This is a genomic window from Pseudomonas sp. dw_612 (assembly GCF_018449725.1).
Taxonomy (GTDB): Bacteria; Pseudomonadota; Gammaproteobacteria; order Pseudomonadales; family Pseudomonadaceae; genus Aquipseudomonas.
Genome location: NZ_JAAVVC010000021.1, coordinates 1 through 57191, shown reverse-complemented (window position 1 = coordinate 57191; position 57191 = coordinate 1). Strand labels below are relative to the sequence as shown.

Genomic DNA, 57191 nt, shown 5'->3' with positions numbered 1-57191 from the left:
TCCTGTTCGAGCCGCACCGGTACAAGGTGGCATACGGCGGGCGGGGTAGCGGCAAGTCATGGAGCTTTGCCCGTGCGCTGCTGATCCAGGGCGCACAGAAGCCGATGCGCATCCTTTGCGCTCGCGAGATACAGAAGAGCATCGCTGATTCGGTGCACAAGCTGCTGTCTGACCAGATCGCGGCCTTGGGGTTGGGTTCGTTCTACGACGTCCAGCAGGCCTATATCAAGGGCAGGAACGGCACAGAGTTCAGCTTTGCCGGGATACAGCAGCACACGGTCGATTCGATCAAGTCCTACGAGGGCGTCGATGTCGTCTGGGTCGAAGAGGCCCACGTTGTGGTGAAGAAGAGCTGGCAGGTGTTAGGGCCAACCATTCGAAAGTCTGGCTCCGAGGTCTGGGTCACGTACAACCCACAGCTCGAATCAGACGAGACGCACAAGCGCTTTGTCATGACGCCACGTCCTGACTGCGTGGCGGTCCTGATGAACCACAGTGATAACCCGTGGTTCCCGGATGTGCTTGAGCAAGAACGCTTGCACGACTTGGCGACCATGAAGCCAGAACAATACGCCCACATCTGGGAAGGTAAGTGCATGCCGGCAGTTGAAGGCGCCATCTACTTCGAGCAGATGAGTCAGGCCGAGTCGCGCATTGCCAACGTGCCGCACGACGGGCTGCTGAAAACGCACGTCATCTTCGACCTGGGTTGGAATGACGCAATGACGATCATCCTGGCGCAGAAGGTGGCCGGCGAGATCCGCTTGATCCACTACATCGAAGGCCATCAGCGCACGCTGGCCGAGTACAGCGCTGAGCTCAAGGGCTTGATGCTGGATGGCCAGCCGATCAACTGGGGGCATGTCTACCTGCCCCACGACGGCTACGCCAAGCGCCACCAGAGTGGCAAGTCTGATGCCGAGGTGATGGGTCAGCTCGGGTGGTCGGTCCTCCCAGTGCCGAACATGCACGTCGAGACAGGTATCAATCGCGTCCGCGAAGTCTTCCCTCGGGTCTACTTCAACCGTGATCGCACGGCGCGGCTGGTGGAGTGCCTCAAGCGCTACCGCCGGCAGATCAATCAGCAGACCAACGAGCCAGGCGCACCACTGCATGACGAATACAGCCACGGCGCTGACGTGATGCGCTACCTGTCCATCGTCACCGACCAGCTCAGCAACAATGAGTGGGGTGGCAAGCTCAACTATCCGAAAACAAACAACGCATAAGGGCATGAAATGACTAAGGGTCTGACCGAGGACGAACTTAAGGCCTTGGTTGAGGCCGAGATGCGCCAGTCGCTTGGGTATTCGTCGTCCAAGCTGAGCCAGGCGCGCCAGAAGTCGATGTACTACTACCTTGGCCTGCCCGTGGGTGACTTGTCGCCGCCTGAGGTAGAGGGTCGGTCGTCTGTGGTCTCTACCGACGTGCGCGACACCATTGAATCCATGATGCCGCAGCTGATGGTCACGTTTATGGGCTCCGACACTGTGGCCGAAATGGAAGCCACCAAGCCCGGCGACGAGATGAAGGCTGAGCAGGCTACCGAATACTGCAACTACCTGTTCACCAAGAAGAACAACGGCCACCGCATCGCTTACACGTGGATGAAGGACGCGCTGCTCCAGAAGAACGGCATCATCAAAGTCTGGTGGGACAAGCGCAGCGAAGAAACCCGAGAGGAATACCGCGGCCTGTCTGAAGTCGAGCTTACCCAGCTTCTGGAAGACGATGAGGTTGAAGTAACAGAACAGTCCACGTCTGTAGACGAGGATGACCAGGAGCAGCGTCAGCAGGCGATAGCCCAACTGGCACAGCAAGCCCAGGCGCAACCGCAGTCCGCGCCTCAGGTCATGCAGCAGATTCAGATGATCCAGGCGCAGCCACCCAAGCTGGTTTACGACGTCGTCTGCAAGCGCACCAAGACCGAAGGTAAGGTGTGCATCGAGAACGTGCCGCCCGAAGAGTTCCTGATTGCGCGCAATGCCAAGGACATCGAATCGTCCAGCTTTGTTGGGCAGCGTGTGCAGTACTCGCGGTCTGAACTGAAGTCCATGGGCTACAAAAACGTGGATGACCTCACCTCGCAAGATGGCGATCAGGCTGTGAACTCCGAGCGCATCCAGCGCCTGAGCTACAACGACGAGAACGCCTACGCCGACGACAACGGTGATGGCGACAAGAGCCAGGACCTGATCTGGGTCGTTGAATCCTATGTGCGCTGTGATTATGACGGCGACGGCATTGCTGAGCGGCGCAAGGTCACGATGGCCGGCAATGTGCTTCTGGACAACGAGGAAGACGACGGCGTGGCGTTCATCTCGATCACGCCCGTTCCGCTGCCTCACCAGTTCTTCGGCCTCTCCATTGCTGATCTGGCCATGGAGAGCCAAAAGACCAAGACCAGCATCCTTCGCTCCCAGCTCGACAACATGTATCTGGCCGTCAATGGCCGCTATTTCGCCGTGGAAGGGCAGGTCAACCTTGATGACCTGCTGACCTCGCGCCCAGGTGGAGTTGTGAGGGTCAAGCAGATCGGCGCTGCCGGCCGTCTCGATCAGGGCGCACCAGACATTGGCAACTCCATGCAGATGATGGAGTACATGCAGCAGGACTTGGAGAACAAGACCGGCTGGACGCGCTACAGCCAAGGCAATGATAGGGCTGGCCTGACTGACACGTACGGCGGGATGAATATCCTGACCAATCGCGCCGACATGCGCCTCGACCTGATCGCCCGCAACTTTGCCGAGGGTTTCGCTGAGCTGTTCAAGAAGATCCTGAAGCTCGTCTGCCAGTACCAGCAGAAAGAACAGATCGTCAAGCTCACCGGTGGCTGGGTGCCAATCGACCCACGCGAGTGGAGCAACCAGTTCGATGTGTGCATCAACGTCGGCATTGGCATGGGCAACAAGGACCAGAAGATTCAGCACTTGACCATGCTGGGCCAAGTACAGGCGCAAGGCCTGGAGATTGGCATCGCAACCCCGGACAACATCTATCACGCGGCTACCGAGCTCTCCAAGCAGCTCGGGTTCAAGAACGCGGACAAGTTCTTCACCGATCCGTCGAAGCAGCCGCCGCAGGACAAGCCTGACCCTGAGCAGCAGAAGGCTCAGGCGCAGATGCAGGTCGAGCAAGCCAAGATCCAGTCATCCATGCAGATGAAGCAGATGGAGCTTCAGCACAGTGCCCAGCTTGATCAGGCCAAGCGCGACCATGAGCTTCAGATCGAGCAGGCGAAGATGAGCATGCAGGCTCAGGTCGATGCCAACCGCCAGCAGGTCGAGGCCGATCAGAAGACGCTCCAGAGCCAGCAACAGGCTCAGCTTGACGCGCTGAAGGACGAGCAGAAGACCCAGCAACTGGCCATGCAACTCGACTTCGATCGCTGGAAGGCTGAACTCGACGCCGAAACCAAGATCGCCGTGGCGCAGATTGCCCAGCAAACCACGCTGAACGCCGCGCAGATGAAGTCGGCACAGGAATTCGAACAGCCAGGGGCGACCGATGGCAACGCTTGAAGAGCGGATCTATGAAGGCAACAGAGCCCGCGAGTGCCTCGAAAACGAGGCGTTCATCTGGGCATTCGAAGGGTATGAGCAGGAGTTGACCGAAGCATGGCGAACCTCACCGGCAAGAGACGCGGAGGGTCGGGAGAAGATTTACCTGTCGCTCCAGCTGCTGAACAAGCTGAAAGCCAAGATCACGCAGAGCCTGGAGACGGGCCAGTTAGCGGATCTGGAGTTGCAGCACAGGAAAACACTCGCGGACCGCGCCAAAGAGATCTTGCGGTTCTGAGGGCCTACCTCACTGGCCAATCCGTAATCATTCGCAAATGAATCCCATAGGGGACAATCAATGAGCATGTTTATTCACCGCGCACTCGGCCATTTCCTCCTGAACGAAGCCGGCGGCGACAGTGGCGGCGGCGCGCTTGACGTCAATGGCGGCGCGATGGCGCTTGCTGCGTTGCTTGACCCGCCAGCCAATGCCGATGGTGATGCTGGCGCGAACGCCGACGCTAATGCCGACGCCGTTCAAGACCAGAACACTGACATCGATGTCGATGCTGACGTCGATGCGGATGTAGATGCAGACAGCGACACCGATGGCGAGCCGCAGACCTTCACCGTCAAGATCGACGGCAAGGAGGTCGAGGTATCACTCGACGAGCTGAAAAACGGCTACCAGCGTCAGTCGGATTACACCAAGAAGACGATGGAAGCCGCCGAGCAACGCAAGGCTGCCGATGCCGAAGTGCAGAAGGCCCAGCAGGAACGCCAGCAATATGCCGGCGAACTCCATCGCATGGCCGTTCAGCTCGAAGGCGTCCTGCAACAACAAGGTCAAATCGACTGGAACGCACTGATCGAGTCAGATCCGGTGGAGTACCTGAAACAGCAGCAACTCTATCAACAGAGACAAGCGCTGTATCAGCAAAACATGTCGGAGCAACAAAAGCTCGCTCAGCAGTTCCAGACCGAACAGGCACACGCCCACCAAAGTTACCTGGCCCAGCAGCAGGAAGACCTCCTCGCCAAGCTCCCGGACTGGAAAGACGATGCAAAGGCCGCAGCCGAGAAAGCTGCCATTTCGAAGTTCCTGCAAGACCAGGGCTTTGAAGCTGGCGATATTTCGACCATTGCCGACCACCGCCACGTGCTTGTAGCGCGCAAGGCGATGCTCTACGACCAACTGATGGCCAAAGCCAACGTGCAAGCCAGAAAGGTCCAGGAAGCGCCCCAACGGGTGGTCAAGCCAGGCGTAACAGTAAACGGTAACGCTGACGGTCGCACTGCTGCTGCAAAGCGGCACGCGAAGTCAGGGACCGTTGAATCTGGCGCCGAGGTCTTTCTCCAATTCATTGATTAATCCCGGAGCACCATCATGCCCGCACCCACCAATACCTTCCTCACGACTGCCGCAATCGGTAACCGTGAGGACCTGACCGACACCATCTATCGCATCTCCCCGACTGCCACGCCGTTCATCTCGCTGGCATCCAAGGGCACTGCGTCCAACACCCTGCACGAATGGCAGACCCAGGATCTGGCTGCCGCAGTGAGCAACAACGCCCAGGCAGAAGGTGATAACGCCTCCGCCAAGGTTGTTACGCCAAGCGTGCGCCTGAACAACCGCACCCAGATCTCGACCAAAACTGTGGTCGTGTCCGGTACCCAGCAAGCGATGAACCCGGCCGGCCGCAAGAATGAACTGGCTTACCAGCTCAGTCTGGCTGCGCTGGAACTGCGCCGCGACATGGAAAGCTCGGCTACTCAGCTGGACGTGACCGCTACCGCTCCGCGTCAATCTCGCGGCCTGGTCGGTTGGGTCGTGGACAACGTGAACCGCAACGGCGGCACCCTGGCGTCGTACACCGGCAACACCGGTCGCACCAAGGGCACCGCGATTGCATTCACCGAGGCGCGCCTGAAAGACGTGTTGCAGAAGTGCTTCACGGCTGGCGGTGATCCGGATTCGATCCTGCTGCCGCCTGGCGCCAAGCAAACCTTCTCCACCTTCACCGGCAACGCCACCCGCTTCGACAAGAGCGAAGATGCCAAGCTGTTCGCCTCGGTCGACGTGTATGTGTCGGACTTCGGCGAGTTGAAGGCGATCCCTTCGCGCTTCCAGGATGCGAACGATGTGTTCGTTCTCCAGGCAGACAAGTGGTCGATCAACTACCTGCGCCCATTCAGCACCATCGAGCTTGCCAAGACCGGTGACGCTGAGCAGCGCGAACTGGTGGTTGAGTGGACTGTTGAGGCTCGTGCTCCGAAAAGCTCCGGAGCTATCTACGACGTCCTCTGATCCTGAGGCATTGACCCAAGGGGAGCTTCGGCTCCCCTTTTCTTTGAGGAGAATTTGACATGCCCATGATCAAACAGAATGCCGACAGCTCGCTCGGCATCGAGGGCGCGGCGGGCGGCGACGGCGGGTTCCTGCCCGTCACGTTGCTCTACCTTGCCACGACTGTCGACTGCACGCTGTTCACCGCTGACCGCCCCTACGTCGTCAAGGCCATTCGTGGCCGCGTCGATGTGGCCGGCACAGGTGGTGCGTGCACCGCTGTCATCCGCAAGGTGCCCAGCGCTACCGCCATCACCTCGGGTACCGCACTGCACACCGGCAGCTTCAACCTCGTCGGCACCGCGAACGCCCAGCAAGCGCTGACCCTCTCGGCCACGGCCAGTGACCTCCTGTTGGCCGCTGGCGACTCGATCGCCTACGACCTGACTGGCACTGCCACTTCGGCTGTTGGTTCCATCAGCGTGACCCTCAACCCGGCCTGACCAAACGCCCTCCGGGGCGTTTTTCTTTGGAGCCTCGCCCATGAGCAATACCTTCGAGAATGCCATGACGGTGGTCGCGCCTGGCGTGGCTATCACTACGTCTGTCGCATCGGCCAGCGCCACTATCCCGCTGGATTCGAGCGGCAACGTGCCGAAATACATCCGCATCAGCGCCAGCGCCTCTTCCTATGTGCGCATCGGCACCGGTACGCCGGTTGCTGTGGCGGGCGATCTGATGGTGCAGCCGGGTGACGCCGTGATTCTGCCCACGTGCGGCTACACCAAAGTCGCGGCGATCTGGGTGTCGGCGTCAGGCGGCGCCGTGTTCTCTGGTGCCGGATCGGTGCAAATCTCTCCGTTGGAGAATGCGTGATGCGCGACCTCGACACGAAGTTCCATTTCCACGATGGGAGCATGACGGTCGAGCGCACGCAGGACTGCACGCCTATCGCCGAACACACCAAGGCCCTGCACAACGCCGGGATGCATGGCGGGTCGGAAATGAAGCACGCGGCCAAGATCCCGTTCGTGATCATCGAGGACTACTGCAACAAGCACGACATCACCTTTCACGAGTGCATGGCCAATAAAGAGCACATACGCCGGATGCTCAACGACCCTGACTTGTCCGTGTTCCGCATCTGGAAGGGCAAAGTATGAGCATCACCAACTACTCGGAATTGCAGGCGTCCGTGGCGTCCTGGCTCAATCGTGGTGATCTGACCGCCAATATCCCCGACTTCATCACCCTGGCCGAAGCGCAACTGTGCACTGACCTGAAGACCCGCGCCATGGAAGCCAAGACCACGCTTGTCACGGTCGCTGGCGTAAATTCCGTATCGCTGCCGACGGATATGCTCGAGATGCGCCGCCTGCAAGTGCTGGGCACCTACAATCAGCCGCTATCGTATCGCTCTCCCGACGAAATCAGCGTTGATTTTTCCTCGAATACCGCCGGCCAGCCTGTGGTTTTCACCGTGATCGGTGGAAATATAGAGCTCGCGCCAATCCCTGACGCGGTGTATTCGCTGGAGCTGACCTATCAGCAGCGTATCCCGGCGCTATCAGCTTCCAACATCACCAACTGGCTGCTGAGCGCCTGGCCGAACGCCTACCTGTATGCATCGCTGCTTGCCGCGACTCCATTCATCATGAACGATGCACGCATCGGTACCTGGGCCCAGCTTTATAGCCAGGCCGTCAACAGCATCAATGGGGTGGATTGGTACAGCGGTTCAACCATGACGGTTCGCGCCCGATGATTCCGCTGACTGGTTTTGCGCCGGATGCGGACGTGACGACCCCTGGGCTACTCACCGATTGCGTCAACCTGATTCCGTACCTGAATGGCATGGAAGGTGCGCCCGAGCCGGTCACCCCAGCATCAACGCCTGCCCTGGCGGCTGCATGCATCGGCGCCGCCGTAGTGTCCAAGCTGGATGACACCCGCAGGATCATCGCTGGCACCGCTACCAAGCTCTATGAATTGTCCGCTGGGGCCTGGGCCGACGTTTCCCGTGCCGCCGTGTACAACGGCGGGGTTGACACTCGTTGGTCAATTACACAGTTCGGCGACGCTACGTTGTGCGCGAACCGGGCTGACGTCATTCAACGCTCAACCGGTGCGGCCTTTGCTGACATTTCTACAGCGCCCAAGGCCGAGGTTTTATTTACCGTTGGCGCGTTTGTCATGGCGCTCAACACCAATGACGGCTCTGAAAAGCCAGACGGTTGGCATTGCTGCGCCGCTTTTGATGACACGTCCTGGACGCCCAGCCTGGCAACCCAAGCAACGTCTGGGCGTCTTGTGGCTACCTCTGGCCGGCTGACCGCCGGGATGCGACTCGGCGAGTACGCCATCGCTTACAAGCAGCGTTCAATCTATCTGGGTCAGTACGTCGGCGCTCCCACTGTCTGGAACTGGATACAGGTCCCGGGCGGGGATGCTGGCTGCATTGGCAAGGAAGCAATTTGCGATATCGGCGGCGCGCACTTCTTCGTCGGTGATGACAACATCTGGATTTTCGACGGCACTCGCCCTATTCCTGTAGCGGACGGGTATGTCCGGCAGTTCTTTTTCGACCATTCGAACCCCTCGTACCGTTACCGGACGATTTGCGTATTCGATCGCCAAAAAAACCTTGTGTGGGTGTTTTACCCATCGCTTGGCTCTATCACGCCTGACGCTGCGCTGGTGTATCACGTAGTGGCAAAGAAGTGGGGTGTCGCGAATCGGAGCATTGAGGCGGCGCTGAATTATGTGTCCGGCGGCATCACGATTGATGGGTTGTCGGCAATTTCGTCAACCATTGACGGTCTGTTCTCTTATTCATTCGATTCGCAGTTTTGGCTTGCTGGTGGCAAGTCGATGTCGATCTTCAGCACCTCGCACCAGCTTCAATCGATGACCGGAGTATCGACGTCCAGTTCGATGACGACCGGGGATGTTGGCGATGACGACGCGGTTTCGGCCCTGAATAAGATCCGATTGCGCTATGCGTTGGCACCGACCTCCGCCAACGTGCAGACCTTCATCCAACAGAACTCCGGCGTTGGCTTCATTGCCGCCGCCACGGGCTCTGTGTTGGACGGGAAGTTCGACATGCGCCAGTCGGCGCGCTGGCACAAGGCGACGTTCTCTTTCACAGGGGCTGTGAAGGTCACCCACATGGACGCAGAAATTACGCCTGCCGGGATGCGATGAATCATGAAAACCAATACGACGCCACGGACCGGAACCAACGACCCGGTGCTTCAGCGCGAGTTGCGCGAACACGCCACGCAGATCAACCAGATTTCCGAGGGGTATATCGCCGGCTTCTATACCGCCCGCACCACGGCGCCCACCAGCGGGACATGGTTGCAAGGCGACTCCATCAAGAATTCTGCACCTGCCGAGTTGGGCACTGCCGGTTCTAAATATTTCGTTGAAGGGTGGGTTTGCTCCGTGTCCGGAACGCCAGGGACATGGCTTCAAAAACGCTGCCTGACGGGTAACTGATGAACAAACTGATCGTGGTGCCAACGACGCATATCGACGTGGCCTGGAAGGAGGGTGCGCACAATCTCGCCCAAGCCTGCGCCACTTCGGGAGGCGAAATCACTGGCGACCAACTGAAGATGATGCTCAGCCGTGGCGAGCGGACGCTGGTGCGCCTGGATCGTGATGATTCGATCGCTGGCTGGGGCGTCGTCGGCGTGGAGCAGCTACCCAACTTTCGGGTGCTTTACACCTACGAGATGTACGCGCCGCACGGCCATTTCGAGGATTTTTTCGAAGAGCTTGGCCGGCTGGCGAAGTCTCTCGGCTGCTTGCGCCTACGATGCGCTGCCGCCCCTGCTCAAGCACGTCTCTACCGGCAGCGCTGTGGATTTGCCCCGGTCTATCAAGTCTTGGAGGTTGAACTGTGAACATCGAAACCCTGCACGAGCAGCTCAGCGCCGAGTTTGGCGGACCAGCCATTGGGGCGTTGCCAAGGTTTGTTGGTGACTCGATCCGCCCCCACAAAGGTGGTGGCTCGACCAGCTCAACTACACAATCGATCCCAACCGAACTCAAGCCGCTGGCATCTGCCTACAGCGATAAGGCCATGGACTTGGCCAGCAGCCCTTATCAGGGATATAGCGGCCAGCAGGTCGCCGACCTGAACTGGGTTCAGCAGGCCGGTGCAAGCGCTGCCTACAACCGGGCTATGGGTGGTAGCCCGCTGATGAATCAGGGCAGCGATACCATGAAAAATGGGCTGGCCTCCGGGAATGCCGCCACGTCGCTGGGCAACCTGGGCACCAACCAATATGCCGGCTCAAACCCCTACCTACAGAAAAACATCGATTCCGCCATGGGCGATATCACCCGGAACTATAACGACGCAGTAGCGCCCGGCCTTACTACGCAAATGGTTGGCTCTGGATCGTTTGGCAATACCGGTGCGCAGGCCGCAACACAGAATTCGCTAAACGACCTCACCAAAAACCTGAGCAATACCGCCTCCAGCATGCGAATGCAGGACTACACGGCGCAACAGGGACTGGCAGAAAACCAGTTGAACCGGAATCTGACAGCCGCCCAGGACTATGCCGGGCGCAATGATCAAATGAAGTCGCAATATCTCAACCTGGCACCCACTTACGCCAACCAGGCCTACACCGATGCTGATCAACTCAACAAGGTCGGTCAGCAAGCCCAAGACAACGTTCAGCAAAACCTTGATGCTCAGTATCAGAGCTGGTCTGACCAACAAAACGACCCCTATAAGAAGCTTGCCGCGATGTCTGGCGTGTTTGGGTCTGGCCTGGGCAACACTGCGACGACCAAACAATCAGGTGGGGGTGGCAAATGAGCTTTCTCGGCGATGTTGGCAGCTTTGAAATGTTCAACCTGGGCGCCATGGGCAATCAGGTGAAGGACAACCCCGCTCGGCTGTTCTATGGGTCGGCTGACCCGTTTTCGACCAGCATGTGGAACAAGGTGTTGGGGACCGACGATAAGCCGCTGGTGGACCAGTGGGGCGGCGCGGCACCGCAGCGTTACGAAGAAGCCCAGGACGCTGGTATCAATACAGGTCCGGGCAAGACCATGCACACGATCGCCAAAACCATCGCCTCGATTTACGCGGGCGGTGCTGGCGCGGGTGCGGCCGGCGGCTTGTTGGGCGGATCAGCAGGCGGTGCTGGTGCGGCAGGGGCTGGAACTGCTGGCGCTGGTGCATCCGCTGCGGGGGCCGGAGCCTCAACTGCAAGCGCCGGGTACGGCATGGGCCAACCATTGGTGTCTGGCGGCATGGGTAATGCGGCCTACGCAGGAGGCAGTTCATCCCCTGGCTTGCTCAGCTCCATGGGCAGCAGCCTCTCGAACTTCAATGCTCAGGCCAAACCCTATATGGATGCTGCCAGCTACGGGCAAAAGGCCTACGGCCTGCTCTCGCCCGGTGGGCAGCAGCCAATGGCGCATGGACCGGCTCAACAGCAACCCAATAACGGCCCGCAGACGCTCGCCCAAATCGCCCAGGGCCAGCCTAACCCGCTGATCGCCCAGCGTCAGCAACAAGCGCAGCAGCGCCGCGCACAAAGGGGGTATTGAAATGCCTGACATGAATGGGTTGCTTGATTTCGCGCAAACCCCGATGGGTATGGGGCTGCTCTCTGCTGCATTCGGCGGGTTGGCTGGCGCCCGTCAAGGCTCGGGCCCACTGAACACGATCGGCACCGCCGGCCTGTCCGGGATTGCGGGGTACTCGGCTGCCAGTTCGAATGCGCTAAAAACGCAGGCGATGAAACTGAAGCAAAACCAGATGGAGCAATTGCCAAGCCTGTACGCCACAGACCCCGGGGGCAACACGACGTTCGACTTCAAACGCGGCGCCGCGCTGGGCCTTCCAGCCAAGGACATGATGACATTGTCCCAGTTGCCAAACGCGTCCAGGGCAAAGGTGGCTCGCACACTCGATGTGCCAAGCGCCAACGGTGGCAAACAGACCATGCAGTACGATGAGTATGGCCAGCCAGTCGGTCAGGCGATCGACTCCTACGTCGCCCCGCAGCTGGTGGACCTTGGCGGCTCAAAACAGTTCGCCGTGCCGACAGCCGGGCAGACATTCGGCGTCAGTATGACCCCGGGCGAACGGGCGGCTGACGCACGCGGGTGGGCAAACGTCGGCGCCAAGCAGCAACAAAACAGTCTTATGAATGACGCCAACAACATCAATAAAGAGGGGCAGCGGACTCAGGTTGTCCAAGTTGGCGATGGCACCTTCATGCTGATCGACAAGGGTACTGGCGAGGTGAAGCCGGCAACCACGCAGGATGGTGGGCAAATTAAGGGCGGCCCTCTTGCCGAAGCGACAGTAAAAAATCAGCAAAACATGTCGAAACTCGGCGACCTGATCAAGCAGTCGCGTGAAATCTTGCCAAACGCGACGGCCAGTGGGTTTGGGGCTAAAGTCGATGACGCCAATCGATTCGTAGGCCGGTCCACGACTGGTTCCCAGAACGCTGCAAAACTTGCAGCTATTGGCGGCAACATGATGTTCATGATGCCGCGCATGGAAGGTCCGCAGTCAGACAAGGACGTGGAAAACTACAAAACTATGGCGGGTAGGGTTGGCGACGCAACACTGCCTGTCGCTGAGCGTATGGCCGCGCTAGATGCTATTGAGGAAATTGCCAACCGATACTCTGGTGCGAAACCGGCCCAGCAGCCAGCACCCGCCGCCAAGGCCAGCGTGGTGCGCACCGGCAAGGACGCGAGCGGTCGCCAAGTGATTCAGTATTCTGACGGGAGGATCGAATATGGCAATTGATCCAAGCACCATCGTCTGGGATGACGCGCCCCAGCAGCAAGCTGGCGTTTCCGCATCCGAGCCCGACAGCGTCCTGCAAAAGAACACGCCTTTCATTGGGAAGCAGCAGTCGTCGTATCTGACCCAGCTTCCTCCGGATCAAGAGGCAAAGTTTCAGGCATGGGTCAAACAGAACAACGTGCCGTTCGATCCTTCGCCAAAGGCTGATTACGACATGCGAGGCTTCTATGCCGGCTTGCAAAAAGGCGACCCAAACGCACGCACCGGCATGAACGCGAACGATGGCCAGATGCACTTTGGGGACTACTACAAGACCCCATACCACAAATCGTTTTCCAGCGAGTCGCAGTTTGCCAACAAGAACGCCCCGCGCTGGAATGACAAGGACCAGCTCGTCACGCCTGACGGTCGTGTTGTCTTTGATGAGCGCGCTGAGGCCTCTGCGCCACAGGCTGCCCAAGCGGCAGGCATTGACCCGGCTGGCGTAATCTGGGATGACGCGGCTCCAGTCGAAGCCACTCAATCGCCAGTGCAGGCGCCTTCCTCACAGCAGGCCGGCCCATCTCCGCAAGCCGGTCGCTTCGGGAATCTGCTGAATCGACTGCCGCCAAATGCCGGGAAAGAACTGATGGCTGACGCAGGCAACCTACTGGCTGGTGGCGTGCGCGGCGCTGGGTCAATTGGCGCAACGCTCGTGGCGCCTTATGACATCGTGCAGGATGCCATCGCAGGGAAAGGCCTGTCGCTCGAATCGAACCGTCAGCGCCGGGCCGACATGGACTGGGCGTTGCAAGACATGGGCGCAAACCCTGAGTCAATGGCGTACAAGGGCGGCAAGCTCGGCGCCGAAATCGCCGGCACGGCCGGCATGGGTGGCGCTCTAGCCAACACAGCGAGACTCATCCCCGGCGCCGCGTCAGCCGCCCCACTGATCGCTTCAATTGGCGCTGGCGGGTTCAAGGCTGGCGGCTTGACCGGGCTTCCGGCGCTGGGGACGCGCATGCTTGGTGGTGCAATCACTGGTGGCGCTTCTGCTGGCTTGGTCAATCCCGAGGATGCTGGCTTGGGGGCCATGATCGGCGGCGCCATTCCCGGCACGGCATCTCTTGTCGGCAATGCTGCGCGCGGCTTGGGTAGCGCCATGCGCGGCGGTGAGGTCCGCCCTGAAGTATCACTGCTGGCGCAAAAAGCCAAAGACCTCGGGATCAATGTGCCGGGCGACAGGCTCGTGAACAGCAAGCCGCTCAACGCATTGGCGGCATCTCTCGAATACATGCCGCTCAGTGGCCGCGCCGCCACCATGTCGAATATGCAGAGCCAGTTGAACCGCGCCGTGAGCAAGACCTTCGGGCAGGATTCCGACAACGTGACCATGGCGTTGCGCAAGGCTCAGGGTGATCTTGGCGCGAAGTTCGACACCGTGCTGCAGAGCAATAAAGTCAAGGTTGACCCGACGTTCACCCAGGAACTGGCAGATCACGCACAGCGCGCATCGAGCGAGCTGGAGTCAGGCCAAGCCAATATCATCCTCAAGCAAATTGATGAAATCAAGGCGAAGGCGCCAAACGGCCAAATCGACGGCCAGGCCGCCTACAACATCAAGAAAACCCTCGACCGTATCGGCCAGCGCAATAGCCCTGAAGCCTGGTACGCGGGTGATCTGAAAAAGTCGCTGATGGGAGCGCTCAACCGTTCTCTGGCGCCAGATGAGGCGGCAGCGTTCGCCAAGGTTCGCCAGCAGTACGGAACCATGTTGGACTTGAAGAAAATGGCGCAGAACGGCGCGGACGGGGATATCTCAATCGGTCGCTTGGCGAACATGAAAAACATCGGCAATCCTGAATTGCAGGACCTGGCCGATATCAGCGCTCAGTTCCTAAAGTCTCGCGAAAGCCCGCACGGCGCCATGCAGCGCCTGATGCTTGGCGGTCTTGGTGCTGGTGGTGTCGGATCCGGATTTGTATCGCCACTGCTGCTCGGCGGCGCGATGGCGGCTGGACGCGGGGCAAACTCGGCGCTCAACAGCAACGCGATGCGCAACATGTTGCTGCGACCGCCGAGCCCGGGCGGAGGCCTGCTATCGGTAGGCGCCGAAAAGGCGAATAAAATCCTGCCGCTGCTGGTGCCTCAGATGGTCAACGACCAGTGATGCCAAGCCAAAACCCGTAGATCGCAGCACCAATAACGATGGCCACGCCTTTCCATATCATGAAGTCGATCATCGTGAAGTTCGAAAAATCCACAAGTACTCCCGGGGCGTTATGCCCTCACTCAAATAACCCCGCACCAGCGGGGTTTTTATTGGGATGAACAAACATGCCGCTTCCTTCTTCGATCGCTGATCTTTCGACTACCGCAGGCAGTAACAGCCCGGCCGGGTCGGAATCACCGTCGCTCATAGATGACTATCTGCGCACCTATGCATCATACATCGCATTACTGCGAGATCAGACTGCATCTGCGCCGCAAACTATCGCTTCCGCCGCGACGACCGACATCGGGGCGGCGGTATCGAACGTCATTTTCGTCAGTGGCACGTCGACCATCACCGCGCTAGGGACGGCGGCGGCCGGTGTGACGCGCACTGTGAGGTTCCTGGGCATTCTCGTGCTGACCCACAACGCCACGTCCTTGATTTTGCCAACCAGCGCCAACATCACCACTGCGGCGAACGACACGGCTGAGTTTCTGAGCCTCGGCGGCGGGAACTGGCTGTGCCTGCGATACAACCCCCTCACAGGGAAAATGGTCGCCAACCCACTGGGCACGGTTTCTCAGGTTGCCGGCATCCCCACGGGCGCCCTTATTGAGCGCGGCACCAATGCCAATGGTGAGTATGTCCGGTTTGCTGATGGGACGTTGATCTGTACTTACATCGCTGGCGGTAGCGGTGCTACAGCCGCCGCCGGGAACGGCTGGAATGGGACGCCTGCCACATGGACATTCCCATCACCTTTTGTTGCGGCAGAAATCCCGACCGTGTTGGGGATGCCGCTGAATGGGGCCGGATTTATCGGGCTGTCGGGCACTCCGGGGAATACATCAGCCGCGTGGCAGCGCGTGGCGCTGTTCAGTGATCCGACATTACGATCCAGCAGGCTTTTTGCTATGGGGAGGTGGTTCCTGTGATGGATATTTTACTGAGTCCGTATCGCGGCGACGAATCGTTTGTCGTCGAAAAGCTCGGCAACACGCTGACCATCAATGGCGAGTTGTTCGACTTCAGCCGCATGGTGGAAGGCGACACGCTCCCGCAGCAGGCAATCACCTCGCAGTGGTTCGCCGAGCCGTTGAATTTCGTCGGCGGCAAATTGGTGGTCACGCTGCGTTTCCCCAACCCCGTCAATTTCAGCCAAGAGCAGGCTTTCCCGGTCCCGATGCTGGATGTGCCTGATGGGCCGGTGGTGTTCCCCGGCCCACGGCCAGAGGTATCGCTTCCAGACGTTCAGCCTGAAACCGTGGAGGATGAGTCATGAGCAATATCGACTGGAGCCAGCTCATCACCAAGGCAATGAAAGACGCGGTGCTGGCTGCCAATGTGCTCGCCGCCGCCAAGGCCGTTCTTGCCGGGCTCAATGCCAAGGCTGCTACGCAGATCGCCAGGATTCAGGACCGCATTGACACGCTGGGCTATGGCATCGATGCGGGTGAGGCGACCGAGGAAGATGAAGCCGAGCAGGCGGCGCTGATGATCAGCATCGCATCGTGGAAGGCATACAAGTTCGCGCTCGGCAAAGTCACCAAACAGCCGACGTGGCCTATTGCGCCAGTCTGGCCACCCGCACCAGCCATTCCAGACATCGCGGCCGACCCTCAAGGCCTAGTGCTTGCCACCACGTAGGAGAGTTCTATGCCAATCACTGCGCAGCAGTTGCTGCAAATCCTCCCGAACGCCCGCAGCCAAGCGGGCGTTTTTGTTTCTGGAGTTTGAGAAATGCGCACATCGCAAAACGGCATCGCCGTGCTGAAGTATTTCGAAAACTGTTCGTTGAGTGCTTATCCCGATCCAGCCACCGGTGGCGCGCCGTGGACGATCGGGTGGGGGCATACCGGTCCAGAGGTCGTGCGCGGGCTCGTATGGGAGCAGGCCAAGGCCGATTCCCAACTGCTGGCGGACCTTGCTGAGCGAGAGATTGCCGTGTCGTGCGCAGTCACCGTCAGTCTCAACCAGGGGCAGTTCGATGCGCTGGTGGACTTCGTGTACAACCTCGGCGCGCGCAACTTCGAAGGGTCTACACTGCTTCGGCTGATCAACGCTGGCGACATGGATAAAGCCATCGACCAGTTCCCTCGCTGGAACCGCGCCGCCGGCAAGCCTATGCGCGGCCTGACTCGGCGTCGTGCCGCTGAAGCTGCGTTGTTCGCCGGGAAGACAGGCGCCCAGGCCATCGCCATTGGAGTGGCTTCGGCATGAGCGCGATACTGATCCGTTTCCTTCCGTATATCGCGGCGCTGCTGATCGGCGCCGCCAGTGCCTGGATGTGGCAGGCCAACAGCTACGAGGCGATCATCGCCACCAACGAGGCGAGCCACCAAGCCGACCTCACGCGGATTGCCAATGCTGGCGCTGCGCAGGCCCGCCAAGCGCTCGAAAAGCAACAAGCAGCCGAGCAGGCGCTTGCAACCCTTGACCAGAAAGCCCAAAAGGAAAAGTCCGATGCTCTTGCTCAAAATGAAAAGCTGCGCTCTGATGTCGCTTCTGGTGCTCGCCGGCTGCGCATCGCGGGAAGTTGTCGTGCCAGTGGCGGGGATTTGCCCGGAACCGCCAGCACCACCAGCCTGGGCAATGCAGGCACCGTCGAACTCTCTCCAGCTGCTGGATCAACTGTTCTCGCTACCCGGGCAGGAATCATCGCCGACCAAGCAGCCTTGAAGGCGCTTCAGGCGTACGTCACGAATGTGTGTCTTTTGGGGAATGGTGTTAGGTAGGCAGAACGCCTGAGAGTGGCCGAAATGGTCATGTGACGAGAATGTGTCGCACGCGGCGTCACATTGTGACATGATGCGGTCCTTCTGAACGGTTGTGACGGTTGCGGGCGTCGTAACCTATTGATGTTGCAACGTTTTACATTGATGCGTATGATTTAGGTTCCAGCGCCGCAAGGTGTAAGAGTTCGAGTCTCTTCATCCGCACCAAATAAAGCTTCACTCAGGCCGGTTGGCCTGATTGGGGCGTAGCAAGGAAGTGGTTTGGTTTCTTTGCAAGGCAATATGGTGGGCGTAGCTCAGTTGGTAGAGCACGGGATTGTGACTCCCGTTGTCGAGGGTTCGATCCCCTTCGTCCACCCCATATTTCGAGAGGCGCCAGATTTTACAGTCTGGCGCCTTTTTTGTTTTAGCGGTTCGAGTGTTCAGCGGCTGCATGTCCTGGGCCGCAGGGGCGGGGTGTTTCGTCGTATTTTTGTTTCTCGATGATGCCGCGCCCTCCGCCGGTCTTGCTCGCAAGATCGGCCGTCAGGGAGATGATTGGCAGCTTCTTCTATATATAGAAGAGTTGGTGCAGAGCCCTGGCTTGATTGGCTGTATTTGCGAACAGGGCGAGGCACAACCGTTTGTCCCTCGCCTATAAATTGCCTGCTGCTTTTTTACCCGTTTTCAGTAGGGTGACTTCTTGAGTTTGACCCACTAGAATGCATGCCCTTGATTCTGGGGTCGGAAACGGCCGGCTAACGTCTGTGCAACGAGGAATATCCATGCAAGTTTCTGTTGAAAATACTTCTGCTCTTGAGCGCCGCATGAGCATCACCGTGCCGGCTGAGCGCATCGAGACTCAGGTCAACAAGCGTCTGCAGCAGACCGCCCAAAAGGCCAAGATTGCTGGCTTCCGTCCAGGCAAAGTGCCAATGAGTGAAATCAAGCGCCGTTTCGGTGCTGATGCACGTCAGGAAGCTGTTGGTGACGTGATCCAGTCCTCCTTCTACGAAGCAGTCGTTGAGCAGAAGCTGAACCCGGCTGGCGCTCCTTCGATCGAACCCAAGTCGATTGAAGCTGGCAAAGATCTGGAATTCGTCGCGATTTTCGAAGTGTTCCCGGAGTTCACTGTAGCCGGTTTCGAAGGTATCGCTGTCGAGCGCCTGAGCGCTGACGTGGCTGACGCTGACCTGGACAAAATGCTCGACATCCTGCGTAAGCAGAACACCCGTTTCGAAGTGGCCGATCGCGCTGCCCAGAACGAAGACCAGCTGAACATCGATTTCGTTGGCAAGGTTGACGGTGAAGTGTTCGCTGGCGGTTCCGCCAAAGGTACTCAGCTGGTTCTGGGTTCCGGCCGCATGATCCCTGGCTTCGAAGACGGTCTGGTTGGCGCTAAAGCCGGTGAAGAGCGTGTTCTGAACCTGACCTTCCCAGAGGACTACCAGAACCTCGACCTGGCGGGCAAAACCGCTGAGTTCACCGTGACCGTGAACACTGTTTCCGAGCCAAAACTGCCAGAACTGACCGAAGAATTCTTCGCTCAATTCGGCATCAAGGAAACCGGTCTGGAAGGCTTCCGCACCGAAGTTCGCAAGAACATGGAGCGCGAGCTGCGTCAGGCGATCAAATCCAAGGTCAAGAATCAGGTAATGGACGGTCTGCTGGCCACCAACCCGATCGAAGTGCCTAAGGCGCTGCTGTCCAACGAAGTTGACCGTCTGCGCGTGCAGGCTGTTCAGCAGTTCGGCGGCAACATCAAGCCTGACCAACTGCCGGCCGAGCTGTTCGAAGAGCAAGCCAAGCGCCGCGTTGTATTGGGTCTGATCGTGGCTGAAGTGGTCAAGCAATTCGACCTCAAGCCTGACGAAGCCCGCGTTCGCGAAATGATTCAGGAAATGGCTTCGGCCTACCAGGAGCCTGAGCAGGTTGTGTCCTGGTACTACAAGAACGACCAGCAACTGAACGAAGTTCGTTCGGTTGTGCTGGAAGAACAAGTTGTGGATACTGTTCTGCAGAAAGCTAGCGTGACCGACAAGTCGGTCTCTTACGAAGAAGCAGTCAAGCCGGTAGAAGCTCCACAAGCCGACTGATCGTTTCTTGCGGTAAGAAGTAATCACCATAAGCCAGCCTTCGTGCTGGCTTATGCGTATTCAAGACATAACTATTTGGGAGTGACTGCAGAGCATGTTCCGTAATTCGTATATTCAGCAGAACTCTGATATCCAGGCCGCAGGCGGCCTGGTCCCGATGGTTGTCGAGCAGTCCGCTCGTGGCGAGCGCGCCTACGACATCTATTCGCGCCTTCTCAAGGAGCGAGTGATCTTTCTGGTTGGCCCGGTAGAGGACTACATGGCTAACCTGATTTGTGCGCAACTGCTGTTCCTTGAAGCGGAAAACCCGGACAAGGACATCCATCTCTATATCAACTCCCCGGGCGGTTCGGTGACAGCGGGCATGTCGATCTACGACACCATGCAGTTCATCAAACCCAACGTATCGACCACCTGTATTGGACAGGCGTGCAGCATGGGCGCGTTCCTGCTGACGGCCGGTGCCGCCGGCAAGCGTTTCTGCCTGCCGAACTCGCGTGTGATGATTCACCAGCCATTGGGCGGTTTCCAGGGCCAGGCGTCGGATATCGAAATCCATGCCAAGGAAATCCTCTTCATTCGTGAGCGTCTCAACACGCTGATGGCCAAGCATAGCGGGCACACCCTTGAAGAAATCGAGCGCGATACCAACCGCGATAACTTCATGAGTGCAGAAGCCGCGCGTGAATACGGGCTGATCGATGAAGTGATCAGTCAGCGCCCCGCTTAAAATAAGCAGCTCAAAATAGGGGTGGTCGGCTGCTCCGATCACCAGCGGGCTTGAAAAAGCCCGCAATAGCCTTCATCTTGTGTTGCAAGCCTATCGGATTTGGATCGAACGAATGACTGACACCCGCAACGGCGAGGACAACGGCAAGCTGCTCTATTGCTCCTTCTGTGGCAAAAGCCAGCATGAAGTGCGCAAATTGATTGCCGGCCCCTCGGTCTTTATTTGCGACGAGTGCGTCGACCTGTGCAATGACATCATCCGTGAGGAGGTGCAGGAAGCCCAGGCCGAGAGCAGCGCGCATAAATTGCCATCGCCTAAAGAAATCAGCGGCATCCTTGATCAGTACGTGATTGGTCAGGAGCGTGCGAAAAAGGTTCTGGCCGTAGCGGTGTACAACCACTACAAGCGTCTGAACCAGCGCGACAAAAAGAATGACGACGTCGAACTCGGCAAAAGCAACATCTTGCTGATCGGCCCGACAGGCTCGGGTAAAACCCTGCTTGCCGAAACACTGGCCCGCTTGCTGAACGTTCCGTTCACCATCGCCGACGCAACCACCCTCACCGAGGCGGGTTACGTAGGTGAAGATGTCGAGAACATCATTCAGAAGCTGCTGCAGAAGTGCGATTACGACGTAGAAAAAGCCCAGATGGGCATTGTCTACATCGATGAGATCGACAAGATCTCGCGCAAGTCTGACAACCCGTCGATCACCCGGGACGTTTCCGGTGAAGGCGTGCAGCAGGCCCTGCTCAAGTTGATCGAAGGCACGGTCGCTTCCGTTCCGCCGCAAGGTGGCCGCAAGCATCCGCAGCAGGAATTCCTTCAGGTCGACACCCGTAACATCCTGTTCATCTGCGGTGGTGCGTTCTCCGGTCTGGAAAAGGTTATTCAAAACCGTTCCACCAAGGGCGGCATTGGTTTCAACGCAGAAGTGCGCAGCAAGGAAGAAGGCAAGAAAGTCGGTGAATCCCTGCGTGAAGTCGAGCCTGACGATCTGGTCAAGTTCGGTCTGATCCCGGAATTCGTCGGTCGTCTGCCGGTCCTCGCGACGCTGGACGAGCTTGATGAAGCTGCTTTGATGCAGATCCTCACCGAGCCGAAAAATGCTCTGACCAAGCAATACGCCAAGTTGTTCGAGATGGAAGGCGTGGACCTGGAATTCCGGGCCGACGCACTGAAATCGGTCGCCAAACGTGCCCTGGAACGCAAAACCGGTGCCCGTGGCCTGCGCTCGATTCTCGAAGGTGTATTGCTCGACACTATGTATGAAATCCCCTCGCAGTCTGAGGTGAGTAAAGTAGTGATCGACGAAAGTGTTATCGAAGGCAAGTCCAAGCCACTGTATATCTACGAAAACAGTGAGCCGACCGCCAAGGCCGCGCCAGACGCTTAAGCGTCACGCTGCTGGAACAAAGAAGGGGCCTTCGGGCCCCTTTTCTTTTAAAGCGTTTTTAACACCCTCTTTGCGCTTGTTTTTTTTGAAAGCAGCCCCCATCTTGGTTTCAAGCTTACTTCCATCTGTTTACGGCCTTATGGCCGCCGTAGAGGCGAAATCATGAAGACAACCATCGAATTGCCTCTCTTGCCATTGCGTGATGTCGTGGTTTATCCGCACATGGTTATCCCGCTGTTCGTGGGGCGCGAGAAATCCATCGAAGCCCTCGAGGCTGCGATGACGGGCGACAAGCAGATCCTTCTGCTGGCTCAGAGAAACCCTGCTGACGACGACCCCGGTGAAGAAGCACTTTATCGCGTAGGTACCATTGCTACCGTTCTGCAATTGCTCAAGCTGCCTGACGGCACCGTCAAGGTTCTGGTCGAAGGCGAGCAGCGGGGCGCCGTGGAGCGCTTCAGCGAAGTGGACGGCCACCTTCGTGCCGAAGTCTCGCTGATTGACGAAGTTGACGCGCCTGAACGCGAGTCGGAAGTGTTTGTGCGCAGCCTGTTGGCTCAGTTCGAACAATATGTGCAGCTGGGCAAGAAAGTCCCGGCTGAAGTCCTGTCGTCGCTCAACAGCATCGACGAGCCAGGCCGCCTGGTCGACACCATGGCCGCGCACATGGCCCTGAAGATCGAGCAGAAGCAGGAAATCCTCGAAATCATCGATTTGTCGGCCCGGGTCGAGCACGTCCTGGCGTTGCTGGATGCCGAGATCGACCTGCTGCAAGTCGAAAAACGTATTCGCGGTCGCGTCAAAAAACAAATGGAGCGCAGTCAGCGCGAGTACTACCTGAATGAGCAGATGAAGGCCATTCAGAAAGAACTCGGGGACAGCGAAGAGGGCCACAACGAAATCGAAGAGCTGAAAAAGCGCATCGATGCCGCTGGCCTGCCGAAAGACGCCTTGGCCAAGGCCCAGGGTGAACTGAACAAGCTGAAACAAATGTCGCCAATGTCCGCAGAAGCGACAGTGGTGCGTTCGTACATCGACTGGCTGGTTCAGGTGCCGTGGAAGGCTCAGAGCAAGGTGCGTCTGGACCTGGCCCGTGCAGAAGACATTCTCGACGCTGACCACTACGGTCTGGACGAAGTCAAAGAACGCATCCTCGAATACCTCGCCGTGCAAAAGCGCGTGAAGAAGATTCGTGGTCCGGTGTTGTGCCTGGTCGGTCCTCCTGGGGTGGGTAAAACTTCCCTGGCGGAGTCGATTGCTCACGCCACCAACCGCAAATTCGTCCGTATGGCACTCGGTGGCGTGCGTGATGAAGCGGAAATCCGTGGTCATCGCCGTACTTACATCGGTTCGATGCCAGGAAGATTGATTCAAAAGATGACAAAGGTGGGCGTGCGCAACCCGCTGTTCCTGCTCGATGAAATCGACAAAATGGGCAGCGACATGCGTGGTGACCCGGCGTCGGCGTTGCTGGAAGTGCTCGATCCAGAGCAGAACCACAATTTCAACGATCACTATCTGGAAGTCGACTACGACCTGTCCGATGTGATGTTCCTTTGCACCTCCAACTCCATGAACATCCCGCCGGCGCTACTGGACCGGATGGAAGTGATTCGTCTGCCGGGCTACACCGAAGACGAGAAGATCAACATTGCCGTCAAATACCTCTCGCCGAAGCAGATTGCTGCCAATGGCTTGAAGAAAGGCGAGCTGGAATTCGACGCCGAAGCGATCCGCGACATCATCCGCTACTACACCCGTGAAGCCGGTGTACGGGGGCTTGAGCGCCAGATTGCCAAGGTTTGCCGCAAGACGGTCAAAGAGCACGCACTGGAAAAACGCTTTTCGGTGAAGGTCACCGCAGACATGCTGGAACACTTCCTCGGTGTGCGTAAATTCCGCTACGGCCTGGCTGAATCCCAGGATCAGATCGGTCAGGTGACCGGCCTGGCGTGGACTCAGGTGGGCGGCGAACTGCTGACCATCGAAGCGGCTGTCGTGCCGGGCAAAGGTCAGTTGATCAAGACCGGTTCCCTGGGTGATGTGATGGTCGAATCGATCACCGCAGCCCTGACCGTGGTCCGCAGCCGTGCGAAGAGCCTGGGGATCCCCCTGGACTTCCACGAGAAGCGCGACACGCACATCCACATGCCGGAAGGGGCGACCCCGAAAGACGGCCCTAGCGCTGGTGTAGGCATGTGCACGGCCCTGGTGTCAGCATTGACCGGGATTCCTGTACGCGCAGACGTCGCCATGACCGGCGAAATTACCTTGCGTGGCCAGGTGCTGGCGATCGGTGGTTTGAAGGAAAAACTGTTGGCGGCTCACCGTGGCGGGATCAAGACGGTGATCATTCCTGAAGAGAACGTACGCGATCTGAAGGAAATTCCTGACAATATTAAGCAGGATCTTCAGATTAAACCGGTTAAATGGATTGACGAGGTCCTGCAAATTGCGCTGCAATACGCGCCGGAGCCCTTGCCGGATGTGGCTCCGGAGATAGTTGCAAAGGATGAAAAACGCGAGTCTGACTCTAAGGAAAGAATTAGCACGCATTAGTACGCATTTGCCTGGGGGGCTTCCTTGACAGCTTTTTAGAGCCCTTGTTATAAAGCGGCTCTTAAGTGTCTGTTGGCCATTCAGCACTCGTTTTTGCTTTCACCAAAAAACTTAGAATCATACTCAAATAGATATAAGGGGACTTAGAGTGAACAAGTCGGAACTGATTGATGCTATCGCTGCATCCGCTGATATCCCGAAAGCTGCTGCTGGCCGTGCGCTGGACGCTGTAATCGAATCCGTCACTGGCGCTCTCAAGGCTGGCGACTCCGTTGTTCTGGTTGGTTTCGGTACGTTCTCCGTGACTGATCGTCCAGCTCGCATCGGTCGTAACCCACAGACCGGTAAAACGCTGGAAATCGCTGCAGCCAAAAAACCAGGTTTCAAAGCCGGTAAAGCACTGAAAGAAGCTGTCAACTAAGTTCGATTCAGGTTTTTGCCTATCCGGGTCGGGGTCATGCCTGACCTGGCAGCGGAGCGGTAGTCCAGCCAACAAGTCGTTGATCTGAGACACCGAGGGTCGCAAGTTCGAACCCTCGGTCCGCTCCGCCAGTTACGAGAAGGCGCATCCCCGGATGCGCCTTTCTTCTATCCGGATTCTACCCACGCTCCACGGTTGCCTAATTTTGAAGTTCAACCGTTTCTGGGGGACGCATGCTGCAGAATATCAGGGACAATTCACAAGGCTGGATTGCCAAGACCATTATCGGAGTCATCGTTGCACTGATGGCTTTGACCGGTTTCGACGCCATTTTCAAGGCCACGACGCACAGCAATGATGCGGCCAAGGTCAACGGCGAAGAAATCAGCCAGAACGAGCTGAGCCAAGCCGTCGACATGCAACGCCGTCAGCTGATGCAACAGCTGGGCAAGGATTTCGACGCGTCCTTGCTTGACGAAAAAATGCTGCGCGAATCGGCCCTCAAAGGCCTGATCGATCGCAAGCTGCTGCTGCAAGGCGCTGAAAAATCGAAATTCGCTTTCTCCGAAGCCGCTTTGGACCAGGTGATCCTGCAGACGCCTGAATTCCAGGTCGACGGCAAGTTCAGCGCTGAGCGTTTCGACCAGGTGATCCGTCAACTGGGCTACAGCCGTATGCAATTCCGCCAGATGCTGGCTCAGGAAATGCTGATCGGTCAGCTGCGTGCTGGCCTGGCTGGCAGTGGTTTCGTCACGGATGCACAGGTTCTGGCCTTCGCCCGTCTGGAAAAACAGACCCGCGATTTCGCGACCCTGAACATCAATGCTGACCCTGCGGCGGTGAAACTGACCGACGATGAGGTCAAGGCTTACTACGACGAACACGCCAAGGAATTCATGACGCCGGATCAGGTGGTCATCGATTACCTGGAATTGAAGAAGTCTTCCTTCTTTGATCAGGTCGCCGTCAAGGACGAAGACCTGCAAGCGGCGTATCAGAAAGAAACTGCCAACCTGGCCGAACAACGCCGGGCTGCGCACATTCTGATCGAAGTGAACGACAAAGTGACCGAGGCGCAAGCCAAAGCCAAGATCGAAGAAGTGCAGGCGCGCCTGGCCAAAGGCGAGAAGTTCGAGGCGTTGGCCAAGGAATTCTCCCAGGATCCGGGTTCGGCGAACAACGGCGGTGACCTCGGTTACGCCGGTCCTGGCGTCTACGATCCAGCGTTTGAAAAAGCCCTGTATTCGTTGGCCAAAGATCAAGTGTCGGAGCCTATCCGCACTGATTTCGGTTTCCACCTGATCAAGCTGTTGGGTGTTGAAGCGCCTGAAGTTCCGACGTTTGCCAGCCTCAAAGGCAAGCTGACCCGTGAGCTGAAAACCCAGCAGGTCGAGCAGCGTTTCGTCGAGGCGACCAAGCAACTGGAAGACTCGTCGTTCGAAGCTTCCGATCTGGCCCAGCCAGCGCAAGACTTGAAGCTGACCGTCCATACTTCCGCGCCGTTCGGCCGTGAAGGTGGCGAAGGTGTTGCGGCCAACCGTGCCGTGGTCACTGCAGCGTTCAGTCCTGAAGTGCTGGATGAAGGTGCCAACAGCACCGCCATCGAGCTCGATCCGGAAACCGTGATTGTGTTGCGCGCCAAGGAGCACTTGAAGCCTTCGCAGTTGCCGCTCGAAAGCGTTGCCGCCAGCATCCGTACGCAATTGGCCAAGGAGCACGCCAGTGCTGCCGCCAAGACCAAGGCTGATCAGTTGATCGCCAGCCTGCGTGACGGCAAGACACCGCTGGACAAGGCGATTGACGGTCAGAACTGGAAAGTCACCGCGGCCGCCACTCGCGCACAGGAAGGGGTCGACCCAACCGTGCTGCAAGCGCTGTTCCGTATGCCCAAGCCTGCCGCCAAGGACAAGCCGACGTTCAGCAGCGTGACCCTGGCCGACGGTGGCCTGGTGATCGTGCGTCTGAACGGCGTGAACGAAGCCGCGGCGCCGACCGATGAAGAGAAGGCGCAATACCGTCGCTTCCTCGCGTCGCGCATCGGCCAGCAAGACTTTGCGGCCTACCGCAAGCAGCTGGAAGGCGAGGCTGACATCAAGCGTTATTGATGGCTGACTGAGTTTCGCGCTACACAAGAACCCCGGTCGAAAGGCCGGGGTTTTTTGTAGGCGATCAAAAATTCGGCCCTGCCCATCGGGAAGTCATGAATATGTGCGACTTTTCCCACATATAGCGGTCAACACACCTGTAACCGTTTTAAGACACTAATCGATGCGCACCTAAGCATCGTTCTGTTGCACAATACGCCCCGGACCGTTTTCTCTCAGGATGTTCAATGTTTAGATCAATTCCCATGCGTGTTGTAGGGCTGGCACTGGTGCTGGCCGTTGCTGCCGGTTGCTCGTCGAAAAAAGCCGCCATCTATGAGCATGAGAACTTCGACGATTCCGGGACGTTTTCGCGCAGCTACCCGGTGACTGATGCCCAGACCTGCGAAGCCGCGCGTCGTGCGTTGCTCAGCCAGGGTTACATCATCACCAGCAGCGATCCGAAACTGGTCAGCGGGCACAAGAGCTTCCAGCAGACCGGTGAGACCCACATGGAGATCAGCTTCAGTGTGGTGTGTGCCGATGATGGTTCCGAAGGCCACCACGCGACCATGTTTGCCAACGCCTTGCAGGACCGCTATGCGCTGAAGAAGACCAACAACTCCGCCAGCCTCGGTGTTGGCGTGTTGGGTTCGGTGTCGATGCCGATCGGCTCGTCCGATGATTCGATGGTCAAGGTCGCCAGCGAAACCGTGTCCTCGGCCAAGTTCTACGAGCGCTTCTTTACCCTGGTGGAATTGTTCCTGCCGCCGGAAGCGAAGAAAGCCGCGCATATCGTCGAGAAGCCGAAAACCGACCTCGGCGTGCCTGAAGCCAAGGCAGCCCCGGCGGCGCTGGCGCCAACCCCGGCACCTGCCGCAGAGCCCGTAGCGGCGCCGGCACCGGTTGAAGCGGCTCCCGTCAGCTCGGAGCCTGTTGCACCGCCTCCGGAAGCAGCACCGATTGCTCCTGCCGAAACGTCCGAACCGGCTCCAGCCGCCGAGACCATCACGCCACCGACACATCCGGATAACATGCCGCCCCCAAGCGAACCCATCCCGGCCCAGTAAGCGATCCAGGCGTTACGGGAGCGCGTCAGTCGACACACTCCCGTAGCCGCCATCAAGCTTGACCCACGTCAGACCAGGCCATTGTCCTACGGCCTGCATCGAAAAAATCCTGTGATAAATTCCTGACCACCTGCTACGTTTTATTCAGTAGCGGCAGAGTGTCGTGTGAACGTCATTTTTCTTTCACGCGGGCACTTTATGCTCAAGGCGCTGGTCATTTGATCAGGCCATTTTTAATGAGTGAAAGGGGGAACATCACAATGGACGATTATCAAGAAGAGTTGCTCGAGTATTCGGCGTTTGAACTGGATCCGCTGGAACCGGCCGAAGACGCTACTGAGCTTTAAGCCTTTACGCGGATTGGCGATGACTGCGGCGATACTCGCCGGGTGTCTGGCCGTTCCAGCGCTTGAAGGCCCGTTGAAAGGCTTCGGCTGAGGCAAAGCCCAGCAGATAGGCGATTTCCCCGAACACCAGTTCGGTATCGCGAATGTAGGTCATGGCCAGGTCGCGGCGAGTGTCGTTGAGAATTGCACGGAATTGCGTGCCTTCCTCGGCGAGTTTGCGACGCAAGGTCCAGGTTGGCAGCTTCAAGCGTGCCGCCACTTCTTCCAGGTCGGGTTCCCGGCCGCCATTGAGCAACGGCCCCAGCAACTGAGTGATGCGTTCACGCAGGCTGCGGGTGCGTGTCAGCTGTTCCAGTTCCCGTTCACACAATTGCAGCAGGTGCTTCCAGGTGCTCGGGCAGTGTTGCGGGTTGCGCTGGGCGAGGCTGGCCAGGCTCAGGCGCAGTTGATTGTGTTCAGCGCCGAACTGGATCGGGCAGTCGCCCAACACACTGTAGGCGTCACGATAATCCGGTTCGTCGAACTCGATCTCGATGCGTTCCGCGCGCAGCGGGGCAGGGCTCACGCTGGACAACTGCTGCAACCAGCCGGCGATGATCGAATCCACCACGAAGCGGTTGTAGGCGTTGTAGGGGCTGATGGAATAGAAACGCAGCCACGCCCCCTTGGCGTCTTCGTGAAAGCTCGATTGGCCGCGATAGTTGGAGCCGTACAAGGCTTCGAAGCGGATCAGGCAACGCGCGGCTTCCCGCACCGTCGGCGCCTGGGCGGCGGTGACGCCAGCCAGACCGGCCTGACTCAAGCGACTGAGCCGGCCCATGCGCAAGCCCAGCGCCGGGTCGCCGGTCAGCTGAATTGCCCCGTGGCCCAGGCGCATGTAGCGCGGGATTGACAGCCGCGCGCCGGCTTCACCGAGGCGGGCGGCATCGAGGCCGTACTGGTCGAGTAATGGCTGAGGATCGGCGCCATGGCTGCGCACGGCGTCGGCCAGGCTGTGAACAAAGCCCACCGACAAATCCCCGAGGCGCATCGGCTGCGGCTTCATGGTTTACAACCAGAGGTTCAGCAAGCGTGCGCCACGGGTATCGCTGTCGGCGGAGTGCTGGCCATTGCTGCTGAGAAAGCTCTGACCGGCGCTGCCCTTGTCCCAGAACTGCCCGCGCAGGAACACACTCATGCCGGCAATCGCCTGACTGCTGGGTGGCTGGGCGATCAGCGTCAGGCGATGCCAGGCCTGGCCTTCGCTGAGTTCGCCGGCCTTGAGGCTGACGGAACCCGGTGTCGACGCGCCCTTGTAGCCGCGCCACGGTTTGTCCCACGTTCCGTGCCCGACCACGAATGCCGGCACCGCCACCAGTTGCGCACCCTGCTCGTCGAGTTTGCGGTAATTGTCCGGGTACCAACTGTCGCTGCCGATCAGGATGCCCAGGCGTCCAGCCGGGGTGTCGATCACGTTGACCGTGTGCTCGGTGTTGGCGGCGAGGGTGTCCTGTTCATCAAAAACCGGATGCATCTGCCGCTGCGGCTGACCGATCGGCAAACCATCGCGACCAAACACCACGCTGCTATTGAACAACGCACCACGACCGATTTTCAGGATGCCGTCGCGAACACTCGGCTCGGGCAACACGATGGAGCCGGCCACCAGCGTCACGTGGAACTCTTTCGCGAGCCCGCCGAACAGCGCCTGGTAATCCTTGGCCATGCCTTTGGCTTTCATGCGCAGGTGAGCGTCATCGAGACGATTGGTGCCCGTGGCGCTGATCAGGGCGCGGACGAACTGCAACGGGTTACTCGCCGCCAGCCAGTTCATGGCTTCCTTGAGGGTGCTGGCCTGATACAGCTCATCTTTCTCGCCGCTGACCATCAGCCAGGTGCCGACATGCTCAGGCAGCACGACGATGGTTTTTTCGTTCAACAGACCCTGGTCCTGGGCCTTTTGCAGATAGGCCGCGAGCTTGCGATGCAGGCGCTCGGGGCTTTGGTAGTCGGTGGGGAACAGCTCGGGCTGGATGCCCAGCAGGTTGCCGCGATCGGCCGGGGTGCCTTGATCGACCGCCAGATTGATCCGCAGGTCCGACAGGTAATGACCCACCGGACGGTCCGCGGCCCACATGGCGTAGGTCGTAAGAGCGGCGACGAGCGCCATGGAAAAGGTCAGGTACAGAAGTTTACGCATGGGAAAGCAGTTTACAGCCTTGTGCAGGGTTCATGGTTTTGCATTCAAATTGGCGTCAAGCCTACGGCAAAACAACGGGTTGGCAAAAGGATCCGTCCTTATCCCCGGCGCTTTTTTCGTTTCAAACGGTCATGGGCGTGTCGTGACTGCCAAATAATTCCAGGACCTGCTTGCGCAGCCAAAGATGCCGCGGGTCTTTTTGGTAGCGCGCATGCCAGTGGTGCTTGAGGTTGTAGAGTGGAATCTCCACCGGCGGTTCGATCAATCTGACTGCGGAGTGTTGCGCATACAGATTGGCGACGGTGCGCGGTAATACCACCACCAGATCGGAGCGCTCGATGATCGCGGCCATGCTCATGTAGTGCGACATCTGCAGCACGATGTTGCGTTTGATCCCCAGGCTCGCGAGATGGCTTTCGTACATTTCCTGGCTACGACTGCCATCGCGCACTTGCAGGTGCTCCAGGCTGCAGAAGGCGTCGATTGAGAGTTTTGCATCGGTGATGTGATGGTCCTGGCGGATCAGGCACACCAGGTCATGGGAAAACAGACGCTGCTGATAAATGTTCGGCGCATCCAGATCGGGAAAATAACCCAGCACCGAGTCGACTTTTCCTTCGCGTAACGCTTCCAGCAAATCCTTGGGCGCCAGGCTCACACAGCGAATTTTCGCATTCGGGGCCTGGGTGCGCAGGCGGTCGAAGATCGCCGGCAAAAACACCACTTCCCCAATTTCACTGAGACAAAAAGTGAATTCCTCGGTGCTGAGCGCCGGGTCAAACGTCGGGCTCGGCAGGATCTCCTGATCGATGGTGGCGATGACTTCGCGAGTGCGCTCGACAATGCTGCGCGCTCGCGGTGTGGCTTCCATGGCGGTGCCGGAGCGTACGAACAACGGATCTGCCAGTGACTGGCGCAACCGCGACAACGCCGCGCTGGCGGCCGGCTGGCTCATGCCCAGGCGTTTGGCGGCGGCGGTGACGTTGCCGCAGTCGTGAATGGCCAGCAGGACTCGCAATAGATTCAGGTCTGTGCGCATGACTATAACCAGATCAAATAGATTGAATAACTAGAATTTGCTTCTGCTATTTGAGCCTGCGGGCGAGGATCGTGTCCAGACAAGAATAAATTCACGAGGCACCTTCATGATCAATCTGCATGACATCCGCTACGTGCGCCTGGGCACGGCGGATCTCGCTCAGGCTCGCTTGTACGCCACTCAGATGCTCGGCCTGCAAGTGGCCCGGGAAGCCAATGGCGCGATCTACTTTCGCTCCGACAGCCGCGATCACACGCTTTGCTATTACGAAGGCGATCCTCGGGAATCCACTACCGCCTTTGAGATCAGCACCTGGGACGAACTCGACCACGCCGCGCAGTTGCTTGAAGACAACGGGTTCGCCGTGCGGCATGGCAGCCGTGAAGAAGCCGAGCTGCGGGCGGTCAAGGAACTGATTCATTTTCGTGACCCCAGTGGCAACCAGATCGAGCTTGTGTTGCGCCCCGATGCCAGCGGCAGCCGCTATTTCCCGACCCGCGACGCCGGCATCACTGGCTTCAGCCATATCGGCCTGCGCACCACCGATGCCAAGCGCGATGAAGCCTTCTGGACGCGCCTGGCCAACGCCCGCGTCAGCGACTGGATCGGTGATGCACCGTTGCTGCGCATCGATGATGTGCATCACAAAATCGCCTTGTTTCCCTCGGCGCATGCCGGTGTGCAGCACATCAACCATCAGGTCGAGAGCATCGATGACGTGATGCGCGCCTGGTACTTCCTGCGCGAGCGGGGGATCAAGATTCTATTCGGCCCGGGCCGGCACCCGACCTCAGGCGCGATGTTCCTGTACTTCGAAGGCCCGGACGGAATGATCTACGAGTACTCCACCGGCGTCAGCCATATCTCCCCCGAGGACGAAGCCACTTATCAACCACGGCAGTTTCCTCTGGTCACGTCTTCGTTCTGTGCCTGGGGCTCGAAGCCGGACATTGCGGAGTTCAAGTCGTGAGTGGCGCAAGCCCGGTGCAGCAGGCCGAACTGCGGGTGACCGCCCGAGCGTTGGCCCGGGCCGGCCTGGTGCATGCCTACGGTCATTGCAGCCTGCGTCTGGACGCCGAGTCTTTTCTGGTGTGTGCCGCCAAACCCATGGGGCTGATCGAGCCGGGAGACGCCGGTGTGCGGGTGCCGATTGCAGGCGCCTTGCCGGACGGGGTGCTGGGGGAAGTGCGGATTCACCAGCAGATCTATCAGCGCCGGCCGCAGGTCAACGCGATCATCCGCAGCATGCCGATGCAGGTCATGACGCTTTCCTGCGCCGGCCTGACCCCCCAATTGCGCCATGGCATGGGCGCGTATTTCAAGGACGGCGTGCCGCTATGGGACGACCCGCAACTGCTGCGCGATGACCTGCAAGCCGCCGCCCTGGCCGATTTGCTGGGCATCTCCAGCGCCCTGGTGATGCGCGGCAACGGCGCCATCGTGGTCGGCGCCTCCCTGGTGGAAGCCCTGACGCTCAATTGGTACCTGGAAGACGCCGCCCGCATCGAACTGCAACTGCTGGCCGCCGGGGTTGCCGATCAGGCGCCGCAGCTCAGCGTCGCCGAAGCCAGCCTGCGCGCCACGACCAGCGGACGGATTTTCGAGCGCATGTGGGATTACCTGACCGCCGGCGACGCCGAGCGCAGCCTCATTACAAGAGAAGAGCACTAACCATGATCAGCCACTTCCGTAACTTCATCGACAATCAATGGGTTGAAGGTGTGCGCACTTTCGACAACCGCAACCCGGCGGACAACAGCGTGATCGGCCCGGTGCATGAGGCCGGTCGCGAGCAAGTGGACGCCGCCGTCAAAGCCGCCCGCGCGGCCCTGAATGGCCCATGGGGCAAAATGACCGTCGCCCAGCGCACCGCGTTGTTGCACAAGGTCGCCGAGGGCATCGAGCAGCGCGCCGAAGAGTTTGTGGCCGCCGAAGTGGCCGACACCGGCAAGCCGCACAGCCTGGCCAGTCATCTCGACATCCCGCGCGGCGCGGCCAATTTCAAGGTGTTCGCCGACCTGATCCGCAACGTGCCCACCGAAAGCTTCACCATGGACACCCCGGACGGCGGCAAGGCGATCAACTACGCGGTGCGCAACCCTCGCGGCGTGATCGGTGTGATCTGTCCCTGGAACCTGCCGCTGTTGCTGATGACCTGGAAAGTCGGCCCGGCCTTGGCCTGCGGCAACACCGTGGTGGTCAAGCCTTCCGAAGAAACCCCGGCCACCGCCACGTTGCTCGGCGAAGTGATGCTGGACGCCGGTGTTCCACCGGGGGTGTACAACGTGGTCCACGGCTTTGGCGAAAACTCGGCCGGGGCGTTTCTCACGGATCATCCGGATGTCGACGGCATCACCTTCACCGGCGAAACCGGCACCGGCGAAGCGATCATGAAAGCCGCCTCCAAAGGGGTGCGCCCGGTGTCGCTGGAATTGGGCGGCAAAAACGCCGGTGTGGTATTTGCCGACGCCGACCTGGACAAAGCCGTGGCCGGCATTGCCCGTGCCGTGTTCGAAAACAGCGGTCAGGTGTGCCTGGGCACCGAGCGCGTGTACGTGCAACGCCCGCTATTCGAACGCTTTGTCGACGCCCTGAAAGTTCGCGCAGAAGCCATCAAGATCGGCGCGCCGAACGCCCCCGGCGTGACCATGGGCCCACTGGTTTCCATCGGCCATCGGCAAAAGGTCTTGAGCTACTACCAGCAAGCCGCACGGGACGGCGCCACGGTGGTGACCGGCGGCGGGATTCCGGACATGCCGGCGGAACTGGCCGAAGGCGCCTGGGTACAACCGACGATCTGGATCGGGCTGCCGGAAACCTCGGCCGTGGTGCGCGAAGAAATCTTCGGCCCGTGCTGCCACATCGCACCCTTTGATGATGAAGACGAAGTCGTGCGCCTGGTCAACGACACCCCCTACGGCCTGGCCGCCAGTGTCTGGACCACCGATCTGCAAGTCGCCCATCGCCTGGGCGCCGCCCTGGATGTCGGCATTTGCTGGATCAACTCGTGGTTCCTGCGCGACCTGCGCACCGCGTTCGGCGGGTCGAAACAATCGGGCATCGGCCGCGAAGGCGGCGTGCATTCCCTGGAGTTCTACACCGAACTGCGCAACGTCTGCATCCGCTTGTGAGGACGACCATGACCGCTCAAAACCTGAACCTGCTCGGCGCGCGATTGCACGAAGCCCTGATCGAGCGGCGGCCGCTGGCACCGCTGACCGAGCAATACCCGCACCTCACCGTGGAGGACGCTTATCAGATCCAGTTGGCGATGATCCAGCCTCGGCTCGACGCCGGGCACCGGGTGATCGGCAAAAAGATCGGCGTCACCAGCCAAGTGGTGATGGACATGCTCGGCGTCGATCAGCCGGACTTCGGCCACCTGCTCAGCGACATGCTCTACAGCGACGGCGCGGCATTGTCCTGCGCCGACCTGATCGCGCCCAAGGCCGAGGGTGAAATCGCCTTTGTGCTGAAAGAAGACCTGACCGGGCCGGGCGTTACGGTGGCGGATGTGATTCGCGCCACCGCGTATGTGATGCCGTGCTTCGAGATCGTCGATTCGCGGATCAAGGACTGGAAGATCCGCATCCAGGACACCGTCGCCGACAACGCGTCGGCTGCCGCTTTCGTCCTCGGCGACAGCACCGCAGATCCTCGGGACATCGACTTGGCCTGCGTCGGCATGACCCTGGAGAAAAACGGCGAGATCGTCGCCACCGGCGCCGGTGCCGCCGCCCTTGGGCACCCGGCGAATGCGGTGGTGTGGCTGGCCAACACCCTCGGTCGCCTCGGCATCGGTTTGAAAAAGGGCGAGGTGATTTTGTCCGGCTCGCTGGCGGCCATGGTGCCCGTGCAGCCGGGCGATCAACTGCGCATCAGCCTGGGCGGTATCGGCTCGGCTTCCGTTCGATTTGTTTGAAGGACAACCCCATGAATCTGTCAGCAGCAACCATCGCCGAACTGGCGCAACACCTGGAAAACGCCGAGCTCAATCGCGAAGCCGTGGCCAAGATTACCGACGCCCATCCCGACATGGATTGGGAAGACGCTTACGCGATCCAGGATGCGATCCGCGCCAACAAACAAGCGCGTGGTGTGCGCATCGCCGGCTTGAAAATGGGCCTGACCTCCTTTGCGAAAATGAAGCAAATGGGCGTCACCGAGCCGATTCACGGCTTCCTCACCGATTATGGCTCGTGCCTGGATGGCTCGGTGATCGACATCAATTCGCTGATTCACCCCAAGGTCGAGGCGGAAATTGCGTTTGTCCTCAAGCACCCGTTGAAGGGGCCTGGCGTGCATATCGGTGACGTGTTGGCCGCCACCGATTTCATTTTGCCGGCGGTCGAGGTGATCGATTCGCGCTACGAAAACTTCCGTTTCGACCTCAAAAGCGTGATCGCCGACAACACCTCGTCCGCCCGTTTCGTTACCGGTGGCCAGGCGCGCAGTCCGTTGGGCATCGACCTGAAATGCCTCGGCGTGGTGCTGGAAAAGAACGGCGAAGTGGTCGCCACTGCCGCCGGTGCGGCCGTGCTCGGGCACCCGGCGCAAAGCGTGGCGATGCTCGCGAATATGCTCGGCGCCCAGGGGCGGGAACTGCCGGCCGGGTGTTTCATCATGACCGGCGGCATGACCGAGGCCATCGCGGTGCAGGCCGGCGATCAGATCACCGTGCGTTACCAGCACCTGGGCAGCGTCTCCATGCGCTTTGCCTCCAAACACTCCTGAGGAACACGACATGCCCATCATGCAGGTTTTTCTGATTGAAGGCCGCGACGAGGAACAGAAGGCGCGGTTGATCGCGGCACTGACCGACGCCGCCGTGGAGTCGATCCAGGCACCTCGGGAGTCGGTGCGGGTGATCATCACCGAGATGCCGAAAACCGATTTCGGGATCGCCGGTAAAACGGTCAAGGCCTTGGGTCGCTGAGATGAGAAACGAGATGAGTGAACACAAGAAAAAAGTCGCCATCATTGGTTCCGGCAATATCGGCACCGACCTGATGATCAAGATTTTGCGCAACGCCCGGCATTTGCAGATGGCGGTGATGGTCGGGATCGAGGCGAGCTCCGATGGCCTGGAGCGGGCCCGACGCCTGGGCGTTGCGACCACCCACGAGGGCGTTGAAGGCCTGGTGAACATGGCCGAATTCGCCGACATCGATTTCGTGTTTGATGCGACGTCGGCCACCGCCCATGTGCACAACGATGCGTTCCTGCGCCAGCACAAGGCCGACATTCGCCTGATCGACCTGACACCGGCGGCCATCGGCCCGTACTGCGTTCCGGTGGTGAACCTGGAAGCCAATCTGCGCGCGCTCAACGTCAACATGGTGACCTGCGGCGGTCAGGCCACGATTCCGATCGTGGCGGCAGTTTCCCGTGTCGCCAAGGTGCATTACGCGGAAATCATCGCGTCCATCAGCAGCAAGTCGGCAGGTCCCGGCACCCGCGCCAATATCGACGAGTTCACCGAAACCACGGCCCAGGCCATCGAAGCCGTGGGCGGCGCGGGGAAGGGCAAGGCAATCATTGTGCTCAACCCGGCCGAGCCGCCGTTGATGATGCGCGATACCGTGTACGTGCTGTCCGAAGCCGCTGACCAGGGACGGATCGAAGCCTCGATCGAGGAAATGGCCGCCGCGGTCAACGCTTACGTGCCGGGCTATCGCCTCAAGCAAAAGGTCCAGTTCGAAGTGATTGCCCCGGATGCGCCACTGAATATCCCCGGTCTCGGGCGCTTCAGCGGTTTGAAGACCACGGTGTTTCTCGAAGTCGAAGGCGCCGCTCATTACCTGCCAGCCTACGCCGGCAATCTCGACATCATGACGTCCGCTGCGCTGGCCACCGCCGAACGCATGGCGCAATCGATGACTCTGTGAGGCAGACCCCATGACCTTCAATCCCGGCAAAAAGCTCTATATCAGCGACGTCACCCTGCGTGACGGCAGTCATGCGGTGCGTCATCAGTACTCCATCGACAACGTGCAGACCATCGCCCGCGCCCTGGATCTGGCGCGTGTCGATTCCATCGAAGTGGCCCATGGCGATGGCTTGCAAGGCTCGAGTTTCAACTACGGGTTCGGCGCGCATACCGATCTGGAATGGATCGAGGCCGTCAGCGATGTGATCAGCCACGCCAAAGTCGCCACGCTGTTGTTACCCGGCATCGGCACCGTGCATGACCTCAAGGCAGCGTATAACGCCGGCGCGCGAGTGGTGCGCGTGGCGACCCATTGCACTGAAGCCGACTGCTCCCGCCAGCACATCGAATACGCCCGGACCCTGGGCATGGACACCGTCGGTTTCCTGATGATGAGCCACCTCACCAGCCCGGAGAACCTGGCCGTCGAAGCGAAGAAAATGGAGAGCTACGGCGCCACGTGTATCTACGTAGTGGATTCCGGTGGCGCCATGAGCATGCAGGACATTCGTGATCGGTTCCGCGCGGTCAAGGCCGTGCTCAAACCCGAGACCGAAACCGGCATGCACGCCCACCATAATCTGTCGCTGGGGGTGGCCAATTCCATTGTTGCGGTGGAGGAGGGCTGTGACCGGATCGACGCCAGCCTCGCCGGCATGGGCGCCGGTGCCGGTAACGCGCCGCTGGAAGTGTTTATCGCCGCCGCCGATCGCCTGGGCTGGAACCATGGCACCGATTTGTACGCGCTGATGGATGCGGCGGACGACATCGTTCGGCCGTTGCAGGATCGCCCCGTCCGGGTCGATCGCGAGACGTTGGCGCTGGGTTATGCCGGGGTCTATTCGAGCTTCCTGCGCCATGCCGAAGTCGCTGCGGCGCGTTATGGCCTTAAGGCTGTGGACATCCTGGTGGAACTGGGCAAACGCCGAATGATCGGTGGCCAGGAAGACATGATTGTTGATGTGGCGCTGGACCTGCTGGAGCGCTGACCCTCAAGCACACCCGCATCCAACTGTGGGAGCGAGCTTGCTCGCGATAGCCGACTCACATTCAACACAGAGGTCGACTGATCCACCGCTATCGCGAGCAAGCTCGCTCCCACAGGGATCTTCGTTATTCAAGGAGTCGTCGTTACACCTGCTGCTTTGCGTTGCAATCGCTTCACCCCAAGACAAATCCAATAAAAGGGGAACACCCATGAACCGCAACACCGCCAATATTGGCGAAATGATCGATAACAACAGGATTTCCGCCTACCAGATCATGGTGCTGGTCCTGTGCTTTCTGGTGGTGCTGGTGGACGGTTTCGACACCGCCGTGATTGGCTACATTGCCCCTGCGCTGCGCCAGGAATGGGGGCTGCAGCCGAGCCAGTTGTCCCCGGCCTTCGGTGCTGGCCTGATGGGCCTGATGGTCGGCGCGTTCGTGTTTGGTCCGGTGGCCGATGCCTATGGACGCAAGAAGGTCTTGCTGGTGTCGGTGTTGATTTTCAGCCTCGGCACGCTCGCTTCCGCCTATTCGACCTCCATCGACATGCTCACGGCCTTGCGCTTTCTGACCGGCATCGGTCTGGGCGGCGCGATGCCCACCTGCATTACCTTGAGCTCGGAATATTCACCGGCCCGGCGGCGGATGATCATGGTGACCTTGAGCTACAGCGGCTTTACCACCGGCCTGGCGCTGGGCGGTGCCGTGGCGAGCCAGATCATTCCGTTGTTCGGCTGGCGTGGGGTGCTGATGATTGGCGGGCTGGTGCCGTTGCTGTTGCTGCCGCTGCTGGTCTGGCTGTTACCCGAGTCGGTGCGTTTCATGGCGACCCATCCGCGCTACGCCGAAGCCTTGCGCAAAGTGATGAGCAGGATCACCGGCCGCACGGATCTGGCGGACATCACCTTCGTTGAACCGCAAAGTCCGGTCGCGGTGCGCTCGCCGATTTCGCAACTGTTTATCGAAGGCCGGGCGCTGCGCACGGTGTTGCTGTGGGGCACCTTCTTCTGCTCGCTGTTTGTGTTTTACCTGCTGACCAGTTGGTTGCCGAGCATCCTCAAGGACGCCGGTTACGACATCGCCAGCGCGGCGCGGATCGGCGCGATGGTGCCGCTGGGTGGCACGGTTGGCGCGATTCTGATGGCTTTGCTGATGGATCGGGTCAGTCCTTATCGCGTGCTGGGCCTGGCTTATCTGGGGGCCGCGCTGGTGATTGCCCTGGTCGGTTTTGCCTTGGCCGATGCCTTCTGGCTTGGGCTCACAGTGTTTATGGTCGGCTTCGGCATTGCCGGTGCGCAGAACGGCCTCAACCTGTTGTCGGCGAGCATCTACCCGACGGCGGCCCGGGCAACGGGGGTGAGTTGGGCCATGGCCAACGGCCGGGTCGGTTCGATCATCGGCTCGGTGCTTGGCGCCTGGTTGATTGCGCAACTGGGGCAGCCCTCGGTGTTCTTTATCGCCCTCGCCATTCCGGCGCTGTTCGGCTCGATCGCGATCTTTTCCCTGCAACGCCTGACCGAGCGCAACAAGGCGCGGGGCCCGGACGCGCCACCGTTACCCAACTGATTCACCCCGACCACTGACACAACCCCGAACCACTGCCGGCAACGGCAGCGCGGCCACGCTTTGCCCGCGATTGGCCGCGGCACTCTCATAACAATAAAAGACACGGGTACCACCATGAAAACCACCGTACTGAAAACGGCCTCCCTGCGTGCGCGTTTTGTTCCTCTGGCCTTGGCGATTGGCGCGGTTGCGCAGTGGCCACTGGATGTCCGGGCCGCAGGCTTTATCGACGACTCGAAAGCCAGCCTGGAACTGCGCAACGTTTACTTCAATCAGGACAACCGCAGCGGCCCGGCGAAACCGTCGAAGCTGGAGGAGTGGGGCCAGGGTTTCATCCTCAACTTCGCTTCCGGCTACACCCAGGGACCGGTGGGATTTGGCGTCGATGCGCTGGGCATGCTCGGCGTGCGCCTGGATTCCGGCAAGGGCCGGCACGGCAACCCCAACAGCGTCAACCAGGGTGGTTTTGTCTTCCCGACCGACAGCGACGGGCGTGCGGTCAATGACTTCAGCAGCCTGGGCCTGACCGGCAAGATGCGGATTGCCAAGACCGAACTGAAAGTCGGCACGCTCAAACCGAAGTTGCCGGTGGTGGTCTTTAACGACGGTCGCTTGCTGCCGGAAACCTTTGAAGGCTGGCAGGCCACCTCGATGGATTTTGAGAACTTCACCCTGATTGGCGGCCGGTTGAGCGGCGTGAAAAGCCGCAACTCATCGAACAACGAAGACTTGGCCATCAGCGGTGCCGGCGGCCCGGCCGGCCAGCGCAGCAATCAGTTCTACTACGCCGGGGTCGACTACACCCTGCGGCCCAATCTGCTGTTGCAGTACTACTACGGTGACCTGGAAAACTTCTACCAGCAGCACTTTGTCGGCCTGGTTCATACCCTCGCATTGCCCGTCGGCAGCTTGAAAAGCGACCTGCGATTTTTCGACAGCACCTCGGACGGACGCAACGGCAGCGCCGCCGGACGCGCCGAGGGTTATCGAAGCAGCGGGTATCACAACAACGGCGAAGTGGATAACCGCGTGTTGGCCGGGTTGTTCACCTACAACCTGGGCGGGCATGCGGTCAGCCTCGGCTATCAGCACCTCAATGGCTCCAGCGATTTTCCGTTCCTGAACCAGGGTGACGGTTCGGCCACGTACCTGATCACCGACCGCCAGACAGGCGCGCGTTTCCAGCGGGCCGGCGAGAACACCTGGGTCGCGCAATACGGCTACAACTTTGCCAGCGTCGGGGTGCCGGGCCTGACCAGTCAGGTCACCTATCAGCGCGGCGGCGACATCAAGTCCGATCAGGGCGACCAGCATGAATGGGAGCGTGATCTGGTGGTGTCCTATGCCTTCCAGAGTGGCCCGGTCAAAGGCTTTGCGGTGTCCTGGCGCAACGCGATGCTGCGCAGCAGCGTCGCCACGCAGCGGGACCTGGACGAAAACCGCCTGTACCTGACTTACACCCATGCGTTTTTCTGAGGACCTGCTGATGACCGACAGGCTGGAAGTACTGATCGTCCGGCGCCGGGAGGAAGCCGAGGGGGTCATCTCGCTGGAGCTGGTCGATCCGGCCGGCGCCTGGCTGCCGGCGTTTGAGGCCGGTGCGCATGTCGAGGTTCAGGTCGCGCCGGGGCTGGTGCGTCATTACTCCTTGTGCGGCGCCCCCGAGGATCGTCAACGCTACAGCCTGGGGATCCTGCGCGAGCCGGCTTCACGGGGCGGCTCTGCGCGAATTCACGAGCAGTTCCAGCAAGGCACGCTGATCAACATCAGCCGTCCACGCAATCAGTTTCCGTTGGAGGAGCGGGCGGAGCATTCGCTGTTGGTCGGCGCCGGCATCGGCATCACGCCGATCCTCGCCATGGCCTGGCGACTGCAGGCCTTGGGCGCGTCGTTCGAGTTGCACTACTGCGTGCGCAATCGTGCCCGCGCGGCGTTCCTTGAACGGCTGGCGCTGGCACCGTTCGCCGACAAGGTAACGTTGCATATCGATGACGAGGGACAACGACTGGCTATCCCGTCGTTACTCCACGGCCCGGAGGCGAACCGGCATGTCTACGTCTGTGGGCCGGCCGGTTTCATGGACGCGTTGATTGGCGCGGCGCGCCAGCAAGGGTGGCCGGCAGCGAACGTTCATCACGAGTATTTCGCCGCCGAGGTTGATGCGACGGGGGCCGGTTTCACCCTGCACGCCGCGCGTTCCGGACTGACCTTGCAGGTGCCGGAAAACCGCAGCATCGCCCAGGTGTTGCAGGACGCCGGAGTCGAGGTGCCGCTGTCCTGCGAACAGGGCGTCTGCGGCACCTGCCTGACCCCGGTGCTGGAAGGCATTCCCGACCACCGCGACCTGTTTCTGACCGAACAGGAAAAAGCCGCCAACGATCAAATGCTGCTGTGTTGCTCCCGGGCCCACGGTGGATTTTTACGGCTGGATATCTGAAGGAAACCGTCATGGCATTTTTGCGTAACTGTTGGTACATCGCCGGGTGGGCCGACGAGTTGATCGAAGGTCAGCTGCTGGCCCGCACCTTTCTCAATGAACAAGTCGTGCTGTTTCGCGACAGCAAAGGCGCGTTGCAAGCCTTGCAGGATCGCTGCCCCCATCGTTTCGTGCCGCTGCACCTGGGCCGTCTCGAGAATGATCGAATCCAGTGTGCCTACCACGGCCTGAGCTTCGATTGCAGCGGCGCCTGCGTGCACAATCCCCATGGCAACGGCGCGATTCCCAAGGCCGCGCGGGTGCGTGCCTATCCGATGCACGAGCGCCACGGCTTTGCGTGGATCTGGATGGGGCAACCGGAACAGGCCGACCCGGCGCTGATCAGCGACTTCAGCCCCATGGACCCGGAGATGGCGTACATCGGCAAGAGTTACCTGCTCGTCAACGCAAACTATGCGCTGGAGACCGACAATATTCTCGACCTGAGCCACATCGAATTCCTGCATGGCAACTCCCTGGGCAGCGCCGCTGTGGCGCAAGGCATTATCGAGGTGGCGCAGGACGGCGACACGGTGTATTCGAAACGCACCACCCATGACGAACAACTCACCGCTGACCTGGAACGCCTGCGCGGCATTCCCGCCGGGCAGCGCGTCGACCGTTGGCTGGATGTGCGCTGGAACGCGCCGGCCAATATGCTCTTGAACAGCGGCTACACCGCGAGCGGTCAACTGCGCTCGGAGGGACGTTCGGTGTACGTTGCCCACGTGTTCACCCCGCAAACCGAGGCGACGACCCACTATTGGTTCGGCATCGCCTTCCCCAAGGCTCTTGGCGAGGAGGGCGCACGCCTTGCGCAAGACAACATTGAATGGCTACGCCAGCCGTTCACTACCGAAGACCTGCCGATGCTCGAAGCCCAGCAAGCCGTCATTGGTTCGCAGAACTTCTGGGATCTGAAACCGGTATTGCTGGCCAGTGATGGCGGCGCCGTACGCGCCCGACGGCTGCTGGAAAAGATGATCAAGGCGGAACAGGAGGCGATGGGCGATCAACCGAAAATCGCTTGATGAGTGCGTTACTCCATCGGTCGCTGCGCATTTGGATCATTAAGTTGTCAGTTTGGGTCATTGAGCGCCGCTGCCGCGACTCTTAGTCTGTGGCACATGACTGACAGGGGCCGAAGAGCTCCTGCATTTTTTCCGTGATCGCTCGATGTGGAGTTACCGATGGCCGCCGCTCACTACCCGCACCTGTTGGCCCCGCTGGACCTGGGTTTTACCACATTGCGCAACCGCACCCTGATGGGCTCGATGCACACCGGCCTGGAAGAAAAGCCCGGCGGTTTCGAGCGCATGGCGGCGTACTTTGCCGAGCGTGCCCGGGGCGGCGTGGGCCTGATGGTCACCGGCGGTATCGGCCCGAACGATGAGGGCGGGGTGTATTCCGGCGCGGCCAAGCTGACCACCGAAGAAGAAGCGCTCAAGCACCAGATCGTCACCCGCGCGGTGCACGAGGCGGGCGGCAAGATCTGCATGCAGATTCTCCACGCCGGCCGCTATGCCTACAGCCCGAAACAGGTCGCACCGAGCGCGATCCAGGCGCCGATCAACCCGTTCAAGCCTAAAGAGCTGGACGAGGAAGGCATCGAGAAGCAGATCAGCGATTTCGTGACCTGTTCGGTTCTCGCGCAAACCGCCGAGTACGATGGCGTCGAGATCATGGGTTCCGAAGGTTATTTCATTAACCAGTTCCTCGCGGCCCACACCAATCACCGCACCGACCGTTGGGGCGGCAGCTACGAAAACCGCATGCGTTTGCCGGTGGAAATCGTGCGCCGGGTGCGCGAAGCGGTGGGTCCGAACTTCATCATTATTTTCCGACTGTCGATGCTCGACCTCGTTGAAGGCGGCAGCAGTTGGGAAGAAATCGTCACCCTGGCCAAAGCCATCGAGCAGGCTGGGGCCACGATCATCAACACCGGCATCGGCTGGCACGAAGCGCGGATTCCAACCATCGCCACCAAAGTGCCGCGCGCCGCATTCAGCAAGGTCACGGCCAAGCTGCGCGGTTCGGTGAGCATTCCGCTGATCACCACCAACCGCATCAATACCCCGGAAATCGCCGAGCAGATCCTCGCTGAAGGCGATGCCGACATGGTGTCCATGGCGCGGCCGTTCCTCGCCGACGCGGATTTCGTCAACAAGGCTGCCGCTGGCCGCGCCGATGAAATCAACACCTGCATCGGCTGCAACCAGGCCTGCCTCGACCACACGTTCGGCGGCAAGTTGACCAGTTGCCTGGTCAACCCACGGGCCTGCCACGAAACCGAGCTTAATTACCTGCCGGTGCAACAGATCAAGAAAATCGCTGTGGTCGGTGCCGGCCCTGCGGGCCTGTCCGCTGCCACCGTGGCCGCCGAGCGTGGGCATTCGGTGACGTTGTTCGATTCGGCCAGCGAAATTGGCGGCCAGTTCAACATCGCCAAACGCGTGCCGGGCAAGGAAGAATTCTTCGAAACCCTGCGTTACTTCAACCGCAAGTTGCAGACCACCAACGTCGAGGTGTGCCTGAACACCCGCGTCGATGTGGCGCAACTGGTGGCCGGCGGTTACGACGAAATCATCCTCGCCACCGGCATCGCGCCGCGTACCCCGGCGATTCCGGGTGTCGAGAACGCCAAGGTGTTGAGCTATCTGGACGTGATCCTCGAGCGCAAACCGGTGGGCAAGCGCGTGGCGGTGATCGGCGCTGGCGGTATCGGTTTCGACGTCTCGGAGTTCCTGGTTCACGAAGGCGTGGCCACCAGCCTCGACCGCGAAGCGTTCTGGAAAGAGTGGGGCATCGACACGCACCTTGAAGCGCGCGGCGGCGTGGCCGGGATCAAGGCCCAGCCCCATGCACCGGCCCGCGAAGTGTTCCTGCTGCAACGCAAGACCTCCAAGGTCGGCGATGGCCTGGGCAAAACCACCGGCTGGATTCACCGCACGGGCCTGAAGAACAAACAGGTGCAGATGCTCAACAGCGTCGAATACCTGAAGATCGACGACGAAGGCCTGCACATCCGCATCGGCGAAACCGGCGAGCCGCAAGTGCTGGCGGTGGACAACATCGTGATCTGCGCCGGCCAGGACCCGCTGCGCGAATTGCAGGACGGGTTGGTCGCAGCCGGGCAGAACGTGCATTTGATCGGCGGCGCGGACGTGGCGGCGGAGCTGGATGCGAAGCGGGCGATCAATCAAGGGTCGCGCCTCGCCGCCGAACTCTGAGACCGCGTCACTTGTAGCAGCTGTCGAGCCCCAGCGAGGCTGCGTTCGGCTGCGTAGCAGTCGTCAATCCATTCACCGCGATTTATCTGGAACATCGCGGTGGTTGGTTTTACGACTGCTTCGCAGCCAAACGCAGCCTCGCTGGGGCTCGACAGCTGCTACGCTGCTGCCTTTTGACAGAATGTGTACCGTCAATGCTCCTCCCTCCCAACGACTGGCTCCCCCAAGCCCCGCTCAATTCCCTTCAACTCGACTGGCTCGCCGCAGCCGGCATCGAAGTCGCCATCCTGCGCCTGGACCAAATCGACCCGCTGATCAGCGGCAACAAGTGGTTCAAACTCATCGAACACCTGAATGCCGCCAACCGGGCCGGTGCCGAGGGCATCATCAGCCTCGGGGGCGCACATTCCAATCATCTGCACGCATTGGCCGCCGCAGGCAAACGCCTGGGTTTCAACACCGTTGGCCTGCTGCGCGGTCACCCGCAAGACACCGCGACCGTAACGGATTTGCAGGACTTCGGCATGCAGCTGCACTGGTTGGGTTACGCCGGTTATCGCGCGCGGCATGAGCCGGATTTCTGGCGACCCTGGTTGGAGCAATACCCGACGCTGCATCCGGTGCCGGAAGGGGGCGGCGGTTTGCGTGGGGCGCAGGGCTGCATGCGGCTCAAGGATCAGGTCCGTGAGCAATTGGCAGGGTTGGGCTGGAATGACTACGACGGTTGGTGGCTGGCCTGCGGAACCGGCACCACACTGGCCGGACTGGTGCTGGCCGAGGCGGGTGAACATCGGGTTTATGGTGCGCTGGCAGTGCCCGACGATCATGGCGTGGCGCAGCAGGTTGAAGCGATTGTGGGAGTGTCGGAGCCGACTTATGAATTGTTCGACGCCAGTCGCGGCGGGTTTGCCAAGGTTGATCCGCTGTTGTTGGCGTTTATCGAGCAGACCGAACAGGCCTGCGGTATTCCTTTGGAACCGCTGTACACCGGCAAGGCGTTGTTGGCGTTGAAGCAGCAGGTTGAAGCAGGCAAATTCCCCCGGGGCACGCGATTGATCTTCATCCACACTGGCGGCTTGCAGGGCCGACGCGGTTTCGCGTGACACCCTGCATTCCCCTGTGGGAGCGGGCTTGCTCGCGAAGGCGGTGTGTCATTCAACACCTGTATCGACTGAAGCGACGCCTTCGCGAGCAAGCCCGCTCCCACAAAGGATTTTAAGTTGGCATCAGGTATTGCGACTGACCCGCTTCGGCATCATCCGCAACAACGTGTTATCCCCCACCACATAATGGTGATACAGCCCGGCCACGGCATGCAGGCCGATCAGCCAATAGCCGATGGTGCCGCCGAGTTCATGCCAGCCCTGGATGCGTTTGGCCAACACCTTGTCTTCAGACACCAGCAACGGCAGATCAAACCCGTAAAACATCACCTGGTGCCCCTTGGCGCTGGTCACCAGCCAACCCAGCAGCGGCATCGCGATCATGAACAGGTACAGCGCCCAGTGCATCAGCTTGGCCAACGTCGTCTGCCAATGCGGCGACGCCGGGAATATCTGCGGCGCCGGGCCCAGGCTGCGGGCGAACAGTCGCAGCCACACCAGCACAAACACCGTCAGGCCAAGCATGAAGTGCGATTCGGTGATCAGCGTGCGACCACCACTGCCTTTGGGGAAGATCCCGCGAAATTCGATGCAGGCGTAGACCAGGATCAGCAGCACCAGCATCAACCAATGCAACGCGATCGACACCGTGCTGTAACGTGAATCGGAGTTCTTCCAGGGCATACGGGGCTCTCCACAGGTCAATGCTCAAAGTGCCGTTCTTGTGCGGCACTGTGCTTTAACTGTAATCCTGTTTTGCGGATTTGCCTGAGGCGATTTGCCCGTTCAATGCTCTGGTTCAGCTAATTGACAATAAAAACCCTGTGGGAGCGTGGCTTGCCCGCGAAGGCGCCCGAACAGTCAACATGCATATCGACTGGAAGGACGCCTTCGCGGGCAAGCCTCGCTCCTACAAGGGAATGGAGTGAATCAATTGGTTTGTGGCATCTCGCCGTTGGCCAGGCGCTTGTTGATATCGGCGATCACCTGGGGCAAATCGGTGATGGTGTCGATCATGTAGTGCGGCCGCGAACCTTCGAACAGGGCGTGGATGCGCTTGCGCTCGCTGGCCAGTTCTTCGCTGCCGAGGGCCTGATAACCCGCGTAATCCAGGCCCAGCGCGTTGCCGGAACAGATCAGCGCCACGGTCCACATGCCGGCGCGGCGACCTTCGAGAATGCCCGGCACCGTGTCGTCGATCTTCACGCAGGCCGCGACATCGTCGATGCCCAGCGCTATCACGTTGGCCAGGGCCTGGGCCGGCCATGGACGACCGTTGGGCACTTCGTCGGTGGCGACCACGTGGTCGGCGACGTAGCCGTTGGTGGCGGCCAGTTCCACCACTTTATCCATCACTTGCTTGGGGTAGCCGGAGCAGGAACCGATCTTGATCCCTTGCTGGCGCAGATTGGCGATGGTCTCCAAAGCGCCGGGGATCAGCGCCGAGTGCTCGGCGATTTTCTCGATTTGCAGCGGCATGAAGCGTTTGTAGATCGCGGTCACGTCATCGTCGGTCGGCGTGCGGCCGAATGCCTTGCGATAACGTTCGGCGACTTGCGGCTGATCGCACAGGGTGCGGATGTGGTCCCACTTGCCCATGCCCATCGGTCCACGGGCTTCTTCGATGGAGACCTGCACGTCGAATTCGGCAAAGGCTTCGACAAAAATCTGCGTTGGGGCGAACGAACCGAAATCGACGACGGTGCCGGCCCAGTCGAGGATGGCGGCCTGGAGTTGGGTTGGGTTTGTATAGTTCATGTCTCAAATCCTGTCTGTTGGAATGATGAGCAAATCCGTGTAGCAGCTGCCGAGCCTGCGAGGCTGCGTTCGGCTGCGAAGCAGTCGTAAAACCATCCACCTCGGTGTTTCAGGTGGACCGCGTCACCAGCATTCACGACTGCTTCGCAGCCGAACGCAGCCTCGCAGGCTCGGCAGCTGCTACGGGGGGTGTGAGTCAGATTTCGAGCACTTCCATCTCGCGCAGCACCTCGGCAATCGCCGCCACCGCCGCGTGCATCTCGGCCTGGTTGACGTGGCCGATGCAGCCGACGCGGAAGGTCTCGACCTGGGTCAATTTGCCGGGGTAGAGAATAAAACCCTTGGCCTTGACCCGTTCGTAGAACTCCTTGAACTGGTAACGCGGGTCTGTCGGCGCGTGGAAGGTGACGATGATCGGCGCCTGGATCGCGGCGGGCAGGAAGCTGCGCAAGCCCAGTTGGGCCATGTCATCCAGCAGCACCCGACAGTTGTCGGCGTAGCGCTGATGCCGCGCGGGCAAACCGCCTTCTTCGTTGTATTGCAGCAGGGCTTCGTGCAGCGCGGCGACCACGTGGGTCGGCGGGGTGAAGCGCCATTGGCCGGTCTTGGCCATGTAGGTGTGCTGGTCGAACAAATCCATGGCCAGGGAATGCGAGTTTCCGGCGGCATTCGCCAGCGAGTCTTTGCGAGCGAAGACGAAACCCATCCCCGGCACACCTTCCAGGCACTTGCCTGAGGCGGCGATCAGCGCATCGAATGGCACCTGTTGCGCGTCGATGGGCAGGGCGCCGAAAGAGCTCATGGCGTCGATGATCAGGCGTTTGCCGTGTTGCGCGATGACCTGAGCGATCTCCGGCAGCGGGTTGAGGATGCCGGTACTGGTTTCGCAGTGAATCAGCGCGATGTGAGTAATGCTCGGGTCAGCCCGCAGCAGGCGATCCACATCGGCGGCGGTGGTCGGTTCGTCTTCGGCGGTTTCGAAGGTGCTGAACGGACGACCGAGTACTTCGCAAATTTTCGCCAGGCGTTTGCCGTAGGCGCCGTTGATCAGCACCAGGATTTTGCCGTCGCGTGGCACCAGGGTGCCAATCGCCGCTTCGACGGCAAACGTGCCGCTGCCCTGCAAAGGCACGCAGTGGTGGCTGTCGGCGCCGTTGATGATCGTCAGCAATTGCTCGCAGAGGCTGGCGGTCAGTTGGTTGAAGCGGTCATCCCATGAACCCCAGTCGACCATCATCGCCTGACGGGTGCGGGCCGACGTGGTCAATGGGCCGGGGGTGAGCAGGATGGGTTCGGCGGTACTCATTCTCATGTCCTCGCAATCGATGGGATGACGCTACGGGGCTTAAATTGCAATTTGCCGTCGCATCAATCAAATTGTTTGTTGTTATGCCAGCCATCAGTGAGGGTTATTCATGAATCTGTTCCAGCTCCGCGCATTCGATGCGGTGGCCCGGGAAGGCAGCTTTACCCGGGCCGCCGCGCGGTTGTTCATCAGCCAACCGGCGGTCACCGGGCACATCAAGGCGCTGGAAGAGCACTACCAAATCACCCTGTTGCGCCGTACCGCGCGACGGGTGGAGCTGACGGAGGAGGGCACCAAACTGGCGGCGATCACCCGGGCGATGTTCGGGCTGGCGGAAGAGGCGCAGGTGATGCTCGAAGCCAATCGGCAGTTGCTGACCGGGCGCCTGGAAGTGGCGGCGGACGGGCCGCACATGGTCATGCCAATGCTCGCCAGTCTGCGGGCGCGCTATCCGGGGATCACCGTCAACCTGCGCCTGGGCAATGCGCAGGAAACCCTGGCGGCGCTGTTGTCCGAACACGCCGACGTGGCGGTGTTGACCGAAGTGGAGCCGCGCAAGGGCCTGCATCTGCAAGCGTTGAACGAATCCCGGATCTGCGCGCTGGTGCCGGCCGGGCATCCTTGGGCACAACGCTCGAAGGACGTACAGCTCAAGGAACTCGATCAGGTGATCATGGTGTTGCGAGAACCGAGTTCGATTACCCGACGCACATTTGACGAGGCGTGCAGTCAGGCCAAGGTCAGTCCGCGAGTGTTGCTGGAGCTGGACAGTCGGGAGGCGGTGACTGAAGCCGTCGCGGCTGAATTGGGGGTTGGCGTGGTGTCGTCGGTGGAAGTCAGCCATGACCCGCGGGTGGTGGCGGTGCCGATTATTGGCGAGGGGTTGGTCAATCGGCACATGATCGGGTGCATGGAGCGGCGGCGGGATTTGCGGTTGATTCAGGCGTTTTTTGATTTGGCGCCAACTCTGAATTGACCGTGCAATCTCTGTAGGAGCTGTCGAGTGAAACGAGGCTGCGATCTTTCCCGGGTCACTTGAGTCTCAAGCGAAAGATCAAAAGATCGCAGCCTCGTTTCACTCGACAGCTCCTACAGGGCTGTGAGGCTCTCGCGCACCATCTCCAGAAACGTCGCCACCACCCGCCGCGAACTCTGCTCGCGCAGGCACACCAGCGTTTCGGTCAACCGCCGTTTGCAGTCAGTAATCGGCAACGCGCACACCCGCGAATCCGCGCCAAACTCGGCCGCTGAAACCACCCCGACGCCAATCCCCACCACCACCGCTTCGCGCGCCGCTTCCCTACCTTCGACCTCAATCGCCGGGCGAATCCGAAACCCGGCGCCGGCCATTTCCTCCTCCAGCGTCTGGCGCGTCACCGAGCCGATTTCCCGCAGCACCAACGGCGTGTCGTCCAGGTCCGCGAGGCAGATCGACTCGCGATTCGCCCACGGATGATTGCGCGAGACGAACGCCACCATCGGATCATTGCGCAGCGGCAACGAGATCAAACGCTCGTCGCTGACCTCGCGCCCGAGCAGCGCCAAATCCGCCTGATAGTTGAACAACCGGAATAGCGATTCATCAGTGTTACCGGTTTCGATTTTCACGCTGATGCCGGGGTAGCGCTCGCAGAACCGGGCGATCTGCGGCAGCACGTGCACTGGCGCGTCCACGGCGAGGATCAGGCTGCCGGTTTGCAGCGCCCGGGAGTCCTGCAACAACTCCTGGGCCTCGGCTTCGATGACGAACAAACGCTGGGTGATACTCAACAGGCGTTCGCCCAAATCCGTCAGGCGCACCGAACGTTTGTTGCGGTGAAACAACAACACGCCGAAGCGTTCTTCGAGTTTGCGCACTTGGTCGGAAATCGCCGGTTGCGTCAGGAATAGCCGCTCGGCGGCCTTGGTAAAGCTTCCGTGAACGGCCACGGCGTGGAAGGCTTTGAGCTGGGCGTGGGAGACCGACATCGAACCTCCAGTAACAAGCTGAACTTATATTGGAAATACGATAAATCGATTTCACTTATTAATCAGTAATTGTTTTTATCCGCCTCAGCCCCGGTGACTGGTCAGTCGAACAGCCTCGGGGCCATGAGTCTGCGGGTATGACAGCAGGCCTCATCTGACCGGTATCGCCTCAGGGAAGCAGCGGTATCGAAGTGCTCAACAATAAAAAAACAGGCGTTATTTCTCAATTTCTGCCGGCACACTCACACCCTGAGGTCAGAACCACCATGAACAAGCACATCGGCACCATCAAGCGTTGGCGCGTGCAGATCTTCGCCATTACCTGGCTCGCTTACGCCGCTTTCTATTTCACCCGCAAAGCATTTTCCGTGGCCAAACTGGGGATCGCTGAAGACCCCACTTTCATGCTCGACAAAATGGCCATGGCCAACCTCGACGCCATCTACCTGACGGCCTATGCCATCGGCCAATTTACCTGGGGCATCCTCGCCGACCGTTTTGGTCCACGGGTCGTGGTGCTCGGCGGCTTGCTGATTTCCGCCGCAGCAGCGCTGGTGATGGGCAGTTTCGCCACGTTGCCGATCTTCGCCACCTGCATGCTGATCCAGGGCCTGGCCCAGTCCACCGGATGGTCGGGCTTGTGCAAGAACATCGGCAGTTTCTTTCCCGCCGAACAACGCGGACGGGTGCTGGGTTTGTGGAGTTCCTGTTATGCCTTCGGCGGTCTGGTGGCATCACCGTTCGCCGGTTGGTGGGCTTATACGCTGGTGGGCACCTGGCACGCGGCGTTCATTTCCAGTGCGGCGGTGGTTGGGCTGGTCGCCGTGCTGTTTTTTATTTTCCAACGCAACAAACCGGAAGACGTCGGCTTGCCCGCCGTGGAGCCGGAACCCGAGTTAAGCGCCGAAGAGACTTACGCCCAAAGCAAGATCAGCGTGTGGGAGCCGTTGAGGGAAATTCTGCGCAACCGCACGGTGCTGATTCTCGGGCTCTCGTACTTCCTGTTGAAGCCGGCGCGTTACGCGATTCTGTTGTGGGGGCCGGTGATTGTCTTCGAGCAAATGCCCTCCGTGGGTAAGGTCGGCGCGGCGATTATTCCGACGTCGTTTGAACTGGCCGGGCTGCTCGGGCCGATCATGATTGGCCTGGCCTCGGACAAACTGTTCGGCGCCCGACGGATGCCGGCCTGTGTGATCAGCCTGTTGGCGCTGACGGTGTCCCTGGCGCTGTTCATGGGCGCCTTGCACACCGGCAGCGTGTTGTTGGTAGTGGCGTTGTTATTCGTGATGGGCCTGACGCTGTATGGCCCGGACTCGATGATCAGCGGCGCGGCGGCGATTGATTTCGGCACGGCCAAGGCCGGCGCCACGGCGGCGGGTTTTGTGAATGGCTGCGGTTCGGTCGGGGCAATTCTCGGTGGTTTGCTGCCGGGGTACTTCGACTCGGTCACCGTGTTCATCATCTTCGCCGGTTGCGCGATGTTCTCGGCCTTCGTGCTGATCCCGCACTGGAACAGCCGCCCGGCTGGCCTGAGTCTCGATTGCGCCTTCGTGCCCAACCAACCGATGACCATCAAACCCCTGCGTACCTGAGGAAACCCCCATGAGACCTTTCTGGCTGGACCAAGCGCTGGCGGCCGAGTCCTGCGCGCCGTGCGAGCCGTTGGCCGGCGACACCCGCGCCGACGTGTGCATCGTCGGTGGCGGCTACACCGGGCTGTGGACCGCAATCATGCTCAAGGAGCAAAACCCCGAACTCGATGTGCTGCTGATCGAAGCCGACATCTGCGGTGCCGGCGCCAGTGGCCGCAACGGTGGCTGCGCGTTGTCGTGGTCGGCCAAATACTTCACCCTCGAACGCTTGTTTGGCGTCGAAGAAGCGGTGCGGCTGGTCAAGGAATCGGAGCGCAGCATTTATGCGATCGGCACTTTCTGCGAACAGTACGGCGTGGAGGCGGATTACCGGCTCGACGGCACCCTTTACACCGCGACCAACCGCGCGCAATGCGGCTCGACCGACGCGGTGATCGCGGCACTGGAACGCAACGGCATCAACTCCTTCACCCAGCGGCCGGTGGCGGATGTGCAACGCATGGCCGGTTCCGCCAAACACCTGGAAGGCTGGTTTTCCCCGGCAGCGGCCAGTGTGCAACCGGGAAAATTGGTGCGGGGTTTGCGCCGGGTCGCCTTGCAACTGGGGGTGAGGATCCATGAGAACACCGCGATGATGGGGTTGGAGGAGGGCCGTCCTGCGGGGATTAAAACCCCCAACGGCACGGTTCGCGCCGATCGGGTGGTGCTGGCGATGAACGCGTGGATGGCCCGGGCGTTCCCGCAGTTCGAACGCAGCGTGGCGATTGTCTCCAGCGACATGCTGATCACCGAACCGCGCCCAGACTTGCTGAATGAAATCGGCTTGACCAGCGGCGTCACGGTGCTCGATTCGCGGATTTTCGTGCACTACTACCACAACACCCCGGACGGCCGGATCATGCTCGGCAAGGGCGGCAACACCTTCGCCTATGGCGGGCGGATGCTGCCGGTGTTCGATCAGCCATCGCCCTATGCCGGGTTGTTGCGCAGCAGTCTGGCGGACTTCTTTCCGGCGTTTGCCGAGGCCAGGGTCGAGGCCACGTGGAACGGTCCTTCGGATCGCTCGGTCACCGGGTTGCCGTTCTTCGGCCAGATGAGCAGCAGCGGCAACGTGTTCTACGGTTTCGGTTACTCCGGCAGCGGAGTCGGGCCGTGTCATATGGGCGGGCAGATTCTTGCCTCGATGGTGCAAGGCCTCGACAACCCCTGGACCCGTTCGCCGCTGGTCAACGGGCCGTTGGGTTACTTCCCGCCGGAACCGATTCGTTACCTCGGCTCGTTGATGGTGCGCAACGCCATCCGCCGCAAGGAACGCGCCGAGGATCACGGGCGCCGGCCACGGCATCTGGATGTGCGGCTGGCGAAATTCGCATCGGCGGCGGGGAAGGCTGATAAAGGCTGAGTGTCAGGGCATGTCCGGTCGATTGACCAGCCAATCAAACAACAGGCGCGTATCGCCGCGCGGTGTGGGTGTAAGTGCCGGTGATGCGTGTTGAACGTTTGCACTGGCGCAAATAACCGGACGATCCGGGTCACTGTCGAGAAAACCGACGAACACCTCACTGCCGGCATCGGGCAGCCCGGACGTGCCCATGGCCACCGGCAACCAAAGACCGTCGCATGCCTGTGCATCGGATGCTGGCCAGAGACTGACCTGAATCCGCCCCTGCTCATCCTGCATCGCCGGTTGCCCCGATTCGCCCGACACTCGCGCGGGTTGATAGCCGGGAATGTTCGGCCTGGGGTGTTTGAGCGCGGGACGGAACACGGTTGACCAAGGAATCGCAGTGAATCGGTTGCCATAGCCGGGCGCTTCAAGCGGCTCATCAGAAAGGATCGAGGGTTGCTGACCTTGATGCCGTATTTCGGTGAGCAACCATTGATCGTTGAAACTCGACACCGGGTGTTGCTCCACCTGCACGATCCGTCCGCTGAGCAAACCGGTCTGATCGCTTTGGCCGTGGATATAACGTTGCTGGCAACGCAACCGTTCCAACGTCCGGCGGCTGCGTTGATCGCCGTGCAATTGCCCGGCCGCGGGACGGCTGTTTATCGTCGGTTTGCCGCTCAGTGGATGGTTCGCCGCGCCATGACTGGCAACGCCGGCGCTTCTGTCCGGGGCCTGTGTTTGCGGGAGGATCAGCGGGGAATCGTGGCGCTGGAACAGTTCGCGAATCGCGGCAAAGGCTGGCTCGTCGAAGGGATTGTCATGAAAGGGTGTCGGCACCGGTTCCTGGGGGAAACTCATACTGTCATCGGCCAGCACCAGCACATGTCCGTCGTTGTGATGTTCGAAGTGATAGTGGATGCCTTCTTCTTCGCAGAGTCGGTGCAGCAGGGCCAGGTCGCTTTCTTCGTATTGAATGCAAAAGGGCCGGACCGGGTAATGCCCAGTGCTCAGCTCGAAGCGGTAGCTGTGCCGGGGCATTGCGTGCTCCTCCAATAATTGCCGCAGAATGGCCGGCGCGCTGAGGCGATGAAACACCCGCCGGGCGCGTTGTTGTTCGAGGTTTTGCAGATACGGCACCAGCACCAATCGGTAGCCGACCCTGTGCGGGCCGCGATGTTCGCGGCTGGCACTGTGGAGAATGCCGTGAAAGCCCTGGCCGTCGCCCAGGCTCAGGAATGCCGGTTGTTGCAGCAAATGCTCGAGGTTCATGGCCGGGGCCAGGCCGATCACTTCGATGTCGAATCGATAAGGCTGGTTGAGACCTTCACGGCCGCTGAACTGCAACACCTGCAAACTCAAATCAGCGTCGACCAGGGTCAGGGTAAAGGGACTTTCCTTGTCGTTGTGCATCGAGTGCGCTTCTGCCATGAAATACGGGGCGCAGAGGGTACGAAACCACGGCCCTGAATAGACATCGCAAATCGGCTTTTCAGAATCGCCCTACAAGCACTGTTGAAGATGTCGACACGGCGTGCCGTTCAACAGGATGGAATTTTTGGTCGATTGCCAACTTTAGGCCGTATAAACTTGGCGCCATGCGTCGGCCAATAGATGTCTCGGCGCCACAGATCAAGAGAGTGAGTAATGGGCGCACAGTGGAAGGTTAAACACAAAGAAGCGGCATCCAACGCCAAGGGCAAAATCTTCGGCAAACTGGTGAAAGAAATCACCATTGCTGCGCGTAACGGTGCCGATACTGCCACCAACGCACACCTGCGCCTGGTGGTGGAACAGGCCAAGAAAGCCTCGATGCCCAAGGAAACCCTGGATCGCGCGATCAAAAAAGGCGCGGGCCTGTTGGGCGAAACCGTGCAATACCATCGCGTGACCTACGAAGGCTTCGCTCCGCATCAGGTGCCGCTGATCGTTGAATGCGTCACCGACAACATCAACCGCACCGTCGCTGAAATCCGCGTGGCGTTCCGCAAGGGCCAGTTGGGCGCTTCCGGTTCGGTGGCCTGGGATTTCAACCACGTCGGCATGATCGAGGCGTCCCCGGACAGCCCTGACGCCGACCCGGAAATGGCCGCCATCGAAGCCGGCGCCCAGGATTTCGAGCCAGGGGAAGAAGAGGGCACGACCCTGTTTCTGACCGAACCTGCGGACCTCGACGCGGTGCAGAAAGCCCTGCCAGAGCAAGGTTTCACGGTGTTGTCGGCTAAATTGGGCTACCAGCCGAAGAACCCGGTCAGCGGTTTGAGCGATGAGCAAATGGCTGAAGTCGAAGCGTTCCTGGAAGGCCTCGATAACCATGATGATGTGCAGGATATGTTTGTTGGGTTGGCGGGTTAAGCAGTCCTGTCATTGACGGCTTTGTTGCCTGACAGGCCGTCTTCGCGAGCAAGCCCGCTCCCACAGGGGATTTGTGTCGTACACATACTGTGTGATCAACATAAATCCCC

Annotated in this window: 54 protein-coding genes, 1 tRNA gene and 1 pseudogene (1 of these 56 running past the window's edge); 48 read left to right on the top strand and 8 right to left on the bottom strand. The window is 60.0% G+C overall.

From position 1 onward, the window contains the following. The 30 genes and pseudogenes from HB680_RS25610 to HB680_RS25470 all read left to right on the top strand — a co-directional run. Positions 1-1229, top strand: the 3' portion of a protein-coding gene (locus tag HB680_RS25610) for a PBSX family phage terminase large subunit (RefSeq protein WP_213941197.1). 31 nt of this gene lie to the left of the window's left edge; only the last 1229 of its 1260 coding nucleotides appear in the window; the start codon falls outside the window, past its left edge; the stop codon is at positions 1227-1229. Between the two features lie 9 nt (positions 1230-1238). Next, positions 1239-3524, top strand: coding sequence for a hypothetical protein (locus HB680_RS25605; RefSeq protein ID WP_213941196.1), 2286 nt, complete (start codon positions 1239-1241; stop codon positions 3522-3524). Continuing rightward, positions 3511-3801, top strand: a complete 291-nt coding sequence (locus HB680_RS25600; RefSeq protein ID WP_213941195.1) for a hypothetical protein — start codon at positions 3511-3513, stop codon at positions 3799-3801. The genes HB680_RS25605 and HB680_RS25600 overlap by 14 nt, the downstream gene beginning before the upstream one ends. Positions 3802-3861: 60 nt before the next feature. Then, on the top strand, positions 3862-4875 hold the full coding sequence (locus tag HB680_RS25595) for a hypothetical protein (RefSeq protein WP_256735622.1): 1014 nt from the start codon (positions 3862-3864) through the stop codon (positions 4873-4875). A 15-nt stretch (positions 4876-4890) separates the two neighbouring features. Continuing rightward, positions 4891-5814 carry a DUF5309 domain-containing protein gene (locus HB680_RS25590; protein ID WP_213941194.1) on the top strand — a complete coding sequence of 308 codons (924 nt, stop codon included), beginning with the start codon at positions 4891-4893 and terminating at the stop codon, positions 5812-5814. 59 nt (positions 5815-5873) lie between these two features. Then, positions 5874-6296, top strand: coding sequence for a hypothetical protein (locus HB680_RS25585; RefSeq protein ID WP_213941193.1), 423 nt, complete (start codon positions 5874-5876; stop codon positions 6294-6296). Between the two features lie 40 nt (positions 6297-6336). Next, entirely contained in the window at positions 6337-6669 is a 333-nt protein-coding gene (locus HB680_RS25580; protein ID WP_213941192.1) for a hypothetical protein, read from the top strand. Beyond that, on the top strand, positions 6669-6956 hold the full coding sequence (locus HB680_RS25575) for a hypothetical protein (RefSeq protein ID WP_213941191.1): 288 nt from the start codon (positions 6669-6671) through the stop codon (positions 6954-6956). The genes HB680_RS25580 and HB680_RS25575 overlap by 1 nt, the downstream gene beginning before the upstream one ends. After that, complete coding sequence (locus tag HB680_RS25570) at positions 6953-7558, top strand: hypothetical protein (protein WP_213941190.1); 606 nt, start codon at positions 6953-6955, stop codon at positions 7556-7558. The genes HB680_RS25575 and HB680_RS25570 overlap by 4 nt, the downstream gene beginning before the upstream one ends. Then, a complete protein-coding gene (locus tag HB680_RS25565) occupies positions 7555-9000 on the top strand; it encodes a hypothetical protein (RefSeq protein WP_213941189.1) in 1446 nt (481 codons plus the stop codon). The genes HB680_RS25570 and HB680_RS25565 overlap by 4 nt, the downstream gene beginning before the upstream one ends. Positions 9001-9003: 3 nt before the next feature. Next, complete coding sequence (locus HB680_RS25560; protein ID WP_213941188.1) at positions 9004-9297, top strand: hypothetical protein; 294 nt, start codon at positions 9004-9006, stop codon at positions 9295-9297. Continuing rightward, positions 9297-9707, top strand: coding sequence for a hypothetical protein (locus HB680_RS25555; protein ID WP_213941187.1), 411 nt, complete (start codon positions 9297-9299; stop codon positions 9705-9707). Before HB680_RS25560 ends, HB680_RS25555 begins: the two co-directional genes overlap by 1 nt. Then, positions 9704-10636 (top strand): hypothetical protein, encoded by a 933-nt coding sequence (locus HB680_RS25550; protein ID WP_213941186.1) that lies wholly within the window; start codon positions 9704-9706, stop codon positions 10634-10636. Before HB680_RS25555 ends, HB680_RS25550 begins: the two co-directional genes overlap by 4 nt. Then, positions 10633-11376 (top strand): hypothetical protein, encoded by a 744-nt coding sequence (locus HB680_RS25545; RefSeq protein ID WP_213941185.1) that lies wholly within the window; start codon positions 10633-10635, stop codon positions 11374-11376. Before HB680_RS25550 ends, HB680_RS25545 begins: the two co-directional genes overlap by 4 nt. Position 11377: 1 nt before the next feature. Then, positions 11378-12595 (top strand): hypothetical protein, encoded by a 1218-nt coding sequence (locus HB680_RS25540; RefSeq protein WP_213941184.1) that lies wholly within the window; start codon positions 11378-11380, stop codon positions 12593-12595. Beyond that, positions 12585-14744 carry a hypothetical protein gene (locus HB680_RS25535; protein ID WP_213941183.1) on the top strand — a complete coding sequence of 720 codons (2160 nt, stop codon included), beginning with the start codon at positions 12585-12587 and terminating at the stop codon, positions 14742-14744. The genes HB680_RS25540 and HB680_RS25535 overlap by 11 nt, the downstream gene beginning before the upstream one ends. Positions 14745-14911: 167 nt before the next feature. Continuing rightward, positions 14912-15724, top strand: a complete 813-nt coding sequence (locus HB680_RS25530) for a hypothetical protein (RefSeq protein ID WP_213941182.1) — start codon at positions 14912-14914, stop codon at positions 15722-15724. Beyond that, complete coding sequence (locus HB680_RS25525; protein WP_213941181.1) at positions 15724-16071, top strand: hypothetical protein; 348 nt, start codon at positions 15724-15726, stop codon at positions 16069-16071. The genes HB680_RS25530 and HB680_RS25525 overlap by 1 nt, the downstream gene beginning before the upstream one ends. Further along, positions 16068-16436: a phage tail protein gene (locus HB680_RS25520; protein WP_213941180.1), complete on the top strand. Its 369-nt coding sequence runs from the start codon at positions 16068-16070 to the stop codon at positions 16434-16436. The genes HB680_RS25525 and HB680_RS25520 overlap by 4 nt, the downstream gene beginning before the upstream one ends. 9 nt (positions 16437-16445) lie before the next feature. Further along, positions 16446-16517 (top strand): annotated as a pseudogene (locus HB680_RS32925) (glycoside hydrolase family 19 protein); the annotation flags it as partial. Positions 16518-16529: 12 nt separating this feature from the next. Then, positions 16530-17009 carry a lysozyme gene (locus HB680_RS25515; RefSeq protein WP_213941179.1) on the top strand — a complete coding sequence of 160 codons (480 nt, stop codon included), beginning with the start codon at positions 16530-16532 and terminating at the stop codon, positions 17007-17009. Then, entirely contained in the window at positions 17006-17524 is a 519-nt protein-coding gene (locus HB680_RS32920; RefSeq protein ID WP_256735621.1) for a lysis protein, read from the top strand. Before HB680_RS25515 ends, HB680_RS32920 begins: the two co-directional genes overlap by 4 nt. A gap of 285 nt (positions 17525-17809) precedes the next feature. Then, positions 17810-17885, top strand: a tRNA-His gene (locus HB680_RS25505). Positions 17886-18288: 403 nt separating this feature from the next. Next, entirely contained in the window at positions 18289-19599 is a 1311-nt protein-coding gene (gene tig, locus HB680_RS25500) for a trigger factor (RefSeq protein WP_213941177.1), read from the top strand. 94 nt (positions 19600-19693) lie between these two features. Continuing rightward, on the top strand, positions 19694-20329 hold the full coding sequence (clpP, locus tag HB680_RS25495; protein ID WP_008148423.1) for an ATP-dependent Clp endopeptidase proteolytic subunit ClpP: 636 nt from the start codon (positions 19694-19696) through the stop codon (positions 20327-20329). 112 nt (positions 20330-20441) lie between these two features. Further along, a complete protein-coding gene (gene clpX / locus HB680_RS25490; protein WP_007901798.1) occupies positions 20442-21725 on the top strand; it encodes an ATP-dependent Clp protease ATP-binding subunit ClpX in 1284 nt (427 codons plus the stop codon). A gap of 162 nt (positions 21726-21887) precedes the next feature. Continuing rightward, positions 21888-24284 carry an endopeptidase La gene (gene lon, locus HB680_RS25485; RefSeq protein ID WP_054053842.1) on the top strand — a complete coding sequence of 799 codons (2397 nt, stop codon included), beginning with the start codon at positions 21888-21890 and terminating at the stop codon, positions 24282-24284. A gap of 148 nt (positions 24285-24432) precedes the next feature. Then, a complete protein-coding gene (locus HB680_RS25480) occupies positions 24433-24705 on the top strand; it encodes an HU family DNA-binding protein (protein ID WP_002552737.1) in 273 nt (90 codons plus the stop codon). Between the two features lie 233 nt (positions 24706-24938). Further along, positions 24939-26810 (top strand): SurA N-terminal domain-containing protein, encoded by a 1872-nt coding sequence (locus HB680_RS25475; protein WP_213941176.1) that lies wholly within the window; start codon positions 24939-24941, stop codon positions 26808-26810. A gap of 227 nt (positions 26811-27037) precedes the next feature. Next, the gene (locus HB680_RS25470; RefSeq protein WP_213941175.1) at positions 27038-27859 is read left to right on the top strand and encodes a DUF2242 domain-containing protein; all 822 of its coding nucleotides are present in this window, start codon (positions 27038-27040) and stop codon (positions 27857-27859) included. 351 nt (positions 27860-28210) lie between these two features. Here the strand turns inward: HB680_RS25470 and HB680_RS25465 are convergent, their stop codons facing one another. The 3 genes from HB680_RS25465 to HB680_RS25455 all read right to left on the bottom strand — a co-directional run bounded on the left by HB680_RS25465 (position 28211) and on the right by HB680_RS25455 (position 31424). After that, on the bottom strand, positions 28211-29251 hold the full coding sequence (locus HB680_RS25465; RefSeq protein ID WP_213941174.1) for an AraC family transcriptional regulator: 1041 nt from the start codon (positions 29249-29251) through the stop codon (positions 28211-28213). A gap of 3 nt (positions 29252-29254) precedes the next feature. Further along, the gene (locus tag HB680_RS25460; RefSeq protein WP_213941173.1) at positions 29255-30385 is read right to left on the bottom strand and encodes a carbon-nitrogen hydrolase family protein; all 1131 of its coding nucleotides are present in this window, start codon (positions 30383-30385) and stop codon (positions 29255-29257) included. A 121-nt stretch (positions 30386-30506) separates the two neighbouring features. Continuing rightward, positions 30507-31424 (bottom strand): LysR family transcriptional regulator, encoded by a 918-nt coding sequence (locus tag HB680_RS25455; protein ID WP_213941172.1) that lies wholly within the window; start codon positions 31422-31424, stop codon positions 30507-30509. A gap of 106 nt (positions 31425-31530) precedes the next feature. On the opposite strand from HB680_RS25455, the gene HB680_RS25450 reads away from it, so the two are divergent. The 14 genes from HB680_RS25450 to HB680_RS25385 all read left to right on the top strand — a co-directional run bounded on the left by HB680_RS25450 (position 31531) and on the right by HB680_RS25385 (position 46715). Continuing rightward, complete coding sequence (locus HB680_RS25450) at positions 31531-32394, top strand: VOC family protein (RefSeq protein ID WP_213941171.1); 864 nt, start codon at positions 31531-31533, stop codon at positions 32392-32394. A gap of 29 nt (positions 32395-32423) precedes the next feature. Continuing rightward, positions 32424-33095 (top strand): class II aldolase/adducin family protein, encoded by a 672-nt coding sequence (locus tag HB680_RS25445; protein ID WP_213941286.1) that lies wholly within the window; start codon positions 32424-32426, stop codon positions 33093-33095. Between the two features lie 5 nt (positions 33096-33100). Next, complete coding sequence (locus tag HB680_RS25440) at positions 33101-34555, top strand: 2-hydroxymuconic semialdehyde dehydrogenase (protein ID WP_346657418.1); 1455 nt, start codon at positions 33101-33103, stop codon at positions 34553-34555. Between the two features lie 8 nt (positions 34556-34563). Continuing rightward, complete coding sequence (gene dmpE / locus HB680_RS25435; protein ID WP_213941169.1) at positions 34564-35346, top strand: 2-oxopent-4-enoate hydratase; 783 nt, start codon at positions 34564-34566, stop codon at positions 35344-35346. A gap of 11 nt (positions 35347-35357) precedes the next feature. Next, on the top strand, positions 35358-36158 hold the full coding sequence (gene dmpH, locus HB680_RS25430) for a 2-oxo-3-hexenedioate decarboxylase (protein ID WP_213941168.1): 801 nt from the start codon (positions 35358-35360) through the stop codon (positions 36156-36158). Positions 36159-36168: 10 nt separating this feature from the next. Next, entirely contained in the window at positions 36169-36360 is a 192-nt protein-coding gene (locus HB680_RS25425) for a 2-hydroxymuconate tautomerase (protein WP_213941167.1), read from the top strand. A 13-nt stretch (positions 36361-36373) separates the two neighbouring features. Beyond that, a complete protein-coding gene (locus HB680_RS25420) occupies positions 36374-37312 on the top strand; it encodes an acetaldehyde dehydrogenase (acetylating) (RefSeq protein WP_213941166.1) in 939 nt (312 codons plus the stop codon). Between the two features lie 10 nt (positions 37313-37322). Continuing rightward, complete coding sequence (gene dmpG / locus HB680_RS25415; RefSeq protein WP_213941165.1) at positions 37323-38342, top strand: 4-hydroxy-2-oxovalerate aldolase; 1020 nt, start codon at positions 37323-37325, stop codon at positions 38340-38342. A gap of 208 nt (positions 38343-38550) precedes the next feature. Continuing rightward, entirely contained in the window at positions 38551-39906 is a 1356-nt protein-coding gene (locus HB680_RS25410) for an aromatic acid/H+ symport family MFS transporter (RefSeq protein WP_213941164.1), read from the top strand. A gap of 114 nt (positions 39907-40020) precedes the next feature. Continuing rightward, entirely contained in the window at positions 40021-41382 is a 1362-nt protein-coding gene (locus tag HB680_RS25405) for an OprD family porin (RefSeq protein ID WP_213941163.1), read from the top strand. A gap of 10 nt (positions 41383-41392) precedes the next feature. After that, on the top strand, positions 41393-42343 hold the full coding sequence (locus tag HB680_RS25400) for a PDR/VanB family oxidoreductase (RefSeq protein WP_213941162.1): 951 nt from the start codon (positions 41393-41395) through the stop codon (positions 42341-42343). Between the two features lie 11 nt (positions 42344-42354). Further along, on the top strand, positions 42355-43413 hold the full coding sequence (locus HB680_RS25395) for an aromatic ring-hydroxylating dioxygenase subunit alpha (RefSeq protein ID WP_213941161.1): 1059 nt from the start codon (positions 42355-42357) through the stop codon (positions 43411-43413). A gap of 159 nt (positions 43414-43572) precedes the next feature. Continuing rightward, positions 43573-45612 carry an NADPH-dependent 2,4-dienoyl-CoA reductase gene (locus HB680_RS25390; protein ID WP_213941160.1) on the top strand — a complete coding sequence of 680 codons (2040 nt, stop codon included), beginning with the start codon at positions 43573-43575 and terminating at the stop codon, positions 45610-45612. A gap of 194 nt (positions 45613-45806) precedes the next feature. Beyond that, positions 45807-46715, top strand: coding sequence for a pyridoxal-phosphate dependent enzyme (locus HB680_RS25385; RefSeq protein ID WP_213941159.1), 909 nt, complete (start codon positions 45807-45809; stop codon positions 46713-46715). A gap of 123 nt (positions 46716-46838) precedes the next feature. Here the strand turns inward: HB680_RS25385 and HB680_RS25380 are convergent, their stop codons facing one another. The 3 genes from HB680_RS25380 to HB680_RS25370 all read right to left on the bottom strand — a co-directional run bounded on the left by HB680_RS25380 (position 46839) and on the right by HB680_RS25370 (position 49779). Then, positions 46839-47399, bottom strand: coding sequence for a cytochrome b (locus HB680_RS25380; protein ID WP_213941158.1), 561 nt, complete (start codon positions 47397-47399; stop codon positions 46839-46841). Positions 47400-47645: 246 nt separating this feature from the next. Next, positions 47646-48473, bottom strand: a complete 828-nt coding sequence (gene phnX, locus HB680_RS25375; RefSeq protein ID WP_213941157.1) for a phosphonoacetaldehyde hydrolase — start codon at positions 48471-48473, stop codon at positions 47646-47648. Positions 48474-48669: 196 nt separating this feature from the next. Continuing rightward, positions 48670-49779, bottom strand: a complete 1110-nt coding sequence (locus HB680_RS25370; RefSeq protein WP_213941156.1) for a 2-aminoethylphosphonate--pyruvate transaminase — start codon at positions 49777-49779, stop codon at positions 48670-48672. Between the two features lie 109 nt (positions 49780-49888). Here HB680_RS25370 and HB680_RS25365 point away from each other — a divergent pair, with 109 nt between their 5' ends. After that, positions 49889-50755: a LysR substrate-binding domain-containing protein gene (locus HB680_RS25365; protein ID WP_213941155.1), complete on the top strand. Its 867-nt coding sequence runs from the start codon at positions 49889-49891 to the stop codon at positions 50753-50755. Between the two features lie 113 nt (positions 50756-50868). On the opposite strand, the gene HB680_RS25360 is transcribed toward HB680_RS25365, so the two are convergent. After that, entirely contained in the window at positions 50869-51747 is an 879-nt protein-coding gene (locus HB680_RS25360) for a LysR family transcriptional regulator (protein WP_213941154.1), read from the bottom strand. 266 nt (positions 51748-52013) lie between these two features. Between HB680_RS25360 and HB680_RS25355 the strand changes: the two genes are divergently transcribed. Together HB680_RS25355 and HB680_RS25350 are read left to right on the top strand one after the other, a co-directional pair. Then, the gene (locus HB680_RS25355) at positions 52014-53339 is read left to right on the top strand and encodes an MFS transporter (protein WP_213941153.1); all 1326 of its coding nucleotides are present in this window, start codon (positions 52014-52016) and stop codon (positions 53337-53339) included. A gap of 10 nt (positions 53340-53349) precedes the next feature. Beyond that, positions 53350-54741: an FAD-dependent oxidoreductase gene (locus HB680_RS25350; RefSeq protein ID WP_213941152.1), complete on the top strand. Its 1392-nt coding sequence runs from the start codon at positions 53350-53352 to the stop codon at positions 54739-54741. A 3-nt stretch (positions 54742-54744) separates the two neighbouring features. On the opposite strand, the gene tssI is transcribed toward HB680_RS25350, so the two are convergent. Continuing rightward, a complete protein-coding gene (tssI, locus tag HB680_RS25345) occupies positions 54745-56139 on the bottom strand; it encodes a type VI secretion system tip protein TssI/VgrG (protein WP_213941151.1) in 1395 nt (464 codons plus the stop codon). Between the two features lie 234 nt (positions 56140-56373). Between tssI and HB680_RS25340 the strand changes: the two genes are divergently transcribed. Beyond that, positions 56374-57081: a YebC/PmpR family DNA-binding transcriptional regulator gene (locus tag HB680_RS25340; protein WP_046032546.1), complete on the top strand. Its 708-nt coding sequence runs from the start codon at positions 56374-56376 to the stop codon at positions 57079-57081. Positions 57082-57191 lie beyond the last annotated feature (110 nt).

Excerpts from the sequence above, each read along its gene's own strand:
- HB680_RS25475 (WP_213941176.1), top strand. The coding sequence starts at position 24,939 with ATGCTGCAGAATATCAGGGACAATTCACAAGGCTGGATTGCCAAGACC.
- HB680_RS25350 (WP_213941152.1), top strand. The coding sequence starts at position 53,350 with ATGAGACCTTTCTGGCTGGACCAAGCGCTGGCGGCCGAGTCCTGCGCG.
- tssI (WP_213941151.1), bottom strand. The coding sequence starts at position 56,139 with ATGCACAACGACAAGGAAAGTCCCTTTACCCTGACCCTGGTCGACGCT.
- HB680_RS25470 (WP_213941175.1), top strand. The coding sequence starts at position 27,038 with ATGTTTAGATCAATTCCCATGCGTGTTGTAGGGCTGGCACTGGTGCTG.
- HB680_RS25520 (WP_213941180.1), top strand. The coding sequence starts at position 16,068 with ATGAGCAATATCGACTGGAGCCAGCTCATCACCAAGGCAATGAAAGAC.
- HB680_RS25410 (WP_213941164.1), top strand. The coding sequence starts at position 38,551 with ATGAACCGCAACACCGCCAATATTGGCGAAATGATCGATAACAACAGG.
- HB680_RS25340 (WP_046032546.1), top strand. The coding sequence starts at position 56,374 with ATGGGCGCACAGTGGAAGGTTAAACACAAAGAAGCGGCATCCAACGCC.
- clpP (WP_008148423.1), top strand. The coding sequence starts at position 19,694 with ATGTTCCGTAATTCGTATATTCAGCAGAACTCTGATATCCAGGCCGCA.
- HB680_RS25605 (WP_213941196.1), top strand. The coding sequence starts at position 1,239 with ATGACTAAGGGTCTGACCGAGGACGAACTTAAGGCCTTGGTTGAGGCC.
- dmpH (WP_213941168.1), top strand. The coding sequence starts at position 35,358 with ATGAATCTGTCAGCAGCAACCATCGCCGAACTGGCGCAACACCTGGAA.
- HB680_RS25545 (WP_213941185.1), top strand. The coding sequence starts at position 10,633 with ATGAGCTTTCTCGGCGATGTTGGCAGCTTTGAAATGTTCAACCTGGGC.
- HB680_RS25595 (WP_256735622.1), top strand. The coding sequence starts at position 3,862 with ATGAGCATGTTTATTCACCGCGCACTCGGCCATTTCCTCCTGAACGAA.
- HB680_RS25515 (WP_213941179.1), top strand. The coding sequence starts at position 16,530 with ATGCGCACATCGCAAAACGGCATCGCCGTGCTGAAGTATTTCGAAAAC.
- HB680_RS25575 (WP_213941191.1), top strand. The coding sequence starts at position 6,669 with ATGCGCGACCTCGACACGAAGTTCCATTTCCACGATGGGAGCATGACG.
- HB680_RS25355 (WP_213941153.1), top strand. The coding sequence starts at position 52,014 with ATGAACAAGCACATCGGCACCATCAAGCGTTGGCGCGTGCAGATCTTC.
- phnX (WP_213941157.1), bottom strand. The coding sequence starts at position 48,473 with ATGAACTATACAAACCCAACCCAACTCCAGGCCGCCATCCTCGACTGG.
- HB680_RS25570 (WP_213941190.1), top strand. The coding sequence starts at position 6,953 with ATGAGCATCACCAACTACTCGGAATTGCAGGCGTCCGTGGCGTCCTGG.
- HB680_RS25450 (WP_213941171.1), top strand. The coding sequence starts at position 31,531 with ATGATCAATCTGCATGACATCCGCTACGTGCGCCTGGGCACGGCGGAT.
- HB680_RS25425 (WP_213941167.1), top strand. The coding sequence starts at position 36,169 with ATGCCCATCATGCAGGTTTTTCTGATTGAAGGCCGCGACGAGGAACAG.
- HB680_RS25360 (WP_213941154.1), bottom strand. The coding sequence starts at position 51,747 with ATGTCGGTCTCCCACGCCCAGCTCAAAGCCTTCCACGCCGTGGCCGTT.
- HB680_RS25365 (WP_213941155.1), top strand. The coding sequence starts at position 49,889 with ATGAATCTGTTCCAGCTCCGCGCATTCGATGCGGTGGCCCGGGAAGGC.
- HB680_RS25565 (WP_213941189.1), top strand. The coding sequence starts at position 7,555 with ATGATTCCGCTGACTGGTTTTGCGCCGGATGCGGACGTGACGACCCCT.
- HB680_RS25525 (WP_213941181.1), top strand. The coding sequence starts at position 15,724 with ATGGATATTTTACTGAGTCCGTATCGCGGCGACGAATCGTTTGTCGTC.
- HB680_RS25405 (WP_213941163.1), top strand. The coding sequence starts at position 40,021 with ATGAAAACCACCGTACTGAAAACGGCCTCCCTGCGTGCGCGTTTTGTT.
- HB680_RS25535 (WP_213941183.1), top strand. The coding sequence starts at position 12,585 with ATGGCAATTGATCCAAGCACCATCGTCTGGGATGACGCGCCCCAGCAG.
- HB680_RS25540 (WP_213941184.1), top strand. The coding sequence starts at position 11,378 with ATGCCTGACATGAATGGGTTGCTTGATTTCGCGCAAACCCCGATGGGT.
- HB680_RS25385 (WP_213941159.1), top strand. The coding sequence starts at position 45,807 with ATGCTCCTCCCTCCCAACGACTGGCTCCCCCAAGCCCCGCTCAATTCC.
- HB680_RS25455 (WP_213941172.1), bottom strand. The coding sequence starts at position 31,424 with ATGCGCACAGACCTGAATCTATTGCGAGTCCTGCTGGCCATTCACGAC.
- HB680_RS25585 (WP_213941193.1), top strand. The coding sequence starts at position 5,874 with ATGCCCATGATCAAACAGAATGCCGACAGCTCGCTCGGCATCGAGGGC.
- clpX (WP_007901798.1), top strand. The coding sequence starts at position 20,442 with ATGACTGACACCCGCAACGGCGAGGACAACGGCAAGCTGCTCTATTGC.
- dmpG (WP_213941165.1), top strand. The coding sequence starts at position 37,323 with ATGACCTTCAATCCCGGCAAAAAGCTCTATATCAGCGACGTCACCCTG.
- HB680_RS25465 (WP_213941174.1), bottom strand. The coding sequence starts at position 29,251 with ATGAAGCCGCAGCCGATGCGCCTCGGGGATTTGTCGGTGGGCTTTGTT.
- HB680_RS25370 (WP_213941156.1), bottom strand. The coding sequence starts at position 49,779 with ATGAGTACCGCCGAACCCATCCTGCTCACCCCCGGCCCATTGACCACG.
- HB680_RS25420 (WP_213941166.1), top strand. The coding sequence starts at position 36,374 with ATGAGTGAACACAAGAAAAAAGTCGCCATCATTGGTTCCGGCAATATC.
- HB680_RS25400 (WP_213941162.1), top strand. The coding sequence starts at position 41,393 with ATGACCGACAGGCTGGAAGTACTGATCGTCCGGCGCCGGGAGGAAGCC.
- HB680_RS25560 (WP_213941188.1), top strand. The coding sequence starts at position 9,004 with ATGAAAACCAATACGACGCCACGGACCGGAACCAACGACCCGGTGCTT.
- HB680_RS25530 (WP_213941182.1), top strand. The coding sequence starts at position 14,912 with ATGCCGCTTCCTTCTTCGATCGCTGATCTTTCGACTACCGCAGGCAGT.
- tig (WP_213941177.1), top strand. The coding sequence starts at position 18,289 with ATGCAAGTTTCTGTTGAAAATACTTCTGCTCTTGAGCGCCGCATGAGC.
- HB680_RS32920 (WP_256735621.1), top strand. The coding sequence starts at position 17,006 with ATGAGCGCGATACTGATCCGTTTCCTTCCGTATATCGCGGCGCTGCTG.
- lon (WP_054053842.1), top strand. The coding sequence starts at position 21,888 with ATGAAGACAACCATCGAATTGCCTCTCTTGCCATTGCGTGATGTCGTG.
- HB680_RS25380 (WP_213941158.1), bottom strand. The coding sequence starts at position 47,399 with ATGCCCTGGAAGAACTCCGATTCACGTTACAGCACGGTGTCGATCGCG.
- HB680_RS25555 (WP_213941187.1), top strand. The coding sequence starts at position 9,297 with ATGAACAAACTGATCGTGGTGCCAACGACGCATATCGACGTGGCCTGG.
- HB680_RS25600 (WP_213941195.1), top strand. The coding sequence starts at position 3,511 with ATGGCAACGCTTGAAGAGCGGATCTATGAAGGCAACAGAGCCCGCGAG.
- HB680_RS25580 (WP_213941192.1), top strand. The coding sequence starts at position 6,337 with ATGAGCAATACCTTCGAGAATGCCATGACGGTGGTCGCGCCTGGCGTG.
- HB680_RS25395 (WP_213941161.1), top strand. The coding sequence starts at position 42,355 with ATGGCATTTTTGCGTAACTGTTGGTACATCGCCGGGTGGGCCGACGAG.
- HB680_RS25460 (WP_213941173.1), bottom strand. The coding sequence starts at position 30,385 with ATGCGTAAACTTCTGTACCTGACCTTTTCCATGGCGCTCGTCGCCGCT.
- dmpE (WP_213941169.1), top strand. The coding sequence starts at position 34,564 with ATGACCGCTCAAAACCTGAACCTGCTCGGCGCGCGATTGCACGAAGCC.
- HB680_RS25590 (WP_213941194.1), top strand. The coding sequence starts at position 4,891 with ATGCCCGCACCCACCAATACCTTCCTCACGACTGCCGCAATCGGTAAC.
- HB680_RS25390 (WP_213941160.1), top strand. The coding sequence starts at position 43,573 with ATGGCCGCCGCTCACTACCCGCACCTGTTGGCCCCGCTGGACCTGGGT.